General features: G+C 71.4%; 48 protein-coding genes and 3 pseudogenes (1 of these 51 only partly in view). 22 read left to right on the forward strand and 29 right to left on the reverse strand.

Features of this window, described 5'->3' with window-relative positions:
• Positions 1-189: 189 nt before the first annotated feature.
• The gene (locus ACWC9R_RS17950; RefSeq protein WP_450732602.1) at positions 190-2,058 is read right to left on the reverse strand and encodes a virginiamycin B lyase family protein; all 1,869 of its coding nucleotides are present in this window, start codon (positions 2,056-2,058) and stop codon (positions 190-192) included.
• Positions 2,059-2,724: 666 nt separating this feature from the next.
• Positions 2,725-2,814: pseudogene (locus tag ACWC9R_RS17955) on the reverse strand (3-oxoadipate enol-lactone hydrolase); the annotation flags it as partial.
• A gap of 237 nt (positions 2,815-3,051) precedes the next feature.
• On the opposite strand from ACWC9R_RS17955, the gene ACWC9R_RS17960 reads away from it, so the two are divergent.
• Together ACWC9R_RS17960 and ACWC9R_RS17965 are read left to right on the forward strand one after the other, a co-directional pair.
• Positions 3,052-4,059 carry a sensor histidine kinase gene (locus ACWC9R_RS17960; protein ID WP_450732604.1) on the forward strand — a complete coding sequence of 336 codons (1,008 nt, stop codon included), beginning with the start codon at positions 3,052-3,054 and terminating at the stop codon, positions 4,057-4,059.
• Positions 4,056-4,706, forward strand: a complete 651-nt coding sequence (locus ACWC9R_RS17965) for a response regulator (protein ID WP_450732605.1) — start codon at positions 4,056-4,058, stop codon at positions 4,704-4,706. The genes ACWC9R_RS17960 and ACWC9R_RS17965 overlap by 4 nt, the downstream gene beginning before the upstream one ends.
• 52 nt (positions 4,707-4,758) lie before the next feature.
• Here ACWC9R_RS17965 and ACWC9R_RS17970 read toward each other — a convergent pair whose 3' ends face one another.
• The gene (locus tag ACWC9R_RS17970; RefSeq protein WP_450732606.1) at positions 4,759-6,276 is read right to left on the reverse strand and encodes a DUF6297 family protein; all 1,518 of its coding nucleotides are present in this window, start codon (positions 6,274-6,276) and stop codon (positions 4,759-4,761) included.
• A gap of 114 nt (positions 6,277-6,390) precedes the next feature.
• Here ACWC9R_RS17970 and ACWC9R_RS17975 point away from each other — a divergent pair, with 114 nt between their 5' ends.
• From ACWC9R_RS17975 to ACWC9R_RS17985, 3 genes are all read left to right on the forward strand, one after another.
• On the forward strand, positions 6,391-8,544 hold the full coding sequence (locus ACWC9R_RS17975; protein ID WP_450732607.1) for an ATP-binding protein: 2,154 nt from the start codon (positions 6,391-6,393) through the stop codon (positions 8,542-8,544).
• A gap of 191 nt (positions 8,545-8,735) precedes the next feature.
• A complete protein-coding gene (locus ACWC9R_RS17980) occupies positions 8,736-10,055 on the forward strand; it encodes an SUKH-4 family immunity protein (RefSeq protein WP_450732608.1) in 1,320 nt (439 codons plus the stop codon).
• Positions 10,056-10,392: 337 nt separating this feature from the next.
• Entirely contained in the window at positions 10,393-12,507 is a 2,115-nt protein-coding gene (locus tag ACWC9R_RS17985) for a hypothetical protein (RefSeq protein WP_450732610.1), read from the forward strand.
• A gap of 30 nt (positions 12,508-12,537) precedes the next feature.
• On the opposite strand, the gene ACWC9R_RS17990 is transcribed toward ACWC9R_RS17985, so the two are convergent.
• The 3 genes and pseudogenes from ACWC9R_RS17990 to ACWC9R_RS18000 all read right to left on the reverse strand — a co-directional run.
• Entirely contained in the window at positions 12,538-14,736 is a 2,199-nt protein-coding gene (locus tag ACWC9R_RS17990; protein ID WP_450732611.1) for an SUKH-4 family immunity protein, read from the reverse strand.
• 388 nt (positions 14,737-15,124) lie between these two features.
• Positions 15,125-15,412 (reverse strand): hypothetical protein, encoded by a 288-nt coding sequence (locus ACWC9R_RS17995; RefSeq protein WP_450732613.1) that lies wholly within the window; start codon positions 15,410-15,412, stop codon positions 15,125-15,127.
• A gap of 12 nt (positions 15,413-15,424) precedes the next feature.
• Positions 15,425-16,087: pseudogene (locus ACWC9R_RS18000) on the reverse strand (toxin glutamine deamidase domain-containing protein); the annotation flags it as partial.
• 334 nt (positions 16,088-16,421) lie between these two features.
• On the opposite strand from ACWC9R_RS18000, the gene ACWC9R_RS18005 reads away from it, so the two are divergent.
• Entirely contained in the window at positions 16,422-16,667 is a 246-nt protein-coding gene (locus ACWC9R_RS18005; RefSeq protein ID WP_450732615.1) for a hypothetical protein, read from the forward strand.
• Positions 16,668-16,885: 218 nt separating this feature from the next.
• Here the strand turns inward: ACWC9R_RS18005 and ACWC9R_RS18010 are convergent.
• The 5 genes and pseudogenes from ACWC9R_RS18010 to ACWC9R_RS18030 all read right to left on the reverse strand — a co-directional run.
• Positions 16,886-16,996 (reverse strand): annotated as a pseudogene (locus ACWC9R_RS18010) (toxin glutamine deamidase domain-containing protein); the annotation flags it as partial.
• Between the two features lie 111 nt (positions 16,997-17,107).
• Positions 17,108-17,419 carry a hypothetical protein gene (locus ACWC9R_RS18015; protein WP_450732617.1) on the reverse strand — a complete coding sequence of 104 codons (312 nt, stop codon included), beginning with the start codon at positions 17,417-17,419 and terminating at the stop codon, positions 17,108-17,110.
• Between the two features lie 263 nt (positions 17,420-17,682).
• Positions 17,683-19,851: an FtsX-like permease family protein gene (locus ACWC9R_RS18020; RefSeq protein ID WP_450732619.1), complete on the reverse strand. Its 2,169-nt coding sequence runs from the start codon at positions 19,849-19,851 to the stop codon at positions 17,683-17,685.
• On the reverse strand, positions 19,848-20,543 hold the full coding sequence (locus ACWC9R_RS18025; RefSeq protein ID WP_450732621.1) for an ABC transporter ATP-binding protein: 696 nt from the start codon (positions 20,541-20,543) through the stop codon (positions 19,848-19,850). Before ACWC9R_RS18025 ends, ACWC9R_RS18020 begins: the two co-directional genes overlap by 4 nt.
• 106 nt (positions 20,544-20,649) lie before the next feature.
• Positions 20,650-20,994 carry a hypothetical protein gene (locus ACWC9R_RS18030; RefSeq protein WP_450732623.1) on the reverse strand — a complete coding sequence of 115 codons (345 nt, stop codon included), beginning with the start codon at positions 20,992-20,994 and terminating at the stop codon, positions 20,650-20,652.
• A gap of 398 nt (positions 20,995-21,392) precedes the next feature.
• Between ACWC9R_RS18030 and ACWC9R_RS18035 the strand changes: the two genes are divergently transcribed.
• The 4 genes from ACWC9R_RS18035 (at position 21,393) to ACWC9R_RS18050 (ending at position 24,289) form a co-directional block, all read left to right on the forward strand.
• Complete coding sequence (locus ACWC9R_RS18035; protein ID WP_450732625.1) at positions 21,393-22,109, forward strand: hypothetical protein; 717 nt, start codon at positions 21,393-21,395, stop codon at positions 22,107-22,109.
• Between the two features lie 171 nt (positions 22,110-22,280).
• A complete protein-coding gene (locus ACWC9R_RS18040) occupies positions 22,281-23,237 on the forward strand; it encodes an LPXTG cell wall anchor domain-containing protein (RefSeq protein WP_450732627.1) in 957 nt (318 codons plus the stop codon).
• 38 nt (positions 23,238-23,275) lie between these two features.
• Positions 23,276-23,866: a hypothetical protein gene (locus ACWC9R_RS18045; protein ID WP_450732628.1), complete on the forward strand. Its 591-nt coding sequence runs from the start codon at positions 23,276-23,278 to the stop codon at positions 23,864-23,866.
• Positions 23,867-24,019: 153 nt separating this feature from the next.
• Positions 24,020-24,289 carry a hypothetical protein gene (locus ACWC9R_RS18050; RefSeq protein WP_450732630.1) on the forward strand — a complete coding sequence of 90 codons (270 nt, stop codon included), beginning with the start codon at positions 24,020-24,022 and terminating at the stop codon, positions 24,287-24,289.
• 206 nt (positions 24,290-24,495) lie between these two features.
• Here the strand turns inward: ACWC9R_RS18050 and ACWC9R_RS18055 are convergent, their stop codons facing one another.
• The 6 genes from ACWC9R_RS18055 to ACWC9R_RS18080 all read right to left on the reverse strand — a co-directional run bounded on the left by ACWC9R_RS18055 (position 24,496) and on the right by ACWC9R_RS18080 (position 30,625).
• On the reverse strand, positions 24,496-25,068 hold the full coding sequence (locus tag ACWC9R_RS18055; RefSeq protein WP_450732631.1) for a hypothetical protein: 573 nt from the start codon (positions 25,066-25,068) through the stop codon (positions 24,496-24,498).
• The gene (locus tag ACWC9R_RS18060) at positions 25,065-26,186 is read right to left on the reverse strand and encodes an ROK family glucokinase (RefSeq protein WP_450732633.1); all 1,122 of its coding nucleotides are present in this window, start codon (positions 26,184-26,186) and stop codon (positions 25,065-25,067) included. The genes ACWC9R_RS18055 and ACWC9R_RS18060 overlap by 4 nt, the downstream gene beginning before the upstream one ends.
• A gap of 229 nt (positions 26,187-26,415) precedes the next feature.
• Positions 26,416-27,225 carry an ATP-binding cassette domain-containing protein gene (locus ACWC9R_RS18065; protein WP_450732634.1) on the reverse strand — a complete coding sequence of 270 codons (810 nt, stop codon included), beginning with the start codon at positions 27,223-27,225 and terminating at the stop codon, positions 26,416-26,418.
• A complete protein-coding gene (locus ACWC9R_RS18070; RefSeq protein WP_450732636.1) occupies positions 27,222-28,292 on the reverse strand; it encodes an ABC transporter permease in 1,071 nt (356 codons plus the stop codon). Before ACWC9R_RS18070 ends, ACWC9R_RS18065 begins: the two co-directional genes overlap by 4 nt.
• Complete coding sequence (locus ACWC9R_RS18075; protein WP_450732637.1) at positions 28,289-29,302, reverse strand: sugar ABC transporter substrate-binding protein; 1,014 nt, start codon at positions 29,300-29,302, stop codon at positions 28,289-28,291. The genes ACWC9R_RS18070 and ACWC9R_RS18075 overlap by 4 nt, the downstream gene beginning before the upstream one ends.
• Positions 29,303-29,848: 546 nt before the next feature.
• Positions 29,849-30,625, reverse strand: a complete 777-nt coding sequence (locus tag ACWC9R_RS18080; protein WP_362613403.1) for a GntR family transcriptional regulator — start codon at positions 30,623-30,625, stop codon at positions 29,849-29,851.
• 231 nt (positions 30,626-30,856) lie between these two features.
• Between ACWC9R_RS18080 and ACWC9R_RS18085 the strand changes: the two genes are divergently transcribed.
• The gene (locus ACWC9R_RS18085) at positions 30,857-31,249 is read left to right on the forward strand and encodes a VOC family protein (protein ID WP_450732638.1); all 393 of its coding nucleotides are present in this window, start codon (positions 30,857-30,859) and stop codon (positions 31,247-31,249) included.
• 15 nt (positions 31,250-31,264) lie between these two features.
• Here the strand turns inward: ACWC9R_RS18085 and ACWC9R_RS18090 are convergent, their stop codons facing one another.
• From ACWC9R_RS18090 to ACWC9R_RS18105, 4 genes are all read right to left on the reverse strand, one after another.
• Positions 31,265-31,723, reverse strand: a complete 459-nt coding sequence (locus tag ACWC9R_RS18090; RefSeq protein WP_450732639.1) for a PaaI family thioesterase — start codon at positions 31,721-31,723, stop codon at positions 31,265-31,267.
• 86 nt (positions 31,724-31,809) lie between these two features.
• Positions 31,810-32,637: a transporter substrate-binding domain-containing protein gene (locus ACWC9R_RS18095; RefSeq protein ID WP_450732640.1), complete on the reverse strand. Its 828-nt coding sequence runs from the start codon at positions 32,635-32,637 to the stop codon at positions 31,810-31,812.
• Between the two features lie 226 nt (positions 32,638-32,863).
• Entirely contained in the window at positions 32,864-33,523 is a 660-nt protein-coding gene (locus ACWC9R_RS18100) for a bifunctional 4-hydroxy-2-oxoglutarate aldolase/2-dehydro-3-deoxy-phosphogluconate aldolase (protein ID WP_450732641.1), read from the reverse strand.
• A gap of 437 nt (positions 33,524-33,960) precedes the next feature.
• The gene (locus ACWC9R_RS18105; RefSeq protein WP_450732642.1) at positions 33,961-34,410 is read right to left on the reverse strand and encodes a ribonuclease domain-containing protein; all 450 of its coding nucleotides are present in this window, start codon (positions 34,408-34,410) and stop codon (positions 33,961-33,963) included.
• A gap of 154 nt (positions 34,411-34,564) precedes the next feature.
• Here ACWC9R_RS18105 and ACWC9R_RS18110 point away from each other — a divergent pair, with 154 nt between their 5' ends.
• From ACWC9R_RS18110 to ACWC9R_RS18130, 5 genes are all read left to right on the forward strand, one after another.
• Positions 34,565-35,329, forward strand: coding sequence for a YqjF family protein (locus tag ACWC9R_RS18110; RefSeq protein WP_450732643.1), 765 nt, complete (start codon positions 34,565-34,567; stop codon positions 35,327-35,329).
• Between the two features lie 73 nt (positions 35,330-35,402).
• Positions 35,403-36,032, forward strand: a complete 630-nt coding sequence (locus tag ACWC9R_RS18115) for a helix-turn-helix domain-containing protein (RefSeq protein WP_362613386.1) — start codon at positions 35,403-35,405, stop codon at positions 36,030-36,032.
• A 35-nt stretch (positions 36,033-36,067) separates the two neighbouring features.
• Positions 36,068-36,256, forward strand: coding sequence for a DUF6126 family protein (locus ACWC9R_RS18120; RefSeq protein ID WP_450732644.1), 189 nt, complete (start codon positions 36,068-36,070; stop codon positions 36,254-36,256).
• Positions 36,257-36,410: 154 nt separating this feature from the next.
• On the forward strand, positions 36,411-39,092 hold the full coding sequence (locus ACWC9R_RS18125) for a beta-N-acetylglucosaminidase domain-containing protein (protein ID WP_450732645.1): 2,682 nt from the start codon (positions 36,411-36,413) through the stop codon (positions 39,090-39,092).
• Between the two features lie 200 nt (positions 39,093-39,292).
• The gene (locus ACWC9R_RS18130; protein WP_450732646.1) at positions 39,293-39,973 is read left to right on the forward strand and encodes a thiaminase II/PqqC family protein; all 681 of its coding nucleotides are present in this window, start codon (positions 39,293-39,295) and stop codon (positions 39,971-39,973) included.
• Between the two features lie 59 nt (positions 39,974-40,032).
• On the opposite strand, the gene allB is transcribed toward ACWC9R_RS18130, so the two are convergent.
• The 3 genes from allB to ACWC9R_RS18145 form a co-directional block, all read right to left on the reverse strand.
• Positions 40,033-41,406 carry an allantoinase AllB gene (gene allB / locus ACWC9R_RS18135; protein ID WP_450732647.1) on the reverse strand — a complete coding sequence of 458 codons (1,374 nt, stop codon included), beginning with the start codon at positions 41,404-41,406 and terminating at the stop codon, positions 40,033-40,035.
• Positions 41,407-41,563: 157 nt separating this feature from the next.
• Entirely contained in the window at positions 41,564-43,111 is a 1,548-nt protein-coding gene (locus ACWC9R_RS18140) for an NCS1 family nucleobase:cation symporter-1 (protein WP_450732649.1), read from the reverse strand.
• A gap of 42 nt (positions 43,112-43,153) precedes the next feature.
• Positions 43,154-43,942 (reverse strand): aspartate/glutamate racemase family protein, encoded by a 789-nt coding sequence (locus ACWC9R_RS18145; RefSeq protein ID WP_450732650.1) that lies wholly within the window; start codon positions 43,940-43,942, stop codon positions 43,154-43,156.
• A 267-nt stretch (positions 43,943-44,209) separates the two neighbouring features.
• Between ACWC9R_RS18145 and ACWC9R_RS18150 the strand changes: the two genes are divergently transcribed.
• Positions 44,210-45,010 (forward strand): IclR family transcriptional regulator, encoded by an 801-nt coding sequence (locus ACWC9R_RS18150; RefSeq protein WP_362613374.1) that lies wholly within the window; start codon positions 44,210-44,212, stop codon positions 45,008-45,010.
• A 177-nt stretch (positions 45,011-45,187) separates the two neighbouring features.
• Here ACWC9R_RS18150 and ACWC9R_RS18155 read toward each other — a convergent pair whose 3' ends face one another.
• On the reverse strand, positions 45,188-45,505 hold the full coding sequence (locus ACWC9R_RS18155; protein ID WP_450732652.1) for a DUF5955 family protein: 318 nt from the start codon (positions 45,503-45,505) through the stop codon (positions 45,188-45,190).
• Positions 45,506-45,961: 456 nt separating this feature from the next.
• On the reverse strand, positions 45,962-47,857 hold the full coding sequence (locus ACWC9R_RS18160; protein ID WP_450732653.1) for a serine/threonine protein kinase: 1,896 nt from the start codon (positions 47,855-47,857) through the stop codon (positions 45,962-45,964).
• 310 nt (positions 47,858-48,167) lie between these two features.
• Here ACWC9R_RS18160 and ACWC9R_RS18165 point away from each other — a divergent pair, with 310 nt between their 5' ends.
• The 5 genes from ACWC9R_RS18165 (at position 48,168) to ACWC9R_RS18185 (ending at position 53,118) form a co-directional block, all read left to right on the forward strand.
• Positions 48,168-48,392, forward strand: coding sequence for a hypothetical protein (locus tag ACWC9R_RS18165; protein ID WP_450732655.1), 225 nt, complete (start codon positions 48,168-48,170; stop codon positions 48,390-48,392).
• A gap of 158 nt (positions 48,393-48,550) precedes the next feature.
• Positions 48,551-49,129: a nucleotidyltransferase family protein gene (locus ACWC9R_RS18170; protein WP_450732681.1), complete on the forward strand. Its 579-nt coding sequence runs from the start codon at positions 48,551-48,553 to the stop codon at positions 49,127-49,129.
• 277 nt (positions 49,130-49,406) lie between these two features.
• Positions 49,407-51,035 carry a malate synthase A gene (aceB, locus tag ACWC9R_RS18175; protein WP_450732656.1) on the forward strand — a complete coding sequence of 543 codons (1,629 nt, stop codon included), beginning with the start codon at positions 49,407-49,409 and terminating at the stop codon, positions 51,033-51,035.
• Between the two features lie 98 nt (positions 51,036-51,133).
• A complete protein-coding gene (locus ACWC9R_RS18180) occupies positions 51,134-52,282 on the forward strand; it encodes an amidohydrolase family protein (RefSeq protein ID WP_450732658.1) in 1,149 nt (382 codons plus the stop codon).
• A gap of 281 nt (positions 52,283-52,563) precedes the next feature.
• Positions 52,564-53,118, forward strand: a complete 555-nt coding sequence (locus ACWC9R_RS18185) for a TetR/AcrR family transcriptional regulator (protein WP_450732660.1) — start codon at positions 52,564-52,566, stop codon at positions 53,116-53,118.
• Between the two features lie 136 nt (positions 53,119-53,254).
• Here ACWC9R_RS18185 and ACWC9R_RS18190 read toward each other — a convergent pair whose 3' ends face one another.
• The 3 genes from ACWC9R_RS18190 to ACWC9R_RS18200 form a co-directional block, all read right to left on the reverse strand.
• On the reverse strand, positions 53,255-54,721 hold the full coding sequence (locus ACWC9R_RS18190) for a nucleobase:cation symporter-2 family protein (protein WP_450732683.1): 1,467 nt from the start codon (positions 54,719-54,721) through the stop codon (positions 53,255-53,257).
• A 300-nt stretch (positions 54,722-55,021) separates the two neighbouring features.
• Positions 55,022-56,425: an 8-oxoguanine deaminase gene (locus tag ACWC9R_RS18195; protein ID WP_450732662.1), complete on the reverse strand. Its 1,404-nt coding sequence runs from the start codon at positions 56,423-56,425 to the stop codon at positions 55,022-55,024.
• A 45-nt stretch (positions 56,426-56,470) separates the two neighbouring features.
• Positions 56,471-57,671: the 3' portion of a nucleobase:cation symporter-2 family protein gene (locus ACWC9R_RS18200; protein ID WP_450732664.1), read on the reverse strand. 203 nt of this gene lie beyond the right edge of the window; the window shows 1,201 of its 1,404 coding nt (coding positions 204-1,404); its start codon lies beyond the right edge, outside the window; the stop codon is at positions 56,471-56,473.

Consider the following 57,671-nt stretch of genomic DNA (forward strand, 5'->3'; position numbering starts at 1 on the left):
CCTCCAAACTCAGCTCGCGAGCGCGGAGTCGGGTCATGCGGGAGCCGCCCTCACGGCCGGAGCCCCGCCTCTGGAATCCACACCCGTCGCCCAACCCCTCGACCGGTCGGCCGGCTCGTCCAGTTGGGCCACGGTGTGTTCCTCTCCGTCCAGCAGACCAGGTGAGGTGGGGTCTCGGAGCCAGTGAGATCAGCCCGGGAGGGGGATGAACAGCAGGATGCCGTGGGCGGTGGCGGCGTTGTAGCAGGCAGTGCCGGGGAAGGTGGCGGTGTAGAAGGGGGTGGCGATGGCGAAGACGGGGACGACGGCGTTGTGGATGGTGGCGGTGCCGTTGGCGTCGGTGACGGCGGTGCCGAGGTTGACCGGGCCGAAGAGCGTGGTGGCGGTGAAGGTCACCGGCTGACCGGCCACCGGCATCCCCGAGGTGGTCCTCAGGGTGGCGCTGAGGGTGGGGATGTAGAACTCGGGCAGCGGGGTCAGCCGGAGCCGGATCGTGCCTGGCTGCGCGGTCAGCGTTGTGGGGGTGGGGTTCACGGTGACGGGGGTGCTGGTGGTGAAGCCGGTGAAGCAGCTGTCACCGCTGTAGGCGGCGGTGAGGGTGCCGGTGGTCAGGGCGGTGGTGGTGAAGCAGGCCTGCCCCGAGGCGTTCACGGGGACCACCTGGGTCTGGCCGTTGGGGAGGGTGAAGGTGACCGTGCCGGTCGGCACTGAGGTGGTGGCTGGTGCCGGGGTGATGGTGGCGCATACGGTCACGCTCTGCCCGCAGTTGGAGGGGTTCGGCGCCACCGACAGCGTCGCCGTTGTGGGGTTGGTGCTCACGGTGACGGGGGTGGGGTTGCCGTTCACGGTCGCGGTGAACATACCGGCGGTGTAGGTGTGGGTGGCCTGCCCGCTCCCGGTGGCGTCCAGGGGGACGGTGACCGTGGGGCTCGCGTCCCCGAAGTTCACCACCGCTGTCCCGTTCGGAGTCCCCCCGGAAATGTTGAACGTCACCGGTTGCCCGCACACCGGCGACGCCGGCGAGGTCGTCACCGTGAGCGGCGAAATCTCCGTCACGTTGGCCGAATTGGCGTTGGTGACGTAGACGTTGCTGTTCTGCGCCGCCGCCACCGAGAACGGGAACGCGCCGACGGGGACGGTGGCCAGGACCGTGTTCGTGGCGCTGCTGATCACCGTCACGTTGTTGGAATTGCTGTTGCCGACGTAGACGTTGCCGGTCGGCGCCACCGCCACGCCGAACGGGCCCCCACCGGTGGGAACGGTGGCCAGGACGGTGTTCGTGGCGCTGTCGATCACCGTCACGTTGTTGGAAACGGTGTTGGTGACGTAGACGTTGCCGTTCTGCGCCACCGCGATCACCCCCGGGACCGTGCCGGCGGGGACGGTGGCCACGACGGTGTTCGTGGCGCTGTCGATCACCGTCACGTTGTTCGAGGTCTGGTTGGCGATGTAGACGTTGCCGTTCTGCGCCACCGCCGCATAGCCCGGGAAACCACCGGTGGGGAGGGTGGTCAGGACGGTGTTCGTGGCGCTGCTGATCACCGTCACGGTGTTCGCGTTCCGGTTGGCGACGTAGACGTTGCCGTTCGCCGCCACCGCCACCGCGTCCGGGACCGCGCCGACGGGGACGGTGGCCAGGACCGTGTTCGTGGCGCTGCTGATCACTGTCACGTTGTTGGAGGTGCTGTTGGCGACGTAGACGTTGCCGTTCGGCGCCACCGCCAGCGCGAACGGGCCCCCGCCGACGGGGACGGTGGCCAGGACGGTGTTCGTGGCGCTGCTGATCACCGTCACATTGCTTGAGCTCTGGTTGGTGACGTAGACGTTGCCGTTCGGCGCCACCGCGATCATGGCCGGGTTTGAGCCGGCGGGGACGGTGGCCAGGACGGTGTTCGTGGTGCTGCTGATCACCGTCACGTTGGCCGAATTGGCGTTGCCGACGTAGACGTTGCCGTTCTGCGCCACCGCCACCGCCAGCGGGGTCGTGCCCGCCGGGATCGTCACCGTGGAGAACGCCGCACTGAACGGCGCGACCGCAAGCCCCCGTACAGCGGCCACCTCAGATCCACCGGCCGGTACAACCGGCCGAAGCCCGCCGGCTACCGCCGGAGCTCCCAACCAACCCGTAGTCGGTTCCATGACAAACCTCTCTCAGCTGAGAGGGCCGCCCAAGAACTCCCACCGGGGCCCGCGTCGTACAGCGCCGGAATACGCGAACCGGATCACCGCTTGCACACCGGGACATAGAGACGGCACGCCGACACGTGCCACGCACCGGCGCACCGCAGGCGTTGCCCATCTCTCCCCGGAGAGATGGGCAACCCACCGGATAACGGTCACCACCATTAACCCGAAATGGCCAATGGAACACCACCGTATTGCCCGACTATCACCCGGACAGACCAACACGCGGCCCCACCCGGACACGTCGTTGGAGAGGACGAACCGGCGCGCAAGGTGGCCCGGAACGTGGAGCTGAGCAGGGGGACGAGGTGAGGCGCGTTGACCGCCCGCCCGCCACCGCTGTTGGGCGGACTCGACGAGCTCGAAGACCATGGCCAGGGCTGCGGTGCCACGGGTCCGCAGCGGGACGGTGCGCCTCCTTCCGGCAGGAGTGATCCACGGGCGTCGACCTTCGCTCCGCCGGCACCAAGCGCCGCGTCCCGGGGGCCGACAAGTCCCTGACCTGGACCACCTGGACCACACGAGACGCGATCTACGCCTGTGCCAGGTGGTCCCGGGCGCGGCGCCCAGGACGAGTACGGGGGCGTCGTCGGGGCCGTCGATCCGGTGCTGCAGGGGCTTCTCACTCACCCGGCCACGCCACCGAACAGCGGTCCGCCGGTAACGGCGCGGACTCGGCCGATTCCCGACGTGGGTCGGCGGAGAGCTGAGGCACCATGGTGCTAACGGGGGCTCACGCTCATTAACGGGGAGAAGTCACACATGGCGAGATTCCATGTGCTCTGGAGGAGTATCTGCACGTCCTTACGGACCCGAGGAGCGCCGCCGCAGCCGAAGCATCGCATTGGGCGGCATTCCTGGGTCGCTATGAAGAGGACCGACGCGGTGGGCCGACAACGGACGCGATTATGCGGTCTGCTCCCGGTCTCCCGGTCCGACCTGGCAATTGCGTCGGCGGTCACGGCAGTTGAAGTGGTCCAGGCCCTCTTCGTCCGGGACGGTTGGCGGCCGGTATTCCGCCCCTCGCCGGAACTCCTCTTCCTTTCGGTCCTGTTGGGGTTGGTCTTCCTGGTCCTGCTCACGCTGGTCCGGAAGGCCCGCGGGGACATGCCGGCCGAGCGGGCCCGCCAGTCCCGGCGGGAGCGCGCTGTGCTGGCCGAGGGCGTCCGGGTGGCGGAGCGGGCCCGGCTCCACAGCGAACTGCACGATGTGGTGGGCCACCAGGTGAGCCGCATGGTGCTGGCCGCCGGAGCGCTGGAGCTGACCGCCGAGCAGGGCGCGGAGACGGTCCGGGCCCAGGCCCGGACGATCGGCGCCACCGGCCGGCTGGCCCTCCACGAGATGCGCAACCTGGTGGGGAGGCCGGGACGGGACGGCCTCGCCTGGGCGCCGCCGTCGACCGCCGCCGGCATCGAGCAGCTGGTGGAACACGCTCGGGCGCTGGGCCGCCGGGTCACCGTGCACATGGCCGCCGACGTCGACGCCCTGCCGGAAGGCGTGCGGCACTCCCTGTACCGGCTGATCCGTGAGTCGCTCACCAATGTGTTCAAGCACGCGCCCGGCGCGGACCTCACGATCCGGGTGGCGCACCGATACGGCTGGGTAGTGGTGGAGGTCGTCAACACGGTCGCCGGATGCCGGGGTTCCGGCATGCCGGGCAGCGGAAGGGGGCTGGCCGGGCTCGCGGAAAGGATTCGTCAGGAAGGCGGCGTCCTCACGGCGGGACGCCTGGCGGGCGGCGACTTCCGGGTCACCGCGTCGATACCCGTCGACGGGGACGGTGCGTGGGGTCGCGGGGCCGCGGGAAGTGTCCGGGGCCGCGCGGAGCCGGATGTGCGGCAGCAGGCGCGGGGCCCACTGGAGGTCCTGTCGTGATCAGGGTTCTGGTGGCGGACGACGACCAGTTCGTCCGGCAGGGGCTGACCACCATTCTCGAGACCGGTCCGGACATCCACGTCGTGGCCCAGGCGGAGGACGGGCGCGAGGCCGTCGAGGCCGCCCGCCGCTTCGCGCCCGATGCCGCGCTGCTCGACGTCCGGATGCCGCGCGTCGACGGCCTGCGAGCAGCCTGGGAGATGCGGACGCTGCCCAGCCCGCCGCACGTCGTCATCCTGACCAGCTTCGGCGAGGACGAATACATCGCCGAGGCCGTGCGGGCCGGCGCTGCCGGGTTCCTGACGAAGGACACCCCTCCGGGCGGGCTCATCGAGGCGGTGCGCACCGTCGCGTCGGGGCACGGCATGCTCTCGCCCGCCGTGACCGGCCGGGTGCTCAGCGCGCTCCGGCGGCGGTCGGGGGCGGTCACGGCGGAGCTGCGGGAACAGCTGGCGTCGCTGACCCCGCGGGAGCGGACCGTGCTGGTGCTCCTCGCGACGGGGCTGCCCAACACGGGGATCGGAGCCCGGCTGGACATGACCGAGGCCACCGTCAAGGGACATGTCACCCGCATCCTGGCCAAGCTCGGCGCGGCCAATCGCGTACAGGCGGCGCTGCTGGCGGACCGCGCCGGGCTGGCCGAATGAGCCCTGGGAGAACGCATCTCTCCGGGCGGGCCGGGGCCGGCGGGACACCGGATCACCGCTGGCTCCTGGCGGCGTGCCACGCCCACAGCAGTTGCACGGCGCCGACGGCGGACAGCCAGAGCACTCCGCCGGCTCCCAGCGCCCCGTGGCCGGCGGTCAGGACGAGGACCGGGACGGTCAGCAGCAACGCCCCCAAGGGACCGCGCAGATACCAGGCGGCCATCTGGAGCGGCGCCGTGTTCCCGAACGGGGTCTCCACACCGATGGCCACATGGGGCGGCATGGCCCCACGGTAGGCGCTCACCAAGGCCGCCCCCACCATCGTCGGCACACAGAGCGGCAGCGCCGGCAGGCCGGGGTGCCACAGCCCGGCGGCCGCACAGCCGGCGAGCCCCGCCGCGGCCCCGGTGAGCAGCAGGCCCGCCGGGACGGCGGCGTGCCACAGACCCAGTGAGCCCGGGGAACAGGGGAGGTTGGTCGACCTCCGGGGATCGTCGCTGTCCACTCGGGCGGGCTCCGCCAGCTGGGCCGCGGCCAGATACATCGCGCCGAGGGCGCCCGTCGCGCAGAGGATCTGCAGGCGCGGCGACGACCCGTCCATGGTCGCGGTGAGCACGACCGCGGCGGCCAGCAGCACGGCGGCCCGCGCCGGCCGCCCCGGTGCCCTCAGCAGTCCCGTCGCATCGCGCCACGGAATCACCAGCCACCGGGCGCGTGGTGCGGGCAGTCGCAGGACGGGGCGGGACCGGTGGCGGTGCCCGCCCTGGACGGAGAACTTGGCCTGGCGCAGCTCCAGTGAGAAGAGCGACGCCGTCACCTGGGAGACGACCAGAGCCCGTCGGCGCAGCGACTCCCCCGGGATCAGCGCCAACGAACGCCCGGCCTTCCGTACCCCCCACAGGATCACGGCCACCAGCAGCACGGAGGCGACAGGCCAGCCAGGGGCCGTCCCACCCACCGCCGCCAGCAGCGGCTGGCCGGCCCAGCCCCACGGGCCGGACCAGACCAGGACGGCGCCGAGCCAGGCCGGCAGGTCCTGGAAGAAGGAGAGCACCGACAGCCCGAGCAGAGCGGCCGCAGCCGTCCAGCCGAGTGCGAACAGGCGCCGGCCGATGCCGGCCACGGCGTTGTCGTGCCGCTCGACGAGGACACCGGCCGCCGTCGAGCCGAGCCCGGCCGCGCTGCCCGCCCAGGCACCGGCGGCCGTCGCTGCCGGCCAGGAGCCGTCCGTTCCGGTCGCCAGCAGGAAGCCCGCGACGGCTCCGGCCACGGCGCCCGCCGACGTGGCGAGGACGACGGAGGCCACGAAGCGGGGCATGAGCAGGGACCGCCGAAGGAGCGGCTGCGGCACGGCCCAGAACGCCGTCGGCAGGTCCACCAGGACAGGCCCCCGCCACACGGCATCGCGCAGGGTGAGGAAGAGGACGATCGCAAGGACGCTCGGCAGCGTCACCGGCAGCGCCGTCAGCAGCTGTTCCGCGAGGGCGCTGCGACCGCGGCCCCCCGCCCGCGACGCGTTCGCGGCGGCCAGCAGGTACGGGGTGCCCAGCATGGCGGCGACGACCAGCACCTGGGAACAAGCGGCGTTCGGGGTGCGATTCGCCTCCGTGCGGCGCGCCTAGGATGAACGCCGTACGGTCAACACGACTTGACGGTGCCGGACGGACAGGACAACGGGGAGACAATGACCAGCCCGACCCAGGCCCCAGAACAGACCAGGGCCCATGAGCCCCACCCCTATATCGGGGGGCGCGAGGCCGCGCTGCGCGCGCTCACCGTGTGGCGGACGGGGCGGCCGGGCGCGCCTCGGGTCGTCCTCCTGACCGGAAGCCCGGGGACCGGGTGTTCGCGGCTGCTCACGGGGTTCCTGATGCTCTGCGACCCGGAGTATCGCAAGGGGCTCGAACTGGACGCGTTCGATCCGGCGACCGTGCCTCCGGACGTGCCCGCACCCGCGGTGCCGAGCGTCGCCGGGCTGACGGCGGCACAGACCCTGTGGCTGCTCGCCGATCACTACGGGTTGTCCGCGACCCGCGCAGCCGACATCGTGCCCGCACTCGGTCAACTCCCGTTGTCCGGGCGGCCGGTGACGATCGTGGTCCCGGATGTGGACCGGGCCGGGCCGGTCCGGGAGGCGGGTGAGCCCGCGCGGGTGGTGCGGGACGTGCTCAAGCCCCTCGCCGCCGTCGAGTCCATACGTCTTCTCGCCGACGTACCCCGGGAGTTCGCCGTCGAGCTCGCCGAGGGCCTGCCGCCCGGCGTGGCCCGGATCATCGACCTCGACGCACCCGAGTGGGCCGACCCCGAAGGGCTTGTGCTGCAGGCCGAGGCGCTGCTCAATCCCCAGTTCGGCGCCCCGGAGCTGCCCTTCACGACCGAGCCCGACGCTCGGCGCGCGCTCGCCGAGGCGATCGCCCGGCACGCGGGCGACGGCGCGGGCAGCCGTCTGACCGTGCATCTCGCCGTGCAGTCGATCCTGATGCACCCGGAGGGGTTCGACCCGGCGGATGCGAGCCAGCTGCCCGGCAGCGTCGGCGAGGTGCTCGATCTGCACGCCGAGCGACTCGACAGCCATCCCCGCACCCTGCGGCAGATCCTCGCGCCCCTCGCCCTTGCCGAGGGCGACGGCCTGCCCGTGCCTCTGCTGACCCCGCTCGCCTCCGCCGTCGCCGAGCGGGACATGAGCGAGGACATGGCCCGGGGCATGCTGCTCGTCGCCCCCTTCATCCGCCCCGTCGAGAGGACCGGCGAAGACGTCCCCGAGGACGAGCGGACGCTCCTCGGATTGCAGCACCCGGGCATCGGCGAGGCCGTTCGGGCAGGCATTCCGGATGTTCCGGGTGCTCAGGCGCGTATCGCCATGGAGTTGCTGGAGGCCGTACCCGATCAGGACTGGGCGAAGGCCGGGGCGTACGTGCGCGATCACCTCGCGGGACACACCCTGGAGGCCGGTCTTCTCCCCCGGCTCCTCACCGACCCCGGCCTGTTCGCCCACGCCGAGCCGGTGCGGTTGCGCGCCGCGGTGGAGGCCGTACCCCCGGAGCAGCTGGGCGCCCCGGCGCGTACGTATCTGCGGACGGCCCCGCTGCTCACCCGCACCCAGGCACCCGCCCTCCTGCGAGCGGCGCTCCTGGAGACCGCGTTCATCGAAGACGGACTGCCGGAGTACGCGGCGGTGCTGCGCCGCACGGTACCCGAGCTTCCCTGGCACACCCTGTGGAGCGTGCCGGTAGCGGGGGTCGACGCCGTGACCGTCGGCAAACTGGCCCCGTCCGCGGCCGCGTCGGACAGCGCCGCGGAGGCTGCCGCGCAGCTGGAGCCTCCGGAGGCTGCCCCGCTCGCGGTCGCCGTCAGCGTGGTACCTCAAGGCACCCCGGGTTCGAGCCCGTTGAAGGCCGACGATCCCGAGGCCCCCGCCGTGCTGGTGCAGGACCTCGGCACCGGCGCCGTCATCGATGCCGACCCGGCCCAGATCCTGCGCCCCTCGGAGGACGAGCGCGCCGCGGGGCCGCTCGGGTTCAGCCGCGGCGCCGACTACGTCCGCGTCTGGCATCGCGGCGAGCAGCAGGGCGACGCGCAGCTCGTCACGGCTCTGATCTCCGCCACGCCCTGCACGGGAAGCGACCTCTCCCCCGACGGCATCCTCCTCGTTGCCACGGAGAGCGGTGTGAAGGCGCTGCAGATCCGCCCGGCGCAGCCCCGTGCCACGACCGCTCGGCGCTCCGTACCCGACCCCCGGGCGGCCGAGCCCGGGCCCGCACAGGCCCCCGAGCCCACGCCGGCAGCCGCCGCACAGGCCCCACTAGCCCCCGGGCCCGATACCCACCCGACCGCCTGACACCCACCCCCGCACCGCAGACCGTTAGGCTCACAGGCCCGAAGCCCCAAGCCTTTCGAAGTCGCCCGTATCAGACCGCCTGCACTCAGGCCCACTCGGACGAGGGCCGTGGAGCGCGCCCGGCACCGGCCCCGGCCGCACCGGCCCGGCCGCACCCGCCCCGTCCGCCCGAAGACTCGATGGGAGTTCCCGTGATCAGCCAGGAGCAGGCGCTCGCGACCGCCGAGGGGTGGCTCAACCCCGAAGGACAGGAGCACCGTGAGGTGCGGATGCAGGAGTTCGATCTGGGCTGGGTGGTGTGGGCCGCGGCCCCGCCGGTCGAGCGTGACCCGGTCACGGGCAAGCGCCGGCCACCGGCCACGATCGGCCACTCCTGCGGTGTGGTCGACCGCAGCACCGGCGAGCTGAGCACCTGGCCGTCCGTGCCGGTCGAGGAGGTGGTGCGGATGTACCAGCAGAAGCACGGCGGCGGCGAGGAGACCGCGCCGCCCGCGCAGCCGCCGGTCACCGGCCCCGGCAACACCACGGTCCTCACCTACGTCGACCCGCGCACCGGCGAGGAGACAAACCTCGTCAAGAACTCCGCCCCCGGTGAGCCGCACTCCGAGTACCAGGCCCTGGTGGAGATGGACAGCCTCGGTGTCCCCGCGCAGAACGTGGTCGCGATCCACACCGACCTCAGCTCCAGCCTGCTCCCCGGCGGGTACCCAGGCCGGCTGCTCGGCCGTGTCTACCCCAACGCCCGGTTCTCCTGCACGCAGGAGTACGGCCTGCGGGCAGAGGAGCGCGCCCAGGCGATCGCCGGGCTGCTCCAGCACGTCGAGATGATGCACCAGATCGCGGGACAGCAGCCGCCGCCACGGCCGCACCGCGCACCGGTGCCGACCGACGTCGAGCCGGCCGAGCCGCTCCGCGATGTCGCCCTGGGCCGCGCGCTGACGGAGGCCTTCGGCGCTGACAACGTACGCCGCTACGACGCCGACGACCTGGCGCGCACCCCGCTCCCCGAGGTCACCAAGGCCACGCTGACCTGGGCCGGGCTTCCGACCGACATCCCGTTCTTCTTCACGGCCGACAACCCGGAGGTGGAGCTTCCGGGCGGCTTGTTCGGCAATGCCGCCGCGCATCTGCGCGAGGTCGGCTCCCAGGCGAGCGCCGACGCCCTCGCGTTCCTGGAGGGGCACGTCAGGATCGGCACCGACGGGGTCGCTCTGATCACCGTCCAGTGCACGGGGTCCGATCTGGAGGGTGAGCCGGTCGGCCAGGTCTGGGCCGTCACCCCCGAAAGCGGCGCGGGCCGCCGCGTCAACACCTCGGTGTCCGCCTTCGCCCGCTCCCTCGCACTCCTGCACACCACGCGCGAGGAGATGATCGCGCTCGACCCCGTCATGGCGGGCAGCGCCGTCGCCGACTTCCAGGAACAGCTCGTCGCCATCGACGCGACGGCCCTGGACGACCCGAGCAACTGGTGGTCGGTGATCGTCGAGCAGATGTGGCACGGGTTGTTTTGAGTGGGCGAGGAGACCTGGCAGCTCACCGACCTGACGGGTTGGCCGAGCGAGGACGACTGGACCGTGGTGCTGCACCGCGTCGCGGCCGCCCCGGCCTGAGCGCACGTACGCGAAGCAGGCCCCCCTCCGGCCCGGACTGCCGCGTCTCCGTTAACGTCTCGAGGCGTCGGCATGCACGCGTGCCGACGGTCGCGAGGGCGGTACAGGGGTACGCGCTGCAACCCGCGGCCCAACGGACGCGCCGGATCGGACAGCGGGGACGGCCGCGACAGCCAAGGCGGGGAGGCAGTACCGGAGCATGGGCCGGCGCCACGAAGTGGACGGATACACCGTTGAGTTGGACGACGACCTCCGGGTCGTCTGTCGCAATCCACGCGGCAAGAGGCTTCAGCAGGTACCCGACTGGCTCGCGGACAGCCAGAGCGCGCGCCGGCTGTACCGGCTGCGGCGGGCGCTGAAGGAACACCGCGGGCAGGCGCGCGTGCTGACCGAATCCTGGGCCGGCGCGGGCACGCGCGTGCCCATGGCCCTCGCCGAGTCCGACATCGTGTGGCGCGAGGCACTCGACGACGCCGGGGTGGAACCGGTGGCAGACCCGCCCGCGCCGGATGCCGACGAGACGACGCTGGTCGCGCGGACGTACGTCCACCCCGACGACCACACCATGACGCTCCTCCTCAACACCCCCTTCGCACGCCACTGGGACGCGCTGCTGGCGTCGCGGGAGGAGTGGGCGCTGACGGACACGTTCGCGACCGGCATCCGGGCTCCGGAAGGCACCGGGGGCAGTGAACTCCCGTTCCCCGAGCGGCTGATGGCGGCGCACCCCGGCCAGGAACAGGAGGCCCTGGAAGCGGCCTACGCCTTCGGCTGGAGCCTCTGGGGCAGCCCAAGTCTCTACAAGTCCCTCCTGGACAGCGATGTGGAGGACCTGGCCGCGACGGCACCCAGGTTCCTCCCCGCGTTCCTCGACGAACTCGCCGACCTGTGCCTGAAGGAGGGCGGAAAGCACACGCAGTACGCCACCGGGTACTTCACGCGCGCAAGGAACGCCGAACGTGAGCAGGACACCGAGCCCGACGAACACTGGCTCGACGCCCGCTACGCCACCTTCGCGGACCATGGAGCGCTGGCCAGCGGGGCGGTACGCGCGCGTGCCAAGGAACTGGCCCCCCGAGGCGGGGTGGTCTCACCGGACCAGCTCAGGCGATTCCGCGACATTCTGGCACGACGCGTGCACACGCCCCACGACCTGTATCCGGGCATGGCCGCGGACCTGCGCAAGGTGGCCCGGGCGGCGGGCGCGAGTCCCGAGGGCGAGGTGGCCGCGCTGCTTGAGGGCATCGTGCCGACGATCGGGCTGTGCGCGGGTGACACGGACACGTTCTGGGTCGACGCCCTGAAGGGGAAGGCCCTGGAGCTGCTGGTCGAGCGACGCCCGGAGACCGTACACGACGTTCTGCGGCTGCTCCCCGACGACGCGAGCAGTGCGGAGGAGTGGCTTTCACTGCTCCAACGGAGCGGCGCCCTCGCGCAGTTGACGGGCGAGCGCCCGGGGCTCCCCGTCGGCGAGGCCGCCCGCCTGCTGCACCACTGGCTGGCGAGCGAGCCGACGTCGCGTGTGCGCAGTGACGAGCTGTACGACCTGGCGGTGCGCCTCGCCCCGCGCCTGGCGGCGGACGCCGTCCCGGTGCGCCTGCCCTGTCCCGACCCCGATCCCGCGTCCGGCCGCAGTCGGGCCCTCATCCCGCTCGACCTGGCGGACGAACTCCTCGAACACGGGGTTCCGTTGGCCGACCCTCCGCCGAGACTGGGCGGCCCGGGCGCCGCCAACATGCTCGTCCACCGGCGCCCGCACCTGACCCGGCTGCTCGCCGACCCGCGCTTCGCCCGCGAGCTGCGCAAGGCGCTCGACGCCGAACTCGAGCTGGTGGGGCTGCCGGAGGCAGGGATTTCGTACCACCATCACTACCGCCCGCATCGCGCCACCGAACTCGGCAGCTGGCAGAGCACCCCCGGCATCTGCCGCACGCCCTTGGGCAGTGAGGCGCTGCACGCCTGGCTGGACCGCCAACGCGCACGCCTGCGCGCAGGCCTCGACCTGAACGGGCTCGTCCGCGTACTCGCCCCCTTCGTGCACGTCGGCGGGGTCGTCGACGAACTGCTCAAGGACGAGGCGGCGGCGCGGGAGTTCGCGGCTGTGGACGTGGCCGCGCTGGTCCTGGCCGACCTTCCGGTCCAGGCCGACCGGCCGGCGGTCGAAGCCCTGATGGCCACGATGCGCCCCCGGGACCTGTTCGGCACCAGGCCCATGCCTGACCTGCGCACACGGATCGACGAGACCCTGCCCGACCTGTCCGAGCCACAGGCCGCCCAGGCCTGGAAGGTGCTTCAGACGGGGGTCAACTGCCAGGAAGGTCTGAGGCGTGTTGTTGGTCGCCTCTCCGGCTGATGCGACGACACGGATGTGCCGCTAGCCGTGTCACTCGTTGTGGAGGACGTACGACCAGGCGGGCTGTTCGCCGCCCCTCGCATCGGCTTCGGCCAGTGCCCCCAGGGTCCAATACGTGATCTGCCCCCGCTCGGAGTTGCCCGGCGGCAGGAGGGCGCGGGTGCGGAGCCCGGTGACCCACAGCGCGACCATGGTGAGGAAGCTCGCCAGGCCGCGTGCAGCGGGAAGCCCGGCAAGATACTCCTCGTCGCTCCCGGTCGGGACGCGCAGGATGTGCCCGGTGGGCCCGTCGACGACGATCTCGCCTCCCATCCACTTGCCGATCTGGAAGAAGGGCCCACGTTCCGCCACTGGCTCGACATCATCCGGCCAGTCCACCTCATCGAAGAGGTCGACTTCCCAATCCCCGTAAGGCAGTAGCGCCATGGCGCCCTCATTCATGTCCGGCAGGCCGAACTTCGTGAGGAGCTCGCGAGTCGGCTGATGGGTCAGCTCCTCAGGAAGTTCCTCGGGCTCGGCCTCGTAGATGTCGTCTTCGCCGAAGAGAGTGATCAGGTCTCTGTGGTGCGGAGGCGTGGCATCAAGGGGGCTGCTCGGGCCCGCGTCCGCATAATCCCAGGACAGGGGCCGTTGCAAGGAGCCGAAGGTGTCCGAGGGGTCCACGCCGTTCGCCGGCTGGATGGCGATCAGCCCCAGGTCGCCCCCGAACACGACGACATCGCCCATGGTCAGTGGAGTGCAGGGAAGCAGGAACGCTCTTCTGCTTCGAGGAGGGGACGACAAGTCGAACAGCTCGCTGAGGCGTGTGGGATGCCCGGTACTCCCGCCGGACTGTGAAGCCGATGGCGTCGGTGTCGCAGTAGCCGGGGGCATGGTCAGGTCCGTGCGATGTTCCTGCGGAATCTCACCCTGTTCCCAAGAACCTGCGACGAGCTCACCCGTCTCAAAGTCGCGGACGGAGACATATGGTTGCGGCGATCCATCCACCGTACGCTGCTGCAACCCGGCAATTGCGGTCCGTCCCTGCCAACGCGCTTCCGACAGCCTGACGAACCTGCCGGCTTCGAGGAAACGCGCATGGCATCCGCCCGGTGGCCGCCAGTGGGCCCACTTCGTACGCCAGGGAAGTGAGACACCGGAGGACGCCACCGACGACGCGAATGCGAAATCATCGCGCGAACAGGCCATCAGATGCAGCCAAGAGGCCCATTCCACCTGACGCTGTGGTGTAATTCCCCACCCCCACAGATGAATTGCGTCGGCGGCGGGGCTGTTGCCGGGGATGACGAAGCTGCGGCTGCGCGCCGAGTCCATGAGTGTGCTCTGCGGCAGATTGGCCACCGTACGCCCGTCACGCAGAAGTTCTTCGTACGTCCCCGCTTGCACGGCGTGCATGGCGAGCCCGGCGGCGGCGTACAGCCCGACGGCTCCGGCCTTGGCCCACCCCTCCGGATGACGGAAATCGGAGGACGTACGTAGCAGCCAGGCGACCATGTGCCGATTCACGCACGTGAGTTCGTCGGCATCGACCCGGCGGCGAAGGCTTTCGGCCAGGGCCTCGTCGACGAAGGAAACCCCCAGTGGTCCCGTCCGCAGAACGCCGACATGCTCCCGAGCCACCTCGCTGAGATCGGCCTCGGACACGGTGCCGCCGGTCAAGGCGGCGACAAGTTGCGCCCACACGGGTACGGGCACGACGCGCGGCTCCGCCAAGGCGAGAGCGCGTAGGGCCGGCAGGTCGGGCGTGGGCACGACTCCGCCAGGCTCGGCCAGACGGAATACGGAATCCGCCCCGCTCGGCACGAGTTCGGGACCGGCATCGGTGAGCACGGCCAGCTTGCCTCGAGCCAGCCAGGGAATGGTGCTGCGGACCAGCCGCTCCGGCTCGTACGACCGCCGCGTGAGCCCAGCGCGGTGAGTGTTGAGGAGCACCAACAACCGCTCTTCGCTCCACGACCCGAGTGCGAACCTCCAGTCGTCCCGCTCGCCGGGAGACAGGTCAACTCCCAGCTCGGCCAGGGCTTTGTGCATCACTTGCTCGGCGGTGAGCCCGGCGGCGTCGACCAGAACACTCCCGGGGACCCTCTCGTGCACCCGCCGCACGACGGCCGCGGCATCGGCACCGACCGGAGCGACGACGTAGGCGACGCTGCCGCCCCGCCCACCGGCACGCCACCATGCGCCCACGCGATCGGGTACTCCTTCCGCGGGAATGCCCACCGATGCCATAGTGCAAGTCGCTCCTCGTCGCCACGCTCCCGAACTCCATCACAGTAAGGGGACAGCACGCTCCGAGGGGAATCGGGCCCTAAACACTCCAATGAGGGGCCGGACTCTGTCTCACACGTGACAGCCAGCTCGCCTGGGGGCCGCATGACTTGCCCTCGATCAAATTCCCGATCTCGTCCCAGCGTTGTGACGGCCATTCCCTTGACGCCATCGGGATGCCATTATCCCTTGGGGACGTTCTGGACCCCAGCCACATGAGTCACGAGATCGGCCACGTCGCCGTTCTGCCCCTTGGGGGCGTCTTCGTCGGCGAACAACTCGCCCCGGCAGTAGCCCGTGCCCTCATAATTCGGAAGTTCGAGCGGGTTGACGCCTTGATCACTTGATGCTACTCGGGCGGCAGCGGCTGCTCTTCGCCACCCTCAAACAGGTACCGAAACATCTCCCGCAGATAGGAATACAGCACTTCCTCGCTGCCGAACTCGATGTCCGTGATTCTTTCATAGTCGGCTGTCGAGAGTTCGCGGTTGCTCAGTACGGCCTTCAGGCCTTCTCGCACGCCATCAACATACTCCGGCTTGAATGCATGCAGAGTTGGGCGCAATGTACCGCTGGTATCGTACGCCTGCTCATAATCGAGGTAGACCTTGATGAATTTTTCAAGTTCCCTGTTCACGAATGATCCTTACTACGGGTGACGCCCGGGGGCGGGGTTTGCGTACATGGTAACCAACTTCCAATTACCGTCGACGAATCGATACACCGGCTTAATGGTACCCCCTTCGAAATCGACAGGCAGGAATTCGTTGAGGTTCGATGGATCTCGATAGAATCCAGTGAACCGCTCGTGCCCCTCGCCGCCGAAGATATCCGCGATGGGCACCTCGGCGTCCGGGGGTTCGCCGTCGTTGATGACTCGGTCGCGTAGGTATTGGTCCGCTCTGACCATGTCCTCGGGCTCGTCGAAACGTGTTGCATAGGGACCGACCCTGTGCGTATTACCGTGGACAGCAGGCTGGCGCGTGGTGGCGATGGGTCGGCGGTTCGCGTCCAGCAGGATCGCGAAAACGCCGTTGGTGCCGCTGTGGAGCGGGGTGGTGCTGCTTTGGCCCGTCTGCGGGTCGGCGTAGACGATCTGGCCGTTGTGGTTGACCACGTTCCAGGCGTGGGCACGGCCGGCGTTCTGGGTGATGATCACGGCGACCGTGGGATTGCCCGCGTACGACTCGACGAACGCGAGTGATCCGTCGGGGCAGTTGACGTCGCGACCGGACTCGTCGGGGTTCTGACCGCGGATGTCGTCGACCCAGGTGTCCTCACGCGGGTCAGGGGCCTGCTGGAACGAGCCGTCCTCGTTGCGCGGGAATCCCTCCTGCTGCGCACGGTTGTCGGCGTCGCTGGGGTCGTCGTAACCATCCGGCGGACCGGAGGGGCGCGTGGCGGTGGACGGGAAGACCGGTTCCCTCGACTCCGGTTGCTGGTCGGTGTCTTGAGGGTGCTGGGTGTCGTGGGTGTCGGCGGTGTCGTGGGTGTCCTGGGAATCCTGAGGGGCTTGGGATTCCTGGCTGTTCTCCGTGTCCTGCGTGTCCTGCGTGTTGTCGGACTGTGGGTTGCTCTCGTCCGTCGCGTCCGAGTCCTGGGGCGTTTCGGAGTCCTGGGCCTGGGTCGTTTCCGAGTCCCGGTCCGTGGTGGGGTCCGCGTCCGGGGCGGTCCCGGAGGCCTGGTCCGGGTTGGACTCCTGGGCGGTGTTCGCGTCCGGAGAATTGTCCTCGTTCTGCGGTGGTGTCGTCTCCGGGGTCGGCGTCGCTTCGGGGCCCGGCGTCGTCTCCGGCGTTGTGGAGGGCTCCGGGGTCGAGCCGTCGTTCTCGGAGGGCGTCTCGTCAGTGGACGGCTCGCTGGACGGCGAGGTGTCCGAAGATCCGTCCGGCTGAGCGTCGGAAGTTGACTGGTCCGTCGACGAGTCGGGGCCCGGGCTGATATTCGCGTCTGGGCTGTCGTTGGTGTCCGGAGTGGTCTGGGTGGACGGCTGAGGCGTCGACGGGGTCAGGAAGTACGGAGTGATCGGGTTCCGATTGGCGTCCAGTGGGGTGTAGAAGACCTCTTGGGCGCCCAGGTGAATCGGGTTCTCGCTGACGACGCCTGTCTGCGCGTCGACGAACAGGACCTGGCCGTTGTGGTTGACCGCGGCGAAGGCATGGCCGCCACCGCCGGGCCAGTTGACGCCGATGACGGCTGCCGAGCCATGCCCGGCCTGCGACAGCTCGTAGGGCGATCCGGCCCTGTGGGCCGACCGACTCCCTCCGCCGCACCGTCGGCGGAAGGGCCCTGCTTCAGATCCGGCTCAACGCCGTCCAGCCCTCAGACGGCAGCCCTAGCCATTGGGCCGGCGCAGGCTGCGGTACAGCTCGATCGCGGAGTCCGGCGGAGAGTTGGGGACGTAGGTGACGGCTCCGTCGCTTTTGGAGATCACCATGTGACTGCCACCCAACGGCGCCTGAGTTCCGGGCGGCGGCGGGGGCATCACGGCGTGAATGAGAAAGCCGATGTCGAACTCCGCCACGTACAACGGCGCCGGGTTCCCTTCCAGATCCAGTACTTCGAATCGGGCGCGAGCGGCGGCCAATGCCTCTTCGGTAGTGGCGGGGACGGGCTGTACCGGTTCCGGCGCATCGGGATGCGACACGGACTCTCTCCTGTCAGCGAAGGGACGGCTGTGGATCAGACGCGGTCATGCGGTGGAACTCGGGATGGCGCGGGGAGGTGGCCGTCGAAACGTCGAGCCCGCTCCAACCATTGATGAGCTTATCCAACCGACCGGCTGGATTGTGAACCCGTGCGCATCCACGTACCGTTCGCCGCGCTCCGGAGCGAACCCCCGTCGGCAAGCCGACGAGGGTTCCTCACCTCTTGAGCAGCCGCGCTATCGGGACCCCGCCGTCGACCCACTCACTCGCCGCTGGGGCGCCAGCGGCCGGCGCTCCGGGCGGCGCTGGCCCCGCCGCAGCCCCACAGCAGCAGGCCCAGGGCGCCACTCACACCCAGGCCGGCGAGCATGAGACTCAGCGAGGTGTTCGCGTGTCCGTCCGCGACCAGCGGTCTGGCAAGCCAGGAGTAGACGAGGACTCCTACGGCTCCCGACGCAAGGACCGGCACCAGCAGGCTCCACGCGCTGAGCCCGTAGAAGACCCTGCTGCGGCCGCAGAGCACCGCCACCGGGGCAGCGGCGCGTCCTTGGCGCAGGAACTCCGCCTGGGTGTTGAGCGCGAAACCCACGGCGAGCACGCAGGTTCCCAGGAGGCCGAAGAAGAGCAGCCATCCTGACTGGTCGCTGAGCACCTTGCCGCCGCTGATCCAGCCGATGCCCAGGGCGCTGACGCTGCTTCCGGGGGCGAGGGTGCGGTGCGCGGTGTGCTTGATCCGGGCGACGTCGAGAGCGGTTCCGTCACGGGAGAGCAGCAGAGCCGCATCGCCGGTACCGGCGGGCACCCGTGTGGTGGCGGTGGTGGCGAGGCCGGAGCCGTCTCCGAGGGCGTAGCGCAGGCGTTCATCGGCTTGCGCCACCGGGGTGACCGCACCCGAACGGCACGGGAGGCGAAGGGCCGTGAGGTCCTGGCAGCTGCCGGTGAGACGCGTGGTGCCCCTGGCCTTGTCGAGCGCCACAAGCATGGCTTGCGGGGGCAGCGAACTCGCGAACTCCGCGGTGAGGCCCTTGGGAGCCGTCACCGTCAGCACGCTGTCCCCGACCGCTTCGTGCACCGCGGTTGCCTGCCGAACGGGTTCGGCCATGCGGGACATCCACAGCTGTGCCTCGCCGGTGAGCCCGATGGCGATCACCACCGAGCACACCAGCCGTGCGGTCGTGGCGGCGGAAGCCGCCATCCAGCGTCCCGAGATCAGGGCGGAAGGGCCGGCCCAGCGGCGGGAGGCTTCCGCCAGGGCCGATCCGAATGCCGTACAGGCCGCCGCGATGAGCGACGGCAGGGTGGCGAAGCCGCCGAGGGTTCCCAGGACCTGCAGCAGGACACGCAGCGTGGGTGTGGGGGCGAGTCCGGGCCCGTAGGAGGCGGCCAGCAGGAACAGCGGGCAGGCCCAGCAGGCGAATCTGGTGAGGGCGGCACGGCCCGCGCGCGGGCGGGTGGCCGTGGCCGCCGGGCGGTGGCGGTGCAGCACGGTGACCGCGGAGAGCGCCGACACCAGCGACAGCACCGCCGCGACGACGAGCCACAGGGCGCCGGCACGCAGGTCCGGTGCGTGGAGAACGAAGTGTGCGAAGGGAACCGGCACGTCGGTCAGACAGCCCACAACGGCCGGTACCGCCCCGGCCATCGCTCCCAGAGCCGCGGGCAGGGCCGCTTCGCCCAGGACGATGAGTCGCCGGTGAGCGGGCAGCGCGCCCAGGGCGGTGACCAGGGCGATACGCCGGTCCCGTTCGTCAGCGCCCATACGGGCGGCCAGCACCGTGCAGACGCCGGCGGGAAGGAGCAGAAATCCGCCGACGGTGAGCAGGAACTCCCAGAGGGGACGCTGGTTGGTGAAGTCCCCGCTGCCCCACTCCGGCACGCTGCCGAATCCGTGAATCGGGCGTGCCTCCTCAAGTCCCCGCATGCTGTGCAGCGGCCGGACGTAGGCGAACCGCTCTCCGGGAGACGCCAGCCCCTCCGGGCCGATCGTCCCTGCCAACCTGCCGTAGCGCTCGCCGACCCGCTCGGCAGCCCCCGCCCGGAGCAGCGCGGGCGAGAGCACCGCCTCGCCGGGGGCGGGCCACGAGGTCAGGCCGGGCGGCGGAACGGCGGCGGGGCTCACCGGTTCCACCCAGACGACCGTGTACCCCCGCGCGTCATCCAAGGTGTCCTGCTTGAGCAAGTAGCGGGCGAGCGTGGTGCCGTGACCGGCGGCCACCCGCTGCGGGCTGCGGGCCGCGGTCCGCTCCTCGGTTCCGGCGTAGCCGGCGCACACCGCCACCAGGGAGGTGAGCGCCAGGCACAGTGCCGCGGTCGCGAACGACAACGCGACGAAGCGGGTGGCACTCCCCGCACGGCCCCGCCGGGCGGCCCGGCCGATCCGCAGCATCTGCCACCGCGTCCCGAGTCCGGAGTCGCCCGGAGACCTGGTCATGTCGCCACCCGTTCCGTGTGCAGGAGCCCGTCGCGCAGGCTCAGGTGCCGGTGGGCACGAGCCGCCACGCTCGGATCGTGGGTGGCCACCAGCAGCCCGCACCCCCATTGCTCCGGCAGCGAGAACAACAGGTCAGCGACCGTGCTGCGGGCGTCGGGATCGAGTGAGCCGGTCGGCTCATCGGCCAGGATCAGCGAGGGCTTGTTCATCAAGGCGCGTGCCACAGCGGTCCGTTGACGCTCACCACCGGACAGTTCGCCCGTGGTGGCCGTGGTTCCGGTCACGCACACGTCGTGCAGGAGCCCGGCCGCCCGCTCGTACGCGTCGCTGCGGGACTCGCCGGCCAGCAGGGCCGGCAGCGCCACATTCTCCACGGGCGTCAGTTCCGGGAGCAGTTCGCCGAATTGGAAAACCATACTGAGGTGTTGCGCCCGATGCCGTGCCAGCCGCTTACCCCGTAGCGTCGACATATCGCGGCCGGCCACCGAAACCTGTCCCTTTCCGGCGGGAACAAGGCCCAGGACCAGCGACAGCAAGGTGCTTTTCCCGCTACCGCTCGGCCCGGTCACCGCCACGGACTCCCCAGGAGCCAGATCCAGGGTGAGCCCTCTGAGCAGCTGACGCTTTCCGATGCTGTATCTCAGGTCTTTGAGACGCAGTACCGGATGAACAGCGGCGCTCGAATCAACCATGCTGATATGCCTCGCTAGATACCGCTGACGGCCCGGCAGCGTTACTGGGCCGCCGGGCCGTCAGAAAAGGAGCCCTCACCGGTGGATCAGGCGTTACGTCCGGGCGTCAGTTCGCCCATGCGCAGGTGTCGGGCTGCCAGTCCAGCGAGACGCAGCTGCGCAGCGTGTAGATGTACGCTCCCGCACCGCTGGTCGCCGTGGTGCCATTGCCGCTCTTGTTGTGCAACGTGTACGTTTCGCCGTTTCCGACTTCCCGGCCATAGCGGCTGTAGACGGGGTCACCGTCGGCCTTCTTGTCCTTTGCGTAGGCGTAGGCATGCTGAGGACTCACCCAGCCGGAAGAACCATAGGTGGCAGCATAGAGATTGTCTGCCGCCAGAGCAGGAGTGGCCCCCGCGACAAATGCTCCGCCGATGGCTATGGCAGCGATACGCCGCACAGTGTTACGCATTCCCAAACCCCTATTGTTCAGCCGCAGAGGCCATACCTCTGCTCATGCCACGAAGGGAAAGGTTGCATCAATGCAAAACGTCAAACCTTGCGGTTAGCCCCCCGTGGCCACGAAGGAGAACTGTATGCGCACCACTCGTAACCTGCAACTCGAAAGCCGGACTTGGGGAAGGCCAAAGCGAACTGCCCAGCCGACAGCGGGCCATAGTGATACGAGAAAGGGAGCGCAAAGTCCGGAACGCGGGTCACGCTGCAGTTCCCCTCGCGTGGCTTCTCCCCCTGCCCTCAACCCGTGTTAGCCGGGTGTTAGCGGAGCGGCAGCTTCTCGATAGTGGCCCGGATCAGGGTGGGTGACGTACCGAGGAACAACGACACCGACTGCCCCCCGGGGGACCTGACATGCGCTCCAGCACCACTGCCCGCGCGGCCCGTCGCCGCACCCTGCGCGTGGCCGCCGCGGCCCTGATCGCGACCGCCGGTCTCGCTCTGACCGCCTGCTCCGGCTCGGACCCCGCCGACGCGAAGTCCGCGGGCCACCCGAGCACGAGCACGAACTCCGCCGCCAAGGCCACCACCGCGGGCTGGTCCGGCATTCAGAGCTCCGATGGCAGGACGAGCACCGCTGCCGAGGTCGGCACCAAGTCGCTCGCTGCGGGACAGCAGTCGGGCGGCGCGCCGTCCGCCAGGGCCAAGGCGGGGTCCCCCGTCCGCACCCAGACCTTGGTCGACGGCAGCACGGCCGAGATCTACGACCTCGGCTCCCAGCGCTACCGCGCCGAGATCGTCAGCGACGGTTCGGTCGTGGCCACGATGGAGACGACGGGGCCGGACGCCGACGCCGGGCTCGATGCCAACGGCATGTACGTCGTGCTCACGAGGGGCGGCGAGATCCACTCGTGGATGGGCGGCGAGCACCAGGGACCGGGCACGTTCACGCTCGCGGGCGGCTGGAAGGCCAAGGTCACGAAGGTCGGCGAGCTGCGGTACCGCGCGCAGATCATCGGCCACGAGGGCGTGGCCGCCACGCTGGAGACGAAGGGGCACGACGTGGGGGTCGACGCCAACGGCGTGTACATCGTGCTCAGCGCCGGCGGCGTGATCAGCGCCCACGAGTAACGGCCCGCCCGGCTGCGGTGGTGCAGCCACCTCCGGCGGGGCGGCCCCACCTCCGCAGTGACGGAAGCGATCTGCGCCCGCACGCACACCATGAATCATGCACGACCTGAATCTGACGCGATGTCAATCCGTGCCGCCCAGGCGGCACTTGGGATACGAGAGGTCTGCTGGATGAAGATTCGCCGCACCCTGACGGCCGCCGCGGCGGCTGCCGTATTGACGCCCGCCGCCGTACTGGCCGCGCCCGCCGCCGCGTCCGCAACGGAGCCGGTGTCCGAGGCCGGTCCCCGCACACCCGCCGCTCCCGACTCCCCCTACTCCCCCGATGCCGCCACAGCGGCGGACCGGTCAGCCGATTCCGCGACGAGCGGCGGCGGAACGGGTGACCAGAACGCGGATCAGCCCTGCGCGTTCGAGTCCGACCAGTTGCAGGTGGCCGTCCGCGGGCTGCCGCGCCAGCTGGCTGCGGGCGGCGTCTGGGCCCCCTTCTCCATGACGCTCACCAACACCACCGCCAAGCCCCTGGGCGAGGTCCAGCCCTTCCTGCTCGTCTCCTCCGCTCAAGATGTCGACCGGCCGTCCTGGGAGCTGGACACCGAGTACCGCGACACCAAGTCGGGGCGGTGGAAGACCCTCCATGACGCGGAGCCCGACGACCTGTTCGGCTCCTTCGCCGTCGGTCCGCGCAGCTCCCGCACGCTCCAACTGCGCACCCGCGTGGTCAAGGGCGCCAAGCCCGGCACCGGGTACGCGCTCGCCGCCGGCGACTACCGCAACCGCGACGGCTCCTGTGGTTCGGCCAAGGAATCCTGGTACGACTTCACCATCCTCCCCGCGGGCGCGAAACCGACGCAGGCCCCGGCCGAGCCGGGCACGCCGGGCAAGGCGGGTGGCGCGGCCGAGACCGGCCGGAGCGCCGCGTCCGGCGGTGGTACGAGTGGTTCCGATTCCACCGGTGACCTCGGCCCGCGGGGCGGCGCCCAACTCGCCGCGACCGGCTCCTCGTCCATGCTCCCGGCGATCGCCCTCATCGGCGGAGCCGCGATGGTGGCCGGCGCGGGTGCGGTCATCGGCGTGCGCCGCCGGAGGAACGCGGCCGGTCCGGGCACCACGGACATCGCCGCGTAAGCCCAGCCGTCTCTCCACGAACCGGGAAAGAGATCCTCATGAAACTGCGCCGCGCCCTGTCGGTCTCGGCCGCGACCGCCGCCCTGTTCCCCGTGGCGTTAGCCGCCGCGCCCGCCTCCCAGGCGGCCTCCGCCGCGGAGCTCCCGAAGTGCTCCGACGTCGGGCAGCCCCACAACAACGCCCTCGTGGGCCGCTCGTTCGGCATACCCGACTCGGTCACTCTCGGCACCCACTGGACGCCCTACACCGCCACGCTCACCAACACCTCGGCGAAGGAGCTGAAGTCGTTCGCACTCAGCGCCAGGCTGGGCAGCTATGTCTACAACGAGGGCGAGCGTGACCTGAGTCCGTACGGCGATCTGCAGTACTGGGACATCGCGCAGCGCGCCTGGAAGACGCTGCGCCAGGCCGACGGAGACGCCGGCGGCACCGTCCCCGGCCCGAAGACGCTGAAGCCCCGCGAGTCCGTCCATGTGCAGCTGCGGTTCAGGGTGCGCAAGGACCTGCCCATGGACCACGCGTACGACGCGTTCACCGGCCTCACCGGCACCTTCGCCGACCGCTACCAGGACACGGACTGCACGGCCGACGGCGTCGCCGTGGGCGGTTTCTCCCCCCGCGAGGGGTGAGACCTGCGGGGTCCCGGGGTGCTGCCGCCGTCGCGGCCCAGCAGCACCCCGGCTCCCCGCAGGGGAACGACGCACAGAGCAGGCGGCTTCGGCCGCGGCGTCTCTCCCGGAGAGCTGTGCGGAGAAAGATCTGACGACACGATGGAGGAGTTCATGAAGTCCTGGCGCACCCGTATCGCTCTCGGTCTCGCCGTGGGTGTCGCGGCGGTCACGGTGCCGCTGACCGCCACGGCCGCTTTCGCCGCCGGCCCGCCGCCCGGTGACGGCTGGCAGCAGGTCGGTGGCGAGTCGTTCGACTCCTGGCAGAAGTGCCACGACCAGATGCAGAGTGACCTGGCACAGAACCCCAAGTACCACGAGGCCACCTGCGTCAGCGACCCCCAGCCCGGCCTCCCCAACTTCTACTCGGAGTGGATGCGCTGAGCTCGTTCCTCATGGTCTGACCCCGAACGACTCCCACGGCCTTCGTATGGTCCTGTGCTCCGGCCAAAGCGGCGCATGACCAGTACGAGGGCCGTGGGCGTCGGTTCCGCGGCGGCACGGAACCGGTGGCCGAGCGACGCCGGACGGTCGGCGGCCGGGCCCGGTTCGAGTCCCAGCCCCGATCCCGGCCCCGGCCCCGGCCCCGTTCAGAACTTCACGGTCGAGACCGTGTAGACCACCGGGTGCCCCGGCTCGTCGTAGCTGACCATGATCCGCTGGTTGGGGTGCGGTGACCGGTCCGTGGTCGTCGTGCCGGCCCAGGGTCCGTCGGTGTTGAGGTCCCAGCCGACCTTGGCGGCCTGGTCGGGCGGGATGGTCTTCTGGTCCTTCTTGAGGGCGTCGGTGCTGGTGCCGACGGCAGCGAGGTAGTGCTCCAGGCCCCACTCGTTGGTCCGGAACTGCACGAACAGCGAGCTGGTCTGCCAGGAGTTGGTCTCGTAGTAGTAGACCGGGGTGGAGCCGATCGGCACCGGGACGTTGTAGATCCGCTGCTGGACCTTGGACGGGAAGGCGTTGGTCAGGCCGGTGGCGGCGGCCTCCAGCTCCTTGCCCTCGCCACTGTCGCGGCTCTGCTCGGCCGAGATGACGATGTAGCCGGCCGGGATAGCGATCAGCAGGAAGACGATCAGCGCCATCAGCAGCGGCCGGCGGCGCTTGGCGCGCGGCGGCGTGGACGGGTGCGGGTCGTCGTGCACGGTGTGCAGGTCGGTGTCGGTCATCGGCGGCCGGCCCGTTCGTAGCGTTCGTAGCGTTCGACGCGCCGCCGGTTGGCGCGCCGGAAGCGGCGGGCCACCAGACGGGCCAGATCGGCGGCGCCGACCATCCCGGCCTCGGGGCCCAGCTGGGCCTTGGCGAGGGTGGCTTCGGGGCGGTAGCCGCGGCCGGTGAGGTGGCGCCGGAAGGCGTCCCTGGCCGGGCCGATCAGCAGGTCGTCGGCGGCGCTGACGCCCCCGCCGATGACGAAGCAGGACGGGTCGAGGGCGGCGGCGAGGTTGGCGATGCCGACGCCGAGCCACTGGCCGATCTCCTGGAGGAGCTCGACGCACATCGCGTCGCCCTCCCGGGCCAGCTCGGTGATCAGCGGTCCGGTGATGTCGCCGATCCGGCCGCCGACCCGCTCGATGATGTTGTACGCGACCGGGGAGTCGGCGGCGGCCAGCTCGCGGGCCTCCCGCACCAGCGCGTTGCCGGAGCTGTACTGCTCCCAGCAGCCGCGGTTGCCGCACGGGCAGCGGTGTCCGCCGGGGACGACCTGCATATGACCGAATTCACCCGCGACGCCGTACTTGCCGCGCTTGACCGCGCCGTCCTCCAGGATCGCGCCGCCGATGCCGGTACCGAGCGTGATCATCACGAGGTGGTCCTGGCCGCGGCCGGCGCCGAAGCGCCACTCGGCCCAGGCGGCGGTGTTGGCGTCGTTGTCGACCATGACCGGGACCGCGAGGCGCCCGGCGAGCCGGTCCCGCAGGGGCTCGTTGCGCCAGTTCAGATGCGGTGCGAACAGCACCTTGCTGCGGTCCGCGTCGACCCAGCCGGCCGCGCCGATACCGACCGCGTGGACGTCGTGCCGGTCGGAGAGGTCGAGCACCAGCTCGGTGATGGTGTCCTCGACGACCTTGGGGCTCTTGGACTTGTCCGGCGTCTCGGTGCGGACCTTCTCCAGGATGGTGCCGTCGGCGTCGACCACGCCCGCCATGACCTTGGTGCCGCCGATGTCGATGCCGACGGTGGGCACCCGGGGGGCGGTCAGGTGTGAGCGCCGCTCACGGGTGCCGACCGTGCGCAGCACGGTGGCTCTCGCAGATCCACGGTGTACCCGGTCCCGGTACATGCTCATCGACCCACCTCTTCGCTGGTACTCCCCCACTGCCTGGTGGGCGCGGGTGGTACCCCCATGCGGCGGCTGCGTGCTCGCAAGAGTCGTCTCGTCCCTGCGGGTCTCGGGAGGCCGGGGCCTCGATGTGCTGGTTCGCTGCGATTGTGCATCACCCGCACCGTCCCGCGCACCGCGACGGAGAGTGACGCGCCCCGCGCGGCCCGGAGGCCTGCGCGGGGCGCGGTGGGGATCACTCGGGCCGGTGACCTCCGGGGAATTCCGGGGTCGCGGTGCGGGCCAGCTCGTGGCTGAGCTGTTCCAGCTCGCTGCCGCCCGCCATTTGACGGGTCAGTTCGTCGAGGGCGATCTCCGATTTGGCATGACTTCCGGCCATCGTTCCCCGCTTGAGCAGCACGAAGCGGTCGCCGACGAGATAGGCGTGGTGCGGGTTGTGGGTGATCAACACCACGCCGAGCCCGGCGTCCCGGGCGGCCGCGACGTACTTGAGGACGACACCGGACTGCTTGACGCCGAGCGCCGCGGTCGGCTCGTCCAGGACGAGGACCTTGGCGCCGAAGTAGACGGCGCGGGCGATGGCGACGCACTGCCGTTCGCCGCCCGACAGGGTGCCGATGGGCTGGTCGACGTCGCGCAGGTCGATGCCCATCCGCAGCAGCTCGCCGCGGGTGGTCTCGCGCATCGTGCGGACGTCGAGCCGCTTGAACGGGCCGACTCCGGTGGTCGGCTCGGAGCCGAGGAAGAAGTTCCGCCAGACCGGCATCAGGGGCACGACGGCCAGGTCCTGGTAGACGGTGGCGATACCGCGGTCCAGGGCCTCGCGCGGGGAGGAGAGGGAGGTCTCCTCGCCGTCGATGGTGAAGGAGCCGGCGTCATGCCGGTGCAGCCCGGCGATGATCTTGATGAGGGTGGACTTGCCGGCGCCGTTGTCGCCGAGCACACAGGAGATCTCGCCCGCGTGCACCTCCAGCGAGACGCCTTCCAGGGCCCGGACGTTCCCGTAGTACTTGCTGACGTCGGTCAGCTCGACCAGCGCTGTCATGCCTTTTCCTCCGCCCGCTTGCGGACCCATGCGTTCAGGAGCGTGGCGAGCAGCAGCATCGCGCCGAGGAAGAACTTGTACCAGTCCGGATTCCACTGCGCGTAGACGATGCCCTTGCTGGCCATGCCGAAGATGAAGGCCCCGACGGCCGCGCCGATCGCCGAGCCGAAGCCGCCGGTCATCAGACAGCCGCCGACCGCCGCGGCGATGATGTAGAGGAACTCGTTGCCCACGCCGTCGCCGGACTGGATCGCGTCGTACGAGAACAGCAGGTGCTGTCCGGAGACCCAGGCGGCGAAGGCGACGCCCATGTAGAGGCCGATCTTGGTCTTGGTGACCGGGACACCCACGGCCCGTGCGGCGTCCGCGTTGCCGCCCACCGCGAAGATCCAGTTGCCGACCCGGGTCCGCAGCAGAATCCAGGTGGCGACCGCGACCAGGAGCAGCCACCACAGGATGGTGATCTGGATGTCCACGCCGCCCAGGGTCAGACGCGAGGCGAAGACCGTGCGGGCCGAGTCGAAGCCCTCCATGTCGGCGATGGTCTTCGTCGAGACGGTGCCGCTGATCAGCTTGGTGAAGCCGAGGTTGAGGCCGGTCAGCATGAAGAAGGTGCCGAGCGTGATCACGAAGCTGGGCAGCTTGGTACGGGTCAGCAGGAGCCCGTTGAACACCCCGATGGCGAGCGTGACCAGCAGCGACACCCCGACACCCACCCAGGTGTTGGCGGTCATCTGGTAGCTGAACATCGACGAGATCAGCGCCGAGCTGACGACCATGACACCGGCCGACAGGTCGAACTCCCCGCCGATCATGAGCAGCGCCACCGGCACGGCCATGATCCCGATCGTCGAGGACGCGTAGAGCACGGTGGACAGGCTGGAGGCCCGCAGGAACGGCTCGGCCGCGACCGAGAAGAACAGGAAGACCGCGGCGGCGCCGACGACGGAGCCCAGTTCGGGGCGGCCCATCAGCCGGCGGGCCAGGGAGCGGTGCAGCAGCCGTTCGTCGGCTCCGCCCTTCGCCGGTCCGGCGGGCGGCACCGGTGGTGCGTCGGTGCCGCTCATCGGGTCCCCCGCTTCGTGTACTCCTGCAGCGCCGCGGCGTCCTTCCTGGTGATCACCTGGGGCCCGGTGAGCACCGGCTTGCCGCCGCCGAGGACGTCGGAGTTGTACTTGTACAGCCACAGCAGGTCGACGGCCTGGTAGCCCTGGAGGTAGGGCTGCTGGTCGACGGCGAAGCCGAGGGAGCCGTCCTTGAGACCGGTCGCGACCTGGGCGTTGAGGTCGAAGGTGTCGATCTCGGCCTTGCTGCCGGCCTGCTCCTTCGCCTTGACGGCGGTGGCGGCGAAGGGCGCGCCGAGCGTGACGACGGCGTCGAGGGAGCTGTCCGACTGGAGCTTGGACTCGATGGAGGACTGCACGTCGGGCATGTTGGTGCCCTCGACATACAGCTTCTGCAGGTCGCCCTTGAAGGTCTTCCCGGCGCCGTCGCAGCGCTGCTCGTGGCCGACGTTGCCCTGCTCGTGCAGGACGCACAGGGCCTTCTTGCGGCCGCGCTTGTTCAGCTCCTCGCCGACCGCCTCGCCGGCCACCTTCTCGTCCTGTCCGATGTGACTGAGCGCACCGAACGCCTTGGACTCCTCGGCACCGGAGTTCACCGTGATCACCGGGATACCGGCCTTCCGGGCCTTCTTGAGGACGTCCTTCATGGCGTCGGGCTTGGCGAGCGAGACGATCAGCCCGTCGACCTTCTGGTCGATGTAGGACTGCACCAGCTGGCTCTGCCGCTGGGCCTCCTTGTCGTGCCCGTAGACGAACTTGATGTTGTCCTTGACGGCGGCCTGCTGGGCACCGTTCTGCACGATGTCCCAGAACGTGTCGCCGTCTCCCGAGTGGGTGACCATCGCGAAGGTCCACCTGGGGGTGTTCACCGCGGCCTTGCCGCCGGCCGCCTGGGCGGCGCGCTCCTGCTCGGCGCGCAGGCCTCCGGTGCTGCTGCATCCCGCCAGGGAGGCGCCCAGCACCGCCGCCAGCACGGCGCCCACGACGCGTCCCCTTCTCCGAACCCGTGCCACGAGGACTCGCCCTTCCCGCTGATCTTGCCGTGTCGGCGTTGGTTGTATTCGCTGTCCGGCCGGACCCGCCGGCCGCCGTGTGGTGTCGTCCGCCGGCACCGGGCGGCCGGGCCCGGCCGGCCAAGTATCCGTTACCGGTGATCTGTCCCGGTTCATGGGGTCCCGTCTTCCCTGGGGCTTCACCGGGTGCCTCGCCCGGTGTGCGCGGTCAGCTCTGGTCCGTGGGCGGTCGCCAGTAAAGCGGACGCGCTGCGCACGGCGACGCGGTGGGCAGTGAGGGGGCCAGTCGTACGCACGCCGATCATCGTGGGACCGCCTTTTCTCCCGGCCGCCGGAATGCGGCTGGAGGAGTTTGTAACGGCGCGCGCGGAGCCGCGTCAAGACTTTGTCAGAACATTCTGACGAAGGCGGGCCGCATGGGTCGCACACAGCAGGGCATACCGGTCGATAAGGCCCGTCCGACGGCGCTCACGGGGCTGCCGGGACGAACGGCCCGGCAGCCCTCAGCCGTGAGAGGAACCGCCCCGGCCGCGCCTGACCGCACCCTCAGGGCCGTACCAGCAGCTGGAACTCGAAGGCGTAACGGGACGCGCGATAGACATGCGAGCCGAACTCGACCGCTCGCCCGGTGTCGTCGAAGGTCGTCCGCTGCATCGTGAGCAGCGGGGCGCCCTCGGGCTCCTCCAGCCGCTCGCCCTCCTCGACGGTCGCGGCCCGGGCCCCGACCGCCTGACGGGCGCTGTGCAGGGTGATCCCGGCCGACCGCATCAGGCGGTAGAGGCCGGTCTCCTCCAGCTCGGCGGTCCTCAGCTGGATCAGCCCGGCGGGGAGGTGGTTGCGGAGGTGCGCGACGGGTTCGCCGTGGGCCAGCCGCAGCCGCTCGACCAGCGCGACCTCCGCGCCCTCGGCGATCCCCAGCGCGGCGGCGACCTCGGCGTCGGCCTCGGTGGTGGTGTTGAGCAGTACCCGGGTGGCGGGCTTCTGCCCGGCCGCCTCCAGGTCGTCGTAGAGGCTGCTCAGCTCCAGCGGGCGCTTGACCTGGCTGTGCACGACCTGGGTGCCGATACCGCGGCGGCGCACCAGCAGGCCCTTGTCGACCAGCGACTGGATCGCCTGCCGCACCGTGGGCCGGGACAGGCCCAGCCGTCCGGCCAGCTCGATCTCGTTGCCGAGCAGGCTGCCGGGCGCCAGCCGCCCGTGCTCGATGGCGGCCTCCAGCTGCTGGGACAGCTGGAAGTACAACGGGACCGGACTGCTCCGGTCCACGCTGAACTGGACGGGGCCGTCGGCGCCCAGGGCTTGTTCTGTCTCGCGTTTCCCCACGCTCGCGAGCGTATCCGCCCCGGCAGATGACGGGAAGTCCGGAGGTCACATTGTCCGGACAAGGCGGGCGACGGGGGCGGGACCCCGGTGATCCGCCCGGCGGGGGACCCGATGGCGCGAAGCCATGTGCGCGCGCCCGTACCCCGGAATACTCGGCCTTCGACAGCCGTGACCGCACACCGGACGGGCCCCGCCCGTGACCGGCCGACCGCACGCCCCGGAGGAGCCCCCATGCCCGTACGCCGCGTCGTCCCCGACATCCACTCCGACGACCTGGAAGGAAACCGCGCCTTCTACGGCCTGCTGGGGTTCGAGGAGGTCATGAACCTGGGCTGGGTCATGACCCTGGCGTCCCCCGCCCACCCCACCGCCCAGCTCACCTTCATGACGCACGACGAGTCCGCCCCGGTCATCCCCGACCTGAGCATCGAGGTCGACGACGTGGACGCCGCCTACACCGCCGTGCTGGCCTCCGGGGCGCGGATCGTCCGGCCGCTCCAGGACGAGGAGTGGGGCGTCCGCCGCTTCTTCGTCGAGGACCCCAACGGCCGGGTCGTCAACGTCCTCAGCCACCGGGCCCCCGCACACGGCACCGAGGGCACCGCGGCCGCCGCCGACGGCTGAGCCGCCGCGTACCGGCTACCCCTCGCCGCCGCCCGCGGGCCCGTTGAGTGTCATCGCCGTCCCCTGCGCCACCGCGCACACGGTCTCCGTGCCCTCCGCGTCGAGCACGGTCAGCTCACAGCGGCACACGGCCTGCCGGCGCCCGGCCTGCACGACCTCGGCGCGGGCCCGCAGCGTCCGGCCGAGCGCCGGCCGCACGTACTGGATGGAGAAACCACCGGTGACGATGGCCGGGCCCAGGGCCGTGGCCGCGGCGAAGGTGAGGGTGTTGTCGGCGGCGTACGACAGCACCCCGCCGTGCACGAAGCCGTGCTGCTGGAGGAGTTCCTCGCGGATATCGATCTCCAGCGTCGCCGCACCCTCCCCGAACTCCGTGATCCGCGCCTGCACCAGCCTGCTGAACGGCTGCGCCTCCAGCGCCCGTTGCACCTCAGCGAGATCGAACACCGCACTCGCCTGCCCCGCACCGGCCATCTCGTCCTCCGCTTCTCGCCCTGCGTCCGGCCGCCCGCCCCGCTATTAGAGCCGACTCTCCAATACGGTACGCGGCCACCGGCCCGCTACTTCATCCACGCTTCCTCGTACTTCCGGTACGTCCCGTCGTGGGTGGCCAGGTGTACCCACTGGTCCACGTACGCCCTGAACTCCTCGTCGCCGCGGGGCAGGGCGTAGGCCTTCTCGGAGAAGGTGAAGGGCTTGTCCGGGTGGAGCGAGCACAGCTCGGGGTGGATCTTGGCCTGGTAGCGGGTCTCGCTGGCGTCGGTCATCATCACGTCGGCGCGGCTCGCGATGATCTCGTCGAAGATCGTGGTGTTGTCCCGGTGGACCGTGAGGGTTGCCCGGTGGATACGGGCGCGCGCGAACTCCTCGTTGGTGCCGCCCGGGTTGACGATGACGCGGGTGCCGGGCCGGTCGATCTGTGCCAGGGTCTGATACCTGTCCTTGTCCGTGCAGCGCACGATGGGGGTCTTGCCGTCGGTGCGGGTGGGTTCGCTGAAGTACACGGAGCGGGCACGCGGGAGGGTGACCGAGACCCCGCCCATGGCGATGTCACAGCGGCCGGCCGACAGGTCGCCGACGAGACCGGCCCAGGTCGTGGCCACGTAACGCGGCCTGGCATCCAGGCTCTTGGCGAGGTCCCGGGCCATCTCGATGTCCACACCGCGGTAGGTGCCGGTCGCGGGATCGCGGTGGCTGAAGGGCCGGTAGTCACCGGTGGTGCAGACGCGCAGCACCCCGCGCCGGGGGACGGCGTCGAGGGCCGAGGTCTTTCCGGTGCCGGCGGAGGCGGCTTCACGCACCCCGGCGGGCGTGTCCGAGGCCGCCGGGGCGGCCGCGGTGACGGCGAGCAGACAGGCGAGGGCGGAGAGGGCAACGGCGCGCTTCATAGGGGCTCCTGGGACTCCGGTACGCGGCGGCATGGCGCATGAGCGAAGCGCTCAGGGTGGCAGAGCCCGCGGTGCCGGTGAACCCCCTGCCCGCCCAGCGGGACGGACGGCCGGGGGACCCCGGCGGCGGCGCACCGGCCCCGGCCTCAGCCCTCCCGCACGACGACATCCCTCCCCGCAGCGCGACGCCGCCCCTCGCAGCGCGACGCCGTTCCCCGCACCCCGCTCAGAAGTCCGCGGCGTCCGGGCCCATCAGACGGTCCGGGGCGGCCTCTTCGAGGCGGGTGAGGAGGTCGGCGGCGCGCTTGGCGACGGTGTCGCGGTCGCCGTCGGAGAGGGCCGCGCCCATGCCGACCGCGACGGCCCCCGCGGCGATCCACTCCGGCGCGCTGTCGACCGTCACCCCGCCCGTCGGCAGCAGCGGCACCTGCGGCAGTGAGGCACGCACCTCCGCCAGCCAGGACGGGTCGTGTGCCGAGGCGGGGAACAGCTTGAGCGCGTCCGCCCCCAGCTCCAGACCGCGGACCACCTCGGTCGGGGTCGACACCCCGGGGAAGACCGGGATGCCGTAGCGGTGGCCCGTACGGATCACCTCGGCGTCGAGGCTCGGCGAGACCAGGAAACGGGCGCCCGCGTCGACCGCCATCCGGGCCGATGCCGCGTCAAGGACCGTGCCGGCGCCGATGACCGCGTCGTCGCCCAGCTCGCGGGTGAGCGTGGTGACCGCTTCCAGGGCGAAGGGGGTGGTGAGGGATATCTCCAGGCTGGTGATGCCCGCCGACAGCAGGGTGTCGGCGGTGGCGCTGGCCTCGTCATAGGTCCGGCTGCGGACGATGGCGAAAACACGCTGCGCCAGTGCGGCCCGGGTGATTTCCCAGCGATACACGGCAGTTCGCCGTCCTTCCTTGTCTCCGACGCTCCATGCCGCCTCGCCATGGCCTACAGCGGATACGGCATTTTCCGGGGCGTGCCGCAGCAGCTGACCTCACATGGTCTTTTTCCGCTGATGCCCGCCCGCTCCTCGTTTTCACCGAAACGCTACCGGGAGCCACTGACAATCCTCTCTCGGGGGTGCGCCCCGTGCGCCCCTTCTGCCGAGAATGGGCCGGGAATCGAGGGAAGCGGCAGGTCGGAGGGGGCGCACGGAACAGGCTCGCGGCACCGGCCCATTGCACGGGCGCACAGCACGGCGGCGGCCGGGGTGTGTGCACACCCCGGCCGCCGCGGTTTCCGGTCACGGGCCGCTCGGCCCGTCACCCCTGATGTCCTGTTGTCATGACGGCCGGCCGGCCATCCGGACCGCCGGCCGCTCGCCCGTCGGCTTCAGCAGCCGCGGTCGACGAGATCGAAGGTCTTGTAGTGGTCGGCGGTGTAGTAGTCCTCTTGCTTCTTCTCGCCGGCCACGATGCGCCGCGCACCGCGGTCGGGCGAGCCCGGAGTGACGACGGTGTACTCGTGGTAGTAGCCGTCGCTCTGGGACGGGAGGATGCCCTCCCGGTTGTCGAAGACCGTGCCGTCCTTCGGATACGGGTAGGGCCCGCCCTTCTCGATCAGGTCGAGGGTGTCGTGCGCCTGCGAAGGCAGCTTGGAGTAGCAGACCTTGCCGACGTCCTGCACGTGCACGGACGTGACGTGCGCCGACGCGGCGTACGAGGCGGGCGCGTGCGTCGTGGCGACGGCGGGGGTGGCGGAGACCGTGGTTCCGCCGATGAGAAGGGCCGAAGCGAGGGCGCCGACGGCGCCGAACTTGGTGATCCGTGGGGGGATTCTCATACCCTCCAGAATGACGCGCGTAGACGTGCCCCTGTCAATCCCAACCGCCCTAAGTTTTCCGGGAGTTCACAAGCCCACCCCACCAACTGCCCCAAATTTCCGCATATCCCGGGCCCCTCGGAGCGGCGCAGAGGCCGTATGCGATGCTGCCGACGTGTCGACCACGTCCCTCCCCCCGGAACCCGTGCTGCCGGAACCCGCGCACGGGACGCCACGGCCTCTCCTCACCCAGTCGTGGCTGGATCTGGCCTTTGTGCACTGGGCCGTTGACCCGGCCGAGGTCAGTCCGCTCCTGCCGGCGGGTACGGTCCCCGACACGTTCGAGGGCGCCACCTACGTCGGTCTGGTCGCCTTCCGTATGCATCGCGTCGGATGGTTCCGGCTGCCCGGCGTGCCGTACCTGGGCACCTTCCCGGAGACGAACGTGCGCCTGTACACCGTGGACGCCCACGGGCGCCGGGGCGTCGCCTTTCGCTCGCTCGACGCCTCCCGCCTCATCCCCGTCGCGATCGCACGGACCTTCTTCCGGCTGCCGTATCTGTGGTCCCGGATGTCCGTCAGCCGCGATGCCGACACCATCAGCTACCACAGCCGCCGCCGCTGGCCCGGACCGCGCGGCGCGCACAGCAGGGTGACGATACGGCTCGGCGAACGGATCGAGGAACCCACCGCACTCGAGCACTTCCTGACCGCGCGCTGGGGCATGCACAACAGCCTCTTCGGACAGCCGGTGTACTTGCGGAACACCCACCCGAGGTGGCCGCTGCACCGCGCCGAACTGCTCGAATGCCAGGAGAGCCTGGTGACGGCCGCCGGACTGCCCGAACAGAACGGGACACCGGCGAGCGTGCTCTACTCGCCAGGCGTCGCCGTCCGCTTCGGACGCCCGGCCCGGCCCGGCCGCGCGGACAGCGCTTGACGCTCACCCACGACTCCTTTGCCTCTGAGGCAAATCTTTTGCCCGAGAGGTGAAAGGTCGCTATACCGGGGATATGACCGAGCTCCCCGACGAGCCCACCGGCGCTTCGCCGGATGAGCTGTTCACCGTCGCACCGCGCCTGCGGGATCTGCGGCGGCGCGGTGGTTTCACGCTGGAGGCCGCGGCCCGGCTGGTGGGGCTGTCGCCCGCGCATCTGTCACGGCTGGAGACCGGTCAGCGTCAGCCTTCGCTGCCGATGCTGCTGGCGCTGGCCCGTACGTACGGGACCACGGTATCCGACCTCCTCGGCGAGACCGCCGCGGAGCGGGACCCGATCGTGCGGGCCGGGCGGGCGGAGGCCTCGGAGGCCGGGGGCTGGACGTACTGGACCGTGGGCGGCGCCGGGCGGGCGATGCAGGCGCTGCGGCTGCGGGTGCCGCAGCGGTCGCAGGGCGATCTGGTGCGGGTCCATCCGGGCGAGGAGTGGCTGTACGTCCTGGAGGGGCGGCTGCGGCTGACGCTCGGCGGGGCCGTGCAGGTGCTGGAGCCGGGGGACGCGGCGCACTTCGACTCGCTGACCCCGCACCGGATCGCCGCCGCCTCGCCGGGCGGCGTGGAGCTGCTGTTCGTCCACACGCTGCTGCAGAGCGGGGCCGCCGAGCTGTGCCTCGGCGGCGACGACACCAGGCGCCGCGGGCTGTGAACCCCGGCGCCGCCCTCAGGGAAGGACCCACCGTCGTGCCCGATCAGACCATGCCCGCCACTCCCCCGGCACCGGAGCCGCTCGCCGGGGCGGCGCCCGTACGGAAGTACGTCGAGAACAAGCCGCCGCGCGGGCTGTATGTGCGGGTGTTCATCTACGTCATCGCGACGCATGTGCTGCTGGCGATGATGAGCCTGGTGGTGATCGCCGCGAACTCCCGGTAGCGGGCGGCCCGCAGGGGTGACGCGGGGCAGCAGGGTCCATCCGTTCGGCCCGAAAGTCCATTGCCCCGGTGTGGCAGCCAGGTGAAGCCTGCTGGCGCGGCGAGGTCGTACGACGTCCGTCCCGGAACCTCGCCGCGCCGAGGAGGACCGAAGGATGCACCGTACGCGCACCCCGGTGGCGACCGCGCTGGCCATGGCCCTGGCCGTGCTTCCCCTGACGGGCATGGCGGCGCCACCGGGCGCCGGAGCGAAGGCCGGAGGGGACGGCACCCGGGAGACCCCCGGAGCCGCCGCTGCCGTCTCCCCCACGCCCCGGTCCGTCGTGAACCGCTCCGACCGGGCCGGCATCACCCCGTCGGTGACCGTCGTCGCCGGGCCGCACACCGACGCACCGGCGCTGGCCGTGGTCGGGAAGGCGCTGAAGGACGCCGGTGCGCAGCGCGTCCTGCGGTCCGAACACACGCCGGACGAGGGACAGTTGGCGGTGTATGTGGGCGGTGCGGGCGCGGCGCGGATGCTGGCCCGGCTGGGCGCGCGGGGCACCGGCGGGCTGCCCGCCGAGGGGTATGCGCTGGCCATCGGTGACGGGCGGATCGCGCTGTCCGGCAAGGACGCCGCCGGCACCTACTACGCGGCGCAGACGCTGCGGCAACTCCTGCCGCACGCACAGCGGCCGGGCGCCCAGGTGCGGGGCACCGTCGTTCGGGACTGGCCGGCCACCCCGCTGCGCGGCGTCATCGAGGGGTTCTACGGCACCCCGTGGTCCCACCGGGCCCGGCTCGACCAGCTCGACTTCTACGGTGCGCACAAGATGAACCTCTACGTCTACTCGCCGAAGGATGACGCCTATCTGCGGGAGAAGTGGCGGGACCCGTACCCCGCGGAGCAGCTGGCGCGGATCGGGGAGCTGGTGGACCGGGCGCGGGAGCGGCATGTGGAGTTCGCCTACGCGCTCTCCCCGGGGCTGTCGGTCTGCTACAGCTCCGACGCGGACCTCCGGGCGCTGACCGCCAAGTTCGCGACGTTGTGGGACATCGGTGTACGGACCTTCGCGGTGCCCTTGGACGACATCAGCTACACGGACTGGAACTGCGCGGCGGACAAGGACCGGTTCGGCACCGGCGGCGCGGCGGCGGGCGCCGCGCAGGCGCATCTGCTCAACCGCGTCAACCAGGAGTTCATCGCCGGGCATCCGGGGGCCGAGCCGCTACAGATGGTGCCCACCGAGTACTACGACGTGCAGCCGTCGCCGTACAAGAAGGCGCTGGCCACGCGGCTGGACAAGGATGTGCTGGTGGAGTGGACGGGGGTGGGGGTGGTCGCGCCGACGATGACCGTCGCCCAGGCGAAGCGGGCCCGGGAGGTCTTCGGGCACCGGATTCTGACGTGGGACAACTATCCGGTCAATGACTATGTGACCAGCCGGCTGCTGCTCGGGCCCTTCAACGGCCGGGAGAAGGGGCTGCCGGGGCAGCTGGCCGGGATCACCGCGAACCCGATGATCCAGCCCGCGGCGTCCAAGCTCGCGCTGTACACGGTGGCGGACTACGCGTGGAACGACACGGCGTATGACGCCCGGTCGTCCTGGGGCGGGGCGATCGCGGAGCTGGCCGGTGGGGATGCCCGTACGGCACGGGCGCTGCGGGCCTTCGCGGACGCCCACTACTCCTCGTCGCTGAATCCGCGGCCGGCTCCCGAACTGGCCGCCGCCATCGAGGAGTTCGGGAAGGGCGGGGAGGCGCGGCGGCTCGATGAGGCGCTGCGGACCCTCCAGGAGGCGCCGGAGGTACTGCGCGACCGGCTCGCCGACCGGGGTTTCGTCGCGGACAGCGCGCCGTGGCTGGACGCGACCCGGGCCTGGGGCGTCGCGGCGCGTACCGCGCTGCGGCTGACCGTGGCCACGCGGGCGGGCGAGGACGCGCTGACCTGGCAACTACGGCAGCGGATACCGGAGTTGGTGCGGACGGCCACCTCGTACGTGTATGTGGACATGGCCGGGAAGCGGATTCCGGTGCGGGTGGCGGACGGGGTGCTGGACACCTTCGTCGAGGACGCGGTGGCCGCCCATGACAGGGCGCTGGGGATCACCGGCCGCCCCAAGGGGTCGACGGACCTCTCCGTCTACCAGGACAACGCGGTCTCCCGGATGACCGATGGTGAGGACGCCACGTACTTCTGGAGCGGCGCGGGGCCCCGGGCCGGTTCCTTCGTGGCGCTGGACCTGCGAGCCGAGCGGCTCTTGGGCACCGTCACCCTGGCGATGGGCAAGAGCGGCAGCCCGGACGACTATCTGCGGCACGGCGTCCTGGAGTACTCCTCGGACGGCACGAGGTGGCAGCGGCTGGCCGCGTTCGACGGGAAGCCCGAGGTGCGCGCCGAGCCGCCGGCCGGGGCGCGGGCCCGCTACGTCCGCGCGCGGGCCACACAGGCCCAGGACAACTGGCTGGTGGTGCGGGAGTTCGGGGTGGCCGGGGGCGAGACGGTGACGGTGGCCGGCGGGCCGCCCGCGGCGGAGGGCGGTGCGCTGCGGTCGGCGGCGGACGGTGATCCGGCCACCGTCTACCGCGCGGCGCGGGCCACGCAGCCCGGCGAGACGCTGGAGTTCACGCCCGAGGCGCCCCGCGCGGCGCGTTCCGTGGTCGTGCTGCGGCCATCCGGCGCACCGGCCGGGGCGGCCACCGTCGAGGTCCGTACGGGTGGCGCCTGGCGCACGCTCGGCGCGCTGTCCGGCGCGTATACGCGGCTCGCGGCGGGCGGCGGCCCGGTCGGGGGCGTCCGGCTGGTGTGGCGGGACGGGACGGCGGCGCCCGTGGTCCATGAGGTGGTGGTGCGCTGAGGGGGTGGGGGTGTCCCCGAGGGAGGAGGGTGCGCCGAGCGGCGGAAGCGCACCGAGGGGAAGGGCCGTACGCGAGGTGCCGCGCTCCGCTGTCCGACGGGCGACGGTTCGCCGGCCGGCGTCGCGTCATCTCCCCCACGGCGGCCGTTCCGCGCCCTAATCTGAGGTGCCGGCCACCGCCCTCGCCCCGGAGGAGACCCATGGCCCGAACCGCTCCCGATGCCCCCCGCCCGACCGCGGCCGCCGTCCTGGACGACGCGGTCCGCGCGCTCGCCCCGGACTCCGCCGCCAACCCGCTCGTCGCGCAGATCGAGGCGGGCGCGGCGCCGCGCACCGTGTTCGCCACCCTCGCCCTCGAACAGCACCAGGTCGTCGCCGCCGACCGGGTCAGCTTCCAGCATCTGGCGCGGCGCGCCGACGGTGACCCGCCCGTCGCCGACTTCTACGACCTGCTCGCCCAGGGCGAGACGCTGGCGCTGAAGCGGCTGGCCGGGCTGGCGGACGCCTGTGAGCTGACCGCGCGGGAGATCGCGGAGTACCGGCCGCGGCCCGGCTGTCAGGCGTACCCGTCCTATGCGGCGCGGCTCGCGCTGAGCGGCGACCCGGCCGACGTGGCGATCGCGCTGACCGCCAACTTCGCGGCCTGGGGCGGCTACTGCACCGTCGTCGGCACGGCGATGCGGGACCACTACGGCTTCCCGGAGGCGGCGTGCGCCTTCTTCGGGTTCTTCGCCGAGCCGGCGCCGGCCGTCGAGGAGAGGGCCCGCGCGGCCGTGCAGCACGGCCTCGACACCGGACAGGCGCGGCCGGCCACGGCGCATCGCTACGGCCGTCTCCTCCAGGCGTACGAGCTGATGTTCTGGGACTCCGTCGCCGGATGACCCGGCCCGGTGGTGCCGGCGGAACACGGCCGGCACCACCGGGGCGGCAGGTCCGCCGCTCAGCCCGTGGGGCGGGCGCCCGGTCGGCGTGCGCCGTCCGTGGGCCGTTCGAGCAGTTCGCCGGTGGGCTCGGTGAGGGTGCTGCCGTCGTTGATCCGGCGGCCGCGCAGCCAGGTGGACCGTACGACGCCGTACAGGGTCTTTCCGGCGTAGGCGGTGATCTTGTTGCGGTGCTGGAGGGCCCGCGGGTCGACGGTGAAGGTCTCCTCGGGGGCGAGCACCGCGAAGTCCGCGTCCCGGCCGGGCTCGATGGCCCCCTTCCGGTCGAGGCCGACCAGCGCCGCCGGTGCGGTGGCCATCCAGCGCACCACGTCGTCGAGGGTGTGGCCGCGCTCGCGGGCCTCGGTCCAGATGGCGGGCAGGCCGAGCTGGAGGGAGGAGATGCCGCCCCAGGCCGCGCCGAAGTCAGCGGTCTTGAGGTCGGCGGTGGACGGCGAGTGGTCGGAGACGATGCAGTCGAGGGTGCCGTCGGCCAGGCCCTCCCACAGCGCGTCCTGGTTGGCCGCCTCGCGGATCGGCGGGCAGCACTTGAACTCCGTGGCGCCGTCCGGGACTTCCTCGGCGGTCAGGGTCAGGAAGTGCGGGCAGGACTCGACGGTGATCCGGACGCCCTCGCGTTTGGCGGCGGCGATCAGCGGCAGCGCGTCGCTGGAGGACAGGTGCAGGACGTGGACCCTGGCATCGAGCCGCTGGGCGAGCACGATCAGCCCGGCGATGGCGTCGTTCTCGGAGATGCGCGGGCGGGAGGCGAGGAAGTCGGCGTACTTGGGGCCGTGCGGCGGGGGTGCCGCGTCCAGGTGGCCCGGGTCCTCGGCGTGCACGATCAGCAGGCCGCCGAAGCCCGCGATCTCGCCGAGGGCGGCGGCCAGTTGCTCCTGGTCGACCTCGGGGAACTCGTCCACGCCGGACGGCGACAGGAAGCACTTGAAGCCGAAGACCCCGGCGTCGTGCAGCGGGCGCAGATCCTTGACGTTGCCGGGGATGGCCCCGCCCCAGAAGCCGACGTCGATATGCGCCTTGCCGCGGGCCACCTCGCGCTTGGTGTCGAGATGCGCCGTGGTGGTCGTGGGCGGGAGGCTGTTGAGCGGCATGTCCACGAGGGTGGTGATGCCGCCGGCCGCGGCCGCGCGGGTGGCCGTCCAGAAGCCCTCCCACTCGGTGCGGCCGGGGTCGTTGACGTGGACGTGGGTGTCGACGAGGCCGGGCAGCAGGACGTCGTCCCCGAAGTCCTCGACCCGCGCCCCGGCCGGGACCTGGGCGTCATACGGCAGCACCGCGGCGATCCTGCCGTCCTGGACGGCGACGGACGCGGCGCGCGTGCCCTGTGGGGTGACGACGCGCCGGGAGCGCAGCACCAGCTCTGTTTCGGACACCCGGTCCCTCCTCGTGGCTGTTCTCATCGTGGCGTGCGGGCGGGTGGGGTGCACGGCCGCGCACGGCGGTCGCGGCACCCGGAACGCGCCCGGCACGCGGGACGATCCATGGATTCAACAATCTGTTGAATGAGTCTTCACTCCGGGCCCCGGCCCGTCAAGACCCCTCGGCCGGGACCGGCAGCGCGACCGCCCCGGCATCCCTCGACCCCGCCGACTCGCCCGCCGCCGCGGCGCTGACCTGCGACGGGACGATCTCGTCCGGAACCGGAGCGGTACCCGCGGCGGACCGGTCCCGGCCCGACACCAGGACATAGAGCACGCCGGCCAGCCCCATTCCGAAGATCCAGGAGAACGGCGCCACCACACCGAAGGCCGGCACCAGGGCGAGCGCGGCGGAGACCGCGGCGGCGGGCAGGAAGGCCACCACGGCCTTCGGGTTGTAGCCGTGGCGGTAGAAGTACGCACCGCGGGCATCGGCCGAGAACAGCGCGTCGACATCGATCCGCCCCCGGCGCACCAGGTAGTAGTCGACGAGCAGAATCGCCACCAGGGGCCCGAGGAAGGCACCCAGTCCCCCCAGGAAGTACTGGATCACCAGCGCCGAGGAGTACAGCTTCCAGGGCAGGACGACGACGGCCAGCACCGCGGTGATCATGCCGCCGCGCCGGAAGTTCAGGTACTTCGGCGCGAGGTTGGCGAAGTCGTAGGCGGGCGAGACGAAGTTGGCGACGACGTTGATGCCGATGGTGGCGACGATGAAGGCCAGCGCGCCGATCACCGTGACCACCGGGTTGTCGATCTTCTGGATCACCTTCACCGGGTCGTAGATCGCCTCCCCGAAGACCGAGATGGTGCCCGCGGTGACCAGCACGGCGACCATCGCGAAGGCGGTGAAGTTCAGCGGCAGCCCGAGCAGGTTGCCGCGCCGGTAGGAGCGGTGGTCGGGCGTGAAGCGCGCGAAGTCCGCGTAGTTGAGGACCAGGGTCAGGAAGGTGGCCACGGTCAGACTGACGGCGATGAGGCTCTGCCGGAGCTGCTCGGAACCGCTGAGACCGGTGAGGCTGCGGGTCAGCGAGATGTCACCGCCGGCCTTGACAACCAGGTACACCGCGAGCGCGAGCACCACGAGCCAGACCACCGGACCGGTCGCGAAGTCCTGGACCTTGCGGATGAACTCCATCCCACGGGTCAGCAGGACGGCCTGCAGCCCCCACATCACCATGAAGGCGACCCAGCCCAGGGTGGACAGCCCCAGCACGGAGTTGTGGTGGTAGACCTCCAGCCCCGGCGCGAGCTGGAGGGTCAGCAGGACCACGGCGGTCGAGGCCAGCCAGGTCTGGATGCCGTACCAGGCCACGGCCATGACCGCGCGCAGCAGCGCGGGGATGTTGGCGCCGTAGACGCCCCAGCTGGCACGGGCGAGCACCGGATAGGGCACCCCGGTCCGGTGCCCGGCGTGCCCCATGCGGTTCATCAGCCAGTGGACGATCGAGATGCCGGCCAGCAGCGCGACGAACACCTCCCAGGCCGGCAGGCCCAGCACGAACAGGCTGGAGGCGAAGGCGTAGTTGCTGATCGCGTGGGTGTCGGACATCCACAGCGCGAAGATGCTGTACGTGCCCCAGGTGCGCTCAGGGGCCGGTGCGAGGTCCTCGTTGAAGAGGCGCGGGTCGGGCTGCGGGGACTTCGGGCGTGTGGTCACGGGTCCTCCCGGGCGAATGGGGTGAGCTTAGGGGATCAGTTGTCAGATGCCTGATGTCTGTGCGGAAAATGCGGCGCCCCGTGGGGAGCCCTGAACGCGCCCCGGGGAGAGATGGGCGCTCAGCGGCCAGGAACCGATGACCTTCGGACGGGGCGGGGCGAAGCTGCGCTCCGTACTGGTGGTGAGCCCGAGGCCGACGACCGCCTCCGCGAACTTCACCGCCGCGGCGACACCGTCCACCACCGGCACCCCCAGCGCCGCGGCGACCTCCTCCTGGAGCCCGGCCATGCCGCCGCAACCCAGACAGATCACCTCGGCGCCGGCCCGGACGGCGTCACGAGCGGCGTCGATGATCACCTCGACGGTGCGCCCGGCGTCCTCCTCCAGCTCCAGGACGCCGAGGCCGGTGCCCCGGACCGCGGCGCAGCGCTGGAGCAGTCCCGCGGTCAGCAGCCGGTCGCGGATCTGCGGTACGGCACGGTCGAGGGTGGTGACGATGCCGTAGGCGTGGCCGAGCATCATCGCCATCTGGGCGGCGCTCTCGGTGATGTCCAGGACGGGGACGTCCAGCAGCTCCTGGGCGCCCTCCCGGCCCGGCTCCCCGAATCCGGCCATGACCAGCGCGTCGTAGGACAGGTCGAGGGTGGCGAGCCGGTCCAGGACGGCCGCGGCACTGAGATAGCCCTCGAAGTGGCCCTCGATGGACTCGGGCCCCCACAGGGGTTCGGTGGCGATGATCTCGGTGCCCGGGGCGGCGGCCGCGGTGGCGGTGGCGCGGATCGAAGCGGTCATGGAAGCCGTGGTGTTCGGGTTCATGACGAGAAGGCGCATGACGCTCCAGCAATTTGGAGGATTCCACAGAATGGACAGTATGTTTCGCGCAGCAGAACGTAGCTACGGCCACTGGCACCGTCAAGGGATCGCGCCTAGGTGACCGCGCGGCGGCGCACCCCGCGCGACAAAGCAGGCCTGACCGGCACGAACGAGTGTGCGAGAGTCCGTGTGCCGGCGAAAGGGGACCGGTAGGCTGCTCCGGTCGGGCCCGGCGCCCGCACACCCGGCCGAGACCGGTCTGACCCGCCCCGAAAGGAACGCTCCGTGCCGCCGTCCAGCGCCAGCACCTCCGCCTCCGAAGCCAAGCCAGGCGCCAGCGGCGGCGTCCAGTCCCTTGAGCGCGCCTTCGACCTGCTGGAGCGGATGGCCGACGCCGGAGGCGAGGTCGGCCTGAGCGAACTCTCCACCAGCAGCGGGCTGCCGCTCCCCACCATCCACCGCCTGATGCGCACGCTCGTCGCCTGCGGCTACGTCCGCCAGCAGCCCAACCGCCGCTACGCACTGGGCCCCCGGCTGATCCGGCTCGGCGAGAGCTCCTCACGCCTGCTGGGCACCTGGGCCCGGCCGTTCCTGGCCCGGCTGGTCGAGGAGACCGGCGAGACCGCCAACATGGCGCTGCTCGACGGCGACGAGATCGTCTACGTCGCCCAGGTACCGTCCCGGCACGCGGTACGGATGTTCACCGAGGTCGGGCGACGGGTACTGCCGCACTCCACGGGCGTCGGCAAGGCCCTGCTGGCCCACCACGCCCCGGAAGAGGTCCGCGCCCTGCTCGGCCGTACGGGCATGCCCGCCGCGACCGAGAAGACGATCACCGACCCGGACCGCTTCCTCGAAGCGCTCGCCGAGGTCCGCCGCCTCGGCTACGCCGTCGACGACAACGAGCAGGAGATCGGCGTCCGCTGCCTGGCGGTGCCGGTGCCCAACTCCCCCACCTCGGCGGCGATCTCCATCTCCGGCCCCACCGGCCGGGTGACCGAGGCGTCGACGGACAAGATCGTGCCGGTGCTGCAGGACGTCGCGGCGCAGCTGTCGGTGGCGCTCGCGAATCAGACGCCGGCGTAACGGGACCCGACAGGGCCCGCGCGAGCGGGCTGGCTGACGGACTGGCTGGCTGGCTGGCTGGCTGGCTGGCTGCGTACGAAGGCGGTCCGCGCGCGGTCGGCGCGGCGCTCACCACCGGCCGGTGAGCCGGGGCGGCACACCGGCGCGCCGGGCTCCGGTGCGGGGCGCGCGGGGTGGTCAGCGGGCGCGCGGCATCCCGCCGAACCGGTCGATGCCCTCACGCACCTCCGCGAGCGCGGGCGACAGCGCGCTCACCGAGCCGACCGCCCCGGCGATCAGCAGCAGCGAACGACGCAGCCGGGGCACCTCGGGCATCCCGTGACTCACCATCGCGTCCAGGGCGGCCAGCTCGTCGTCGGCGGCCACCCGATCCGGTAACTCCCCAGGAAGAACGGCCAGTTGACGCCGCAGCCGGGCCACCGCCCCGCGCAATTCCTGGACCCGTTGATCGCCCTCGGCCCCGGTCACTCGTCTGTCCTTCTGCAGCTGTTCCACAACGACGGCGTCCTCCCGAGCCGTTGCCCGTTCCGCAATGCGGGCCAGTTAACGCCACTCTGCGCTCATCGCGCCATACGGAGAGCGAAAAAACCGGATCACTGGGTGAATCGGGCTGCTTTGGCCAGAGGCTGACCGTTCCTTATACATTTTTTCCCCGCCGCCCACCCCCCTTCGGGGGGTGGGCGGGTGTAGTGACGCGGGTGCCCACCCCTGATGGGGCGGGGGAGGAGGCGGGGAGGGGGTGGGGAGGGGGCGGGGAGCCGGGTGGGGAGCCGGGTGGGACGGAATGGAGCGGGGCGCGGAAAGCGCCGAGCCGGCACCACGAACGGGGTGGCGCAGGCGTCGGCAGGGGTAGGAAGGAGGCTGGAGCGACGAGAGCCTCGGTGGCGAGGGGCGGGGGTGACGCGAGTGTGGACCAGGGACCCGGCCCGTGCGGAACCCCCGCCCGTCGCCTCAGGAATCCTGCTCCGGCTCCACCGCGTTGCGCCACACCCGGACGTCGATGGTCAGGTAGCTGCTGGGGTCCGACTTCGGTGCGTGGCCCTTGAAGGTGATCAGCGCGAGATGGCCGTACTTGGTGGTGAGGCACATCTGCGCTCCCTTGGAGAACTGCTTGGTCAGGATGGTGTCGGTGAAGCGGGTCTCGTTGCGGCAGGTGGCGAGCGTGCCCTCCTGGCCGGGCTTGAGCAGCACCAGCTTGCCGGTCTCGGTGTCGACCTCGTCGTCCGTGTAGGCGTTGTCCGTGTACGAGAAGTCGATGTCCGCGTCGCTGTCGGTGTTGATCGGGTGGACCGGCTCGTCGGCCAGCGAGATGTGGTAGTCGTCGGGCAGGTTGACGGTCTTGTAGTCGACCGGCTTCGGGTCCTGCACCGGGGCGTCCGGGGCGTCGCCGTCGTCCTCGGAACTCGCGGCCTGGTCCTCGGCGGGCGCCGACGAGGAGTCCTTGTGCGCCGCCTTGCCGCTGCCGGCCCGGTCGGCCTTCTGCTGGGCCCCGTCGCCCTTCATGACGTAGGAGACGAGGCCGCCGCCGACGCCCGCGAAGGCCAGCAGGCAGACCAGCAGCAGGGTCGCGATCAGCCCCATGCCCTTCTTCTTCGTCGGCTGCGGGGCGGGTATGGAGGCGGCGGGGCCGGTCACGGCCGGCCCGGTGGCCGTGACCGCCGGGCCAGTGGGCGTGTCCGTCGGTCCGGTGGGCGTCGGCGCGCCGGTCCCGGCGACGGTCGGGGCGTGCGCCGCCGGGCCGAAGCCGGGCGGCGGGGTCTGCGGGTGGCTCAGCTCGGTCGGCACCGGCGCCGTGGGGTGGGTGGCCGGCTGGGCCGACGGGGCGGGCGGGTTCGGCGGCTGAGCCGGAGCGGCGGCGGTGGGCGCCTCCAGCGGGGGCGGCGGTGACTGCGCGGGCGCGGGCGCGGCGGCACGCGTGGTGATGTCGGCGGCGACGGCGGTGGGCAGCCAGTCCTCGGGGCGGCGCAGCTGCGTCTGCCCGGAGGCCGCACCGCACAGCGCGATCACCTCGGCGACGGACGGCCGGTCCGACACCTCCTTGGACAGGCAGCGGGTCACCAACTCCCGCAGTTCGTCGGGGAGTCCGGTCAGATCCGGCTCTTCGTGGACGATGCGGTAGAGCACCCCGTGCGAGGTGCCCTCGCCGAACGCCGGGGTGCCGAGGGCCGCGTAGGCGGCGATCTGGCCGAGCGCGAAGACATCGGTGGCAGGGCTGATGGTGGTGCCCGCGGCCTGCTCGGGTGCCATGAAGGTGGGCGTGCCGACGGTAACGCCGCTGCTGGTCAGGGAGGTGGCGTCGGCGGCGCGGGCGATACCGAAGTCGATGACGCGCGGGCCGTCGGCGGCCAGCAGCACATTGGAGGGCTTCAGGTCGCGGTGCACGATGCCCGCGCCGTGGATGACCTGAAGCGCCTCGGCGATCCCGGCGACCAGCAGCAGCACGGCGGGCGCGGGCAGCTTGCCGTGCTCGGCGATGGCCGCGGAGAGCGAGGGCCCGGGAACGTACGCGGTGGCGAGCCAGGGGCTGGTGCCGTCGGCGTCGCTGTCGATGACCGGCGCGGTGAACAGCCCCTGTACGCGCTGCGCGGACTGCACCTCCTGCTTGAAGCGGCGGCGGAACTCCGCGTCCTCGCTGAACTCGGGGCGGATGACCTTGATGGCCACCGGCCGTCCGCCGGGCGTGTAGGAGAGATAGACCTTGCCCATCCCTCCGGAGCCGAGCCTCGCCGTGAGGCGATAGCCCGCGATCGCCCGCGGATCGTCACCTTCCAGCGGCTGGAAGATTCCGGACGCGCCCGCACTGTTCACCACTACTACGTCCCCCGACTCGAAGAAGGACCGTCGCATGAGCACGACGGCCTGATGTCCGCAACGGGGAAGAACCCTATCCGGCCAGGCGCCACACCTCACATCGACGGCCGGCGCACGCGGCATCTCGTCCGAAGAGCCCCGTTCAGGAAGGGTTTTGACGGTCACGATGCCTCGAAAGCGGGGCCGGTGTGCGGCGCCCAAGAATGGCCTGATGACGCGTCAGAACATGCGTTCCCGTCACCCCCCTTTGGTGTGGGCGGGCACGGTCCGATGCGTATGGCGCGACATGGCGGAGCATTCTCCCTTTCAAGGAAATATCCGGCATATCACTGGATCGGAGAACGCCATGGAACCCAACTCCGGCCCCGACAACGGCTCCCACCCCGCTCGCGTCAGCGTCGTCCAACTCATCTGCCGCGCGTACGGCCTGACGGATGCCTCGGAAATCACGATGGAGCACATAGACCGCTATGTCGCCGAGCGCCGCCGCGCGGAGGAGCGCACCCACCAGCTGCGCGCCCGGTTCCGACCGCACATCCCCCGGCCACGGGCCGCCGGTGACGCGGCCTGATCCGCTCGGCCGCGCCCCGGCGGGCCGCCGGACGCGGTGCCATGAGGTAAGCAGTCCCCATGGCACCGACAGCACCGACAGACCCGCGAGAACAGCCGCACCGGGCCCGGCCGGACGCCCCTGAGGGAGCGCGGAACGCCGGGCGGCCCGAGGGGAGGGTGGCGGGCCTGCTGCTCGCCGCGGGCGGCGGGCGGCGCCTGGGGGGACGACCCAAGGCACTGCTCGACCACCGGGGACGGCCGCTGGTCGAGCACGCCGCGCGGGCGCTGCGGGACGGCGGCTGCGACCCCGTACACATCGTGCTGGGGGCGGCCGCCGCTTCCGTGCGCGAGCGGGCCGGCCTCACGGCGTACGGCGTCTCGGAGAACCCGGACTGGGCCCAGGGCATGGGCTCTTCGCTGCGGGTGGGCCTGGCCGCACTGGCGGATTCCGGGGCGGACGCGGCCCTGGTGTCCCTGGTGGACCAGCCGGGCATCGGCGCCGCCGCGGTGGCGCGGGTGGTGGCCGCGTACGACGGCCGCGGCGCGCTCGCCTCCGCGGCGTACGACGGACGGCGCGGCCATCCGGTGCTCTTCGGCGCCGACCGCTGGGCGGACATCGCGGCGTCAGCGGAGGGCGACCGCGGGGCGCGCGACTACCTCCGGCGGCACGCGGACACCCTCACCCTCGTCGAGTGCGCCGACATCGCCGAGCCGTACGACATCGACACGCCGGAGGATCTTCACCGGCTGGAGTGAGAGCGGACGGCGGGCGGCTGCTTCCAGGCCCGGGGGCGGGAGTAATGGAGAGTGACCGGCGTGGCACCGAGAGCCATTCGATCACCACTTCTGTCGACCCTGAGAGTCTCGACGTCAACAAACCATTGAAGTTCCGCGATAAGGAAACTAGTCTCCACTGGTCAGAAGCGCCCTGAACCCAGACGGCGCCCGCGACCGTATCCGGGAGCCCGCGGCACCCCGTGCCGCCCGGTGTCCCGGCGGCCGTCGGCACCGCCGCTGAATGGAGTGACAGCTCATGTCCGCACCAGCGCCGTCCCCGCTGGCCATCGTCGCAGTCGACCCCGCGCACACCCCCGAACGGCAGGGCGAGGTGCTCACCGACGCCGCGCTCACCTTCGTCGCCGAGCTTCACCGCCGGTTCACCCCGCGCCGCGACGAGCTGCTCGCCCGCCGGGCCAAGCGTCGCGACGAGATCGCCCGGACCAGCTCGCTGGACTTCCTGCCGGAGACCGCGGCGGTCCGCGCCGACGACAGCTGGAAGGTCGCTGACGCACCGGCCGCGCTCAACGACCGCCGGGTCGAGATCACCGGCCCCACGGACCGCAAGATGACCATCAACGCGCTCAACTCGGGCGCCCGGGTCTGGCTCGCCGACTTCGAGGACGCTTCCGCGCCGACCTGGGAGAACGTCATCGGCGGCCAGGTCAACCTCATCGACGCCTACGAGCGCCGCATCGACTTCACCGACGCCGCGTCCGGCAAGTCGTACGCCCTCAAGCCCGCCGAGGAGCTCGCCACCGTCGTGATGCGGCCGCGCGGCTGGCACCTCGACGAGCGTCATCTGCAGTTCGAGGGGCGGCCGGTGCCCGGCGCCCTGGTGGACTTCGGGCTGTACTTCTTCCACAACGCCAAGCGTCTGCTGGACCTCGGCAAGGGCCCGTACTTCTACCTGCCGAAGACCGAGTCGTACCTGGAGGCCCGCCTCTGGAACGAGATCTTCGTCTTCGCCCAGGACTACGTCGGCATTCCCCAGGGCACGGTGCGCGCCACCGTCCTCATCGAGACCATCACGGCCGCCTACGAGATGGAGGAGATCCTCTACGAGCTGCGCGACCACGCCTCGGGCCTGAACGCGGGACGCTGGGACTACCTCTTCTCCATCGTCAAGAACTTCCGTGACGGCGGCGCCAAGTTCGTCCTCCCGGACCGCAACGCGGTCACCATGACGGCGCCGTTCATGCGCGCCTACACCGAACTCCTCGTCCGTACCTGCCACAAGCGCGGTGCGCACGCCATCGGCGGCATGGCGGCCTTCATCCCCAACCGCCGTGACCCGGAGGCCAACGAGAAGGCGCTCGCCAAGGTCAGGAACGACAAGGACCGGGAGGCCGGCGACGGCTTCGACGGTTCCTGGGTGGCGCACCCCGACCTGGTCCCGGTCGCCCGTGCCTCCTTCGACGCGGTGCTCGGCGACAAGCCGAACCAGAAGGACCGCCTGCGTGAGGACGTCTCGGTCTCGGCCGCCGACCTCATCGCCATCGACTCCCTGGACGCCAAGCCCACCTACCAGGGCCTGATCGACGCCGTCCAGGTCGGCACCCGCTACATCGAGGCCTGGCTGCGCGGCCTGGGTGCCGTCGCCATCTTCGGCCTCATGGAGGACGCCGCGACCGCCGAGATCTCCCGCTCGCAGATCTGGCAGTGGGTCGACGCCGGGGTCGTCTTCGAGAACGGCGAGAAGGCCACCGCGGACCTGGTGCGCACGGTGGCCGCCGAGCAACTGGCCGCCATCCGCGCCGAGGTCGGCGAGGAGGCCTTCACCTCGGGCAGGTGGCAGCAGGCCCATGACCTGCTGCTGAAGGTCGCGCTGGACGCGGACTACGCGGAGTTCCTGACGCTGCCCGCGTACGAGCTGCTGGTCTGAGCCGGCTCGGCGTACGTCCCGGTGGTGCCGCGGTTCCGCTCCGGAGCCGCGGCACCACGGCTTCCCGCTCAGCGCCGCCCGCCTCCGGAAGGTTGCCGATGCCCACCGATGCCCTGACGGCGGCGATCGCGGAACTGCCCCTCGTGGACCACCATGTCCACGGCGCGCTCCGCGACGACGTCGACCGCGCCGGACTGGAGCTGATGCTCACCGAGTCCGACCGGCCGGTCCCACCGTGGATGACCCAGTTCGACTCACAGCTCGGCTTCGCGGTGCGCCGGTGGTGCGCCCCTGTCCTCGGTCTCCCCGCTCACGCCACGCCGGACGCCTATCTCGCCCGGCGCGAGGAACTGGGCACGGCGGAGGTCACCCGCCGCCTGCTCGCCGCGTCGGGTGTCGCCCACTATCTGCTGGAGACGGGCTACGGGGGTGCGGAGATCCTCGGCACCGACGGCATGGCGCGGGCCTCCGGACGGCCCGTCGACGAGATCGTGCGACTGGAGTCCGTACTGGAGGACGTGGCCCGTGGCGGGGTGGCCGCGGCGGACCTGCCCGAGCGGTTCCGCGAGACGCTCGCCGCGCGGACCGCCGACGCGGTGGGCCTCAAGAGCATCGTCGCCTACCGGTTCGGCTTCGACTTCGATCCCGGGCGGCCGGCCGACGCCGAGGTGACCGCCGCGGCCGGCCCATGGCTGGCGGAGTGCGCGCGCACCGGGACCGTACGGGTCACCGACCCGGTGCTGCTCCGCTTCGCGCTGTGGTCCGGGGTCGACCGGGGGCTGCCTATCCAGCTGCACGCCGGGTACGGCGATCCGGACGTGGAGCTGCACCGCTGCGACCCGCTGCTGCTCACCCGGTTCCTCCGGAACGTGCAGCCGCACGGGGTCGATCTGCTGCTCCTGCACTGCTACCCGTTCCATCGCAACGCCGGCTATCTGGCGCAGGTCTTCCCGCATGTCTTCTTCGATGTGGGACTCGGGGTGAACCACACCGGCGTGCGCTCCGACGCCGTGCTCGCCGAATCGCTGGAGCTGGCTCCGTTCGCCAAGATCCTGTTCTCCAGCGACGCGTGGGGGCCGCCCGAACTGCATCATCTCGGCGCGCTGTTGTGGCGGCGCGGCATGCTGCGGGCGATGGCGCCGTGGGTCGGCAGCGGCGAATGGGACCTCGACGAGGCGGTCCGGGTGGCCCGGATGATCGGACACGACAACGCCCGCCGGGTCTACGGCCTGGAGGGCCGCGTATGAGCGGCGAGGCCGGTCCGGGCGGACAGGCCCGTCCCGGCTCTCCCGCCCCCGCGGTGCCCCCGCTGCGGTAGGTGGCGGCGTACTCGGCCAGGAAGACGTCTCGGCGACGACCGGCCGCCCGCTCCGGCGCAGTGCGAGGGCGGTGGCGAGTCCGCCGAGGCCGCCGACACCGCTGCCGACGGCGGCAGCTGTGCGCCGCTTCCGGGGCATGACAGCGCGGTACTGTGTCCGTAGTGGATAAGCACTACAAACGTAGTAAAGAGACCGGAAGGACGCACAGGGTGGCACGACGGCGGGAGCAGGTGCTGGACGCGGCGGTCCAGGTGCTGGGGAGCGAGGGGGCGCGGCGGCTGACCTACCAGGCGGTGGACGCCGCGGCGGGCGTCCCCTCGGGTACCGCCTCGAACTACTTCCGTAACCGGGCGGCGCTGATCGACGGCATCGTCGACCACCTCCAGACCCTGGAGCACCGCGACTGGGAGCGCTTCGCCGCGGCCGCCGCCCCGGCCGACACCGGCGAACTCGCCGACAGCGTCGCCCAGTTCCTGCGGCATGCGACCGGCCCCGAGCTGGCCAGGACCGCCGCCCGCTTCGCGCTCTTCCTGGAGGCCACCGCCCGGCCCGAGATCCGGCCGGCGCTCACCCGCGGCCGTGAGGCCGTCCTCGGCTGGGGCGGGGAGTGGCTGCGGCGCTTCGGCTCACCGTCCCCCCGCCGGCACTGCGAGATCCTCTTCGACTACATGGACGGCGTCGCCTTCCACCAACTCGCCTTCCCCGACGAGGACTTCGACCCGGCACCGGGCCTCCGCGAGCTGCTGCGCGGCCTGCTGGGCTGACCCCGCGGGCGCCCGGCCCGTACCCCGGCGGAACGCCCGACGGCCCGCGGAACGCCCGACGGCCCGCGGAACGCCCGACGGCCCGTGAGGGAGCGGCATCCGGCGCTTCCTCACGGGCCGTCGGGCCGCGCCGGTGTCAGTGGGCGGGCGCCGCCGCGGGCTCCCCGGCCTCGTCCGTGGCGCCGGGGGCGGGGAGCGGCGGGGCATCCGCCTCGCCGTGGGCGGCCGCGGTCGTGCCGTCTGCCGGGGCTTCCTCCGCGGTACCCCCGTCCGCCGTCTTCCGCCCGAAGTGGTTGAAGGCGAGGTTGAGGACGATGGCGACCAGACATCCGGTGCTGATGCCGGAGTCCAGGACGACCAGCAGGTCCTTGGGGAGGTGGTGGTAGAAGTCCGGGGCGGCGATCGGGATCAGGCCCACGCCGACGGCCGCCGCGACGATCAGCGCGTTGTCGCCCTTCTCCATCGCGGCGGTGGCCAGCGTCTGGATACCGCTGGCCGCCACCGAGCCGAACAGCACGATGCCCGCGCCGCCGAGGACCGGCAGCGGCACCAGCGAGATCACCGAGGCGGCCACCGGGCACAGGCCCAGCACGATCAGGATCAGCCCGCCGGTCGCCACGACGAAGCGGCTGCGCACCCTGGTCATCGCGACCAGGCCGATGTTCTGGGCGAAGGCGCTGTTGGCGAAGCCGTTGAACAGCGGGCTGAGGGCGGTGCCGAGGGTGTCGGCGCGCAGTCCGCCCTCGATGGTGCGCTCGTCCGCCGGGCGGCCGACGATCCTGCCGAGGGCCAGCATGTCGGCCGTCGACTCGGTCATACAGACCAGCATCACGATGCCCATGCTGACGATCGCGGCGAGGTCGAACTGCGGGGCGCCGAAGTGGAACGGCGTCGGGAAGCCGACCAGGGACGCCTCCGAGAGCGCTGAGAAGTGGGTGATGCCGACGGGTATCGCGATCAGGGTGCCGGCGATCAGGCCGAGCAGGATCGCGATCTGCTGGAGGAAGCCGCGCAGCGTCCGGCGCAGCACCAGCACGATCAGGAAGGTCAGCGCGGCCATCCCGATGTTGGTCAGCGAACCGTAGTCCGGGGCCCGGTCGTTGCCGCCCTGCGACCAGTTGAAGGCCACCGGCAGCAGCGAGACGCCGATCAGGGTGATGACGGTGCCGGTGACCACCGGCGGGAAGAACCGTACGAGCTTGGAGAAGTAGGGGGCGACGAGGAAGCCCAGCACACCGGCGACGATCACCGCGCCGAAGATGACCGGGAGGGCGTCGCCGGGGCCCTGGGCCTTGCCGATGGCGACCATCGGCGTGACACCGGCGAACGAGACGCCGTTGACGAACGGGAGCCGGGCGCCGACCTTCCAGAAGCCGAGGGTCTGGAGGAGGGTGGCGATGCCCGCGGTGAAGAGGCTGGCGCCCATCAGGAAGGCGGTCTCGGTGGCGCTCAGCCCGCAGGCCGGACCCACGATCATCGGCGGGGCCACCACACCCGCGTACATCGCGGCCACATGCTGGAGGCCGCTGGTGAACATCTTCAGGGGCGGGAGGGTCTCATCGACCGGATGCTTCCGGTCCCCCTCCGACTGCTGCCCGGTCATTGCGGCCACTGCGGGCCTCCTTCGTTTTCTGCGTCACCGGGGGCCGGCGAGGCGAGGCTGTCACGGAGGGCGTGCGATGTGGTGCGGGTGCGGGAAGTCGCCTGGTGAGCGTGGTCGGCACGGCGCGCTTGTGGCGCGTGGACGGTGGCTGCCGGGCCTACCGGCCCCGGGGGTACGGGAGTTCCCGCCCCCCGGGGTACGGCGCCTGTGGACCCCGCTCGGGTCCACAGGCCCGGCCGGGAGCCGTCCCTCCCGGCCGAGTCAGGGGTGTGCGTCGGTGGTGTGACCGCGCCGTGGGGGTCAGCCCTCGGCGGCGATACGGGCCAGACGCTGGGCCTCCGCCCGCGCGGTGCGGGCGACGGTGTCCTCGTCGACGTTGCTGAGGTGGTTGTCCTCGACGACCGGCCGGCCGCCGACGAGGGAGAGGGTGACCGGTGCGGCGGCGCCGAAGACCAGCGCGGTGACCGGGTCGGCGATGGAGGAGTGGCCGAGGCCGTCCAGCTTCCACAGCACCAGGTCGGCGAGCTTGCCGGCCTCCAGCGAGCCGATCTCGGACGTCCGGCCGAGGACCTGCGCGCCGCCGTAGGTGCCGAGCCGCAGCGCCTTGCGGGCGTTCAGCGCGGCCTCCCGGTGGGCTCCGAGACGGTTGATCAGCAGGGCGTTGCGCAGCTCGGTGTGGAGTTCGCCGGACTCGTTGGAGGCGGTGCCGTCGACGCCGAGACCGACCGGGACGCCCGCCGCGAGCATGTCGGGGACCCGGGCGATGCCGGCCGCGAGGCGGGCGTTGGAGGACGGGCAGTGCGCGACGCCGGTGCCGGTGCGGGCGAAGGCGGCGATGTCGGAGTCGTTCATGTGGACGCAGTGCGCCATCCACACGTCGTCACCGAGCCAGCCGGTCGACGCGAAGTAGTCGGTGGGGCCCATGCCGAACAGCTCGTGGCAGAACTTCTCCTCCTCCACGGTCTCCGAGCCGTGGGTGTGCAGCCGTACGCCCTTGCGGCGGGCCAGTTCGGCGCCCTGCCGCATGAGTTCGGTGGACACGGAGAACGGCGAGCAGGGCGCGGCGGCGATGTGCACCATCGAGCCGAAGGAGGCGTCGTGGTAGGTGTCGATGGCCTCCTCGGTCGCCAGCAGGGCGCCCTCGGTGGTCTCGACGGCGAAGTCCGGGGGCAGCCCGCCGTCCTTCTCGCTGCGGTCCATGGAGCCGCGGGCCAGGGTGATCCGGGCGCCGATCTCGGCGGCGGCCGCGAGTTCCGCGCCGACGAGGTCGCCGGTTCCCCGGGGGAAGACGTAGTGGTGGTCGGAGGCGGTGGTGACGCCGCCCCTGACCATCATGCCGAGCGAGCCCTGGGTGGCCGCGGCGAGCATCGGGGCGTCGATCCGGGCCCAGGTCGGGTAGAGCGCCACCAGCCAGTTGAAGAGGTTGTGGTCGGTGGCCAGGCCCCGGGTGATCCACTGGTAGAAGTGGTGATGGGTGTTGACCAGGCCGGGCGTGACGAGGTGTCCGGTGCCGTCGATCCGCCGGACCACGTTCGCCAGCCCCTCGGGCGCCTTGCCCGCGCCCACCGACTCGATGACCTGGTCGGCGACGACCACATGGCCGGTGGCGTACTCGGTGTCGTGGGCGTCGACGGTCGCGATGGCGCAGTTCTCGATGACGAGGCGCTGCTTCACCGCGCTGTCAGGGGATGCCGGTGCGGCCATGGTGCGGTTCCTTCTTTCGGTGATGGCGGTGGGCACGGCATGGCCCTAGGGGATTTGAGTGCCGGAGCCGGACGGAGCGGCTGACAGGACCGCTGCCCGTGGGGTGCTCCGGGTGCCGAGGTGGTGGAAGAACAGGTTGAGCACGACCGCGGTCAGGGCTCCGGCGCTGATCCCGGAGCCGAGCACGGTCTGTGCCCAGGCGGGGAAGTCGGCGTAGAAGGTCGGCGCGGCGAGCGGGATGAGGCCCGCCCCGAGCGACACGGCCACCAGGATGATGTTGGAGCTGTCGTCGAGACCGGCCGCGGAGAGCGTACGGATACCGCTGACCGCGATCGAACCGAACAGGACGATACCCGCGCCGCCGAGCACCGGCATCGGCACCAGCGAGACCACCGCGCCCAGTACGGGGAAGGCGCCCAGGACCAGCAGGGTGGCGCCGGCCAGCGCGACGACGTACCGGCTGCGGACCCGGGTCAGCGAGACCACCCCGACGTTCTGCGCGAAGGCGCTGGTCGGGAAGCCGCCGAAGACGGGGCCGAGCAGGGTGGCCAGGCCGTCGGTGCGCAGTCCGCGGGTGAGGGTGGCGCCGGTGGCCGGGCGGTCGCAGATCTCCCCGAGGGCGAGCATGCCGGCCGAGGACTCCGTCATCAGCACCAGCATCACGAGGCACAGCGAGAGGATCGCGGCGGGCTGGAACTCGGGGGCGCCGAAGGAGAACGGGGTGGGCAGCGCGACGACGGGGGCGGCGCGCAGCCCGTCGAGGCTCGCCATCCCGAAGGGCGCCGCGGCAAGGGTGCCGGCGACCAGGCCGATCAGCAGCGCGATCTGCTTGACGAAGCCCCGGGTGAAGCGCTGGACGAGCAGGATCACCACCAGGGTGAAGGCGGCGAGCGCCAGGTACTTCATGGCGCCGAAGTCGGCGGCCTGCTTGTCGCCGCCCTGCGCCCAGCCGACCGGCACGGGCATCAGGGTGACCCCGATGAGGGTGATGACGACGCCGGTGACCAGCGGCGGGAAGAAGCGCAGCAGTCTGCCGAAGAACGGGCCGACGGCGAGGCAGAAGGCCCCGGCGACCATCACCGCCCCGTAGATCGCGGGGAGTTGATGCCCGGTGGCGGTGGTCTCGGCGATGGCGAGCATCGGGGTGATGCCGGCGGAGCTGGCCGCGTTGACGAACGGCAGGCGGTTGCCGGCGAAGCGGCGGAGGCCGAGGGTCTGCACCAGCGTGGCGAGCCCGGCGACGAGC

This window comes from Streptomyces sp. NPDC001219 (assembly GCF_053597915.1).

Excerpts from the sequence above, each read along its gene's own strand:
- ACWC9R_RS17960 (WP_450732604.1), top strand. The coding sequence starts at position 3,052 with ATGAAGAGGACCGACGCGGTGGGCCGACAACGGACGCGATTATGCGGT.
- ACWC9R_RS17975 (WP_450732607.1), top strand. The coding sequence starts at position 6,391 with ATGACCAGCCCGACCCAGGCCCCAGAACAGACCAGGGCCCATGAGCCC.
- ACWC9R_RS17990 (WP_450732611.1), bottom strand. The coding sequence starts at position 14,736 with ATGGCATCGGTGGGCATTCCCGCGGAAGGAGTACCCGATCGCGTGGGC.
- ACWC9R_RS18020 (WP_450732619.1), bottom strand. The coding sequence starts at position 19,851 with ATGACCAGGTCTCCGGGCGACTCCGGACTCGGGACGCGGTGGCAGATG.
- ACWC9R_RS18025 (WP_450732621.1), bottom strand. The coding sequence starts at position 20,543 with ATGGTTGATTCGAGCGCCGCTGTTCATCCGGTACTGCGTCTCAAAGAC.
- ACWC9R_RS18030 (WP_450732623.1), bottom strand. The coding sequence starts at position 20,994 with ATGCGTAACACTGTGCGGCGTATCGCTGCCATAGCCATCGGCGGAGCA.
- ACWC9R_RS18035 (WP_450732625.1), top strand. The coding sequence starts at position 21,393 with ATGCGCTCCAGCACCACTGCCCGCGCGGCCCGTCGCCGCACCCTGCGC.
- ACWC9R_RS18040 (WP_450732627.1), top strand. The coding sequence starts at position 22,281 with ATGAAGATTCGCCGCACCCTGACGGCCGCCGCGGCGGCTGCCGTATTG.
- ACWC9R_RS18045 (WP_450732628.1), top strand. The coding sequence starts at position 23,276 with ATGAAACTGCGCCGCGCCCTGTCGGTCTCGGCCGCGACCGCCGCCCTG.
- ACWC9R_RS18050 (WP_450732630.1), top strand. The coding sequence starts at position 24,020 with ATGAAGTCCTGGCGCACCCGTATCGCTCTCGGTCTCGCCGTGGGTGTC.
- ACWC9R_RS18055 (WP_450732631.1), bottom strand. The coding sequence starts at position 25,068 with ATGACCGACACCGACCTGCACACCGTGCACGACGACCCGCACCCGTCC.
- ACWC9R_RS18060 (WP_450732633.1), bottom strand. The coding sequence starts at position 26,186 with ATGAGCATGTACCGGGACCGGGTACACCGTGGATCTGCGAGAGCCACC.
- ACWC9R_RS18065 (WP_450732634.1), bottom strand. The coding sequence starts at position 27,225 with ATGACAGCGCTGGTCGAGCTGACCGACGTCAGCAAGTACTACGGGAAC.
- ACWC9R_RS18070 (WP_450732636.1), bottom strand. The coding sequence starts at position 28,292 with ATGAGCGGCACCGACGCACCACCGGTGCCGCCCGCCGGACCGGCGAAG.
- ACWC9R_RS18085 (WP_450732638.1), top strand. The coding sequence starts at position 30,857 with ATGCCCGTACGCCGCGTCGTCCCCGACATCCACTCCGACGACCTGGAA.
- ACWC9R_RS18090 (WP_450732639.1), bottom strand. The coding sequence starts at position 31,723 with ATGGCCGGTGCGGGGCAGGCGAGTGCGGTGTTCGATCTCGCTGAGGTG.
- ACWC9R_RS18095 (WP_450732640.1), bottom strand. The coding sequence starts at position 32,637 with ATGAAGCGCGCCGTTGCCCTCTCCGCCCTCGCCTGTCTGCTCGCCGTC.
- ACWC9R_RS18105 (WP_450732642.1), bottom strand. The coding sequence starts at position 34,410 with ATGAGAATCCCCCCACGGATCACCAAGTTCGGCGCCGTCGGCGCCCTC.
- ACWC9R_RS18115 (WP_362613386.1), top strand. The coding sequence starts at position 35,403 with ATGACCGAGCTCCCCGACGAGCCCACCGGCGCTTCGCCGGATGAGCTG.
- ACWC9R_RS18125 (WP_450732645.1), top strand. The coding sequence starts at position 36,411 with ATGCACCGTACGCGCACCCCGGTGGCGACCGCGCTGGCCATGGCCCTG.
- ACWC9R_RS18130 (WP_450732646.1), top strand. The coding sequence starts at position 39,293 with ATGGCCCGAACCGCTCCCGATGCCCCCCGCCCGACCGCGGCCGCCGTC.
- ACWC9R_RS18145 (WP_450732650.1), bottom strand. The coding sequence starts at position 43,942 with ATGCGCCTTCTCGTCATGAACCCGAACACCACGGCTTCCATGACCGCT.
- ACWC9R_RS18160 (WP_450732653.1), bottom strand. The coding sequence starts at position 47,857 with ATGCGACGGTCCTTCTTCGAGTCGGGGGACGTAGTAGTGGTGAACAGT.
- ACWC9R_RS18165 (WP_450732655.1), top strand. The coding sequence starts at position 48,168 with ATGGAACCCAACTCCGGCCCCGACAACGGCTCCCACCCCGCTCGCGTC.
- aceB (WP_450732656.1), top strand. The coding sequence starts at position 49,407 with ATGTCCGCACCAGCGCCGTCCCCGCTGGCCATCGTCGCAGTCGACCCC.
- ACWC9R_RS18180 (WP_450732658.1), top strand. The coding sequence starts at position 51,134 with ATGCCCACCGATGCCCTGACGGCGGCGATCGCGGAACTGCCCCTCGTG.
- ACWC9R_RS18190 (WP_450732683.1), bottom strand. The coding sequence starts at position 54,721 with ATGACCGGGCAGCAGTCGGAGGGGGACCGGAAGCATCCGGTCGATGAG.
- ACWC9R_RS18195 (WP_450732662.1), bottom strand. The coding sequence starts at position 56,425 with ATGGCCGCACCGGCATCCCCTGACAGCGCGGTGAAGCAGCGCCTCGTC.